The organism is Scytonema sp. PRP1 (assembly GCF_036697665.2).
Classification (GTDB): Bacteria; Cyanobacteriota; Cyanobacteriia; order Cyanobacteriales; family Nostocaceae; genus Kalymmatonema; species Kalymmatonema gypsitolerans.
In genome coordinates, this window is record NZ_JBAHYJ020000014.1 from 1 (window position 1) to 57671 (window position 57671).

At 43.6% G+C, this 57671-nt stretch carries 45 protein-coding genes and 5 pseudogenes (1 of these 50 running past the window's edge); 32 read left to right on the forward strand and 18 right to left on the reverse strand.

Features of this window, described 5'->3' with window-relative positions:
• The 9 genes and pseudogenes from V5G28_RS01780 to ggt form a co-directional block, all read left to right on the forward strand.
• A pseudogene (locus V5G28_RS01780) lies at positions 1 to 245 on the forward strand (ATP-binding cassette domain-containing protein); the annotation flags it as partial.
• Positions 242 to 886, forward strand: a pseudogene (locus V5G28_RS01785) (ABC transporter permease). The pseudogenes V5G28_RS01780 and V5G28_RS01785, both read left to right, overlap by 4 nt.
• 55 nt (positions 887 to 941) lie before the next feature.
• Positions 942 to 1919, forward strand: coding sequence for a glycine betaine ABC transporter substrate-binding protein (locus V5G28_RS01790; RefSeq protein WP_332992755.1), 978 nt, complete (start codon positions 942 to 944; stop codon positions 1917 to 1919).
• A gap of 235 nt (positions 1920 to 2154) precedes the next feature.
• A complete protein-coding gene (locus V5G28_RS01795) occupies positions 2155 to 2892 on the forward strand; it encodes a phytochelatin synthase family protein (protein WP_332992757.1) in 738 nt (245 codons plus the stop codon).
• Between the two features lie 472 nt (positions 2893 to 3364).
• Positions 3365 to 4579 (forward strand): HlyD family efflux transporter periplasmic adaptor subunit, encoded by a 1215-nt coding sequence (locus tag V5G28_RS01800; protein ID WP_332992759.1) that lies wholly within the window; start codon positions 3365 to 3367, stop codon positions 4577 to 4579.
• A gap of 29 nt (positions 4580 to 4608) precedes the next feature.
• Complete coding sequence (gene devC / locus V5G28_RS01805; protein WP_332992761.1) at positions 4609 to 5874, forward strand: ABC transporter permease DevC; 1266 nt, start codon at positions 4609 to 4611, stop codon at positions 5872 to 5874.
• 363 nt (positions 5875 to 6237) lie between these two features.
• The gene (locus V5G28_RS01810) at positions 6238 to 6915 is read left to right on the forward strand and encodes a DevA family ABC transporter ATP-binding protein (RefSeq protein ID WP_332992763.1); all 678 of its coding nucleotides are present in this window, start codon (positions 6238 to 6240) and stop codon (positions 6913 to 6915) included.
• Positions 6916 to 7228: 313 nt separating this feature from the next.
• Positions 7229 to 7516, forward strand: a complete 288-nt coding sequence (locus V5G28_RS01815; RefSeq protein ID WP_332992765.1) for a hypothetical protein — start codon at positions 7229 to 7231, stop codon at positions 7514 to 7516.
• Between the two features lie 67 nt (positions 7517 to 7583).
• On the forward strand, positions 7584 to 9467 hold the full coding sequence (gene ggt, locus V5G28_RS01820; protein WP_332992767.1) for a gamma-glutamyltransferase: 1884 nt from the start codon (positions 7584 to 7586) through the stop codon (positions 9465 to 9467).
• A gap of 71 nt (positions 9468 to 9538) precedes the next feature.
• Here the strand turns inward: ggt and V5G28_RS01825 are convergent, their stop codons facing one another.
• A complete protein-coding gene (locus tag V5G28_RS01825; RefSeq protein ID WP_096561544.1) occupies positions 9539 to 9799 on the reverse strand; it encodes a hypothetical protein in 261 nt (86 codons plus the stop codon).
• Positions 9800 to 10068: 269 nt separating this feature from the next.
• A complete protein-coding gene (locus tag V5G28_RS01830) occupies positions 10069 to 10650 on the reverse strand; it encodes a DUF1802 family protein (RefSeq protein WP_096561545.1) in 582 nt (193 codons plus the stop codon).
• 627 nt (positions 10651 to 11277) lie between these two features.
• Here V5G28_RS01830 and V5G28_RS01835 point away from each other — a divergent pair.
• The 5 genes and pseudogenes from V5G28_RS01835 to V5G28_RS01855 all read left to right on the forward strand — a co-directional run.
• Positions 11278 to 11488 (forward strand): annotated as a pseudogene (locus V5G28_RS01835) (aldo/keto reductase); the annotation flags it as partial.
• 502 nt (positions 11489 to 11990) lie between these two features.
• Positions 11991 to 12701: a hypothetical protein gene (locus V5G28_RS01840; RefSeq protein WP_332992771.1), complete on the forward strand. Its 711-nt coding sequence runs from the start codon at positions 11991 to 11993 to the stop codon at positions 12699 to 12701.
• A gap of 215 nt (positions 12702 to 12916) precedes the next feature.
• Complete coding sequence (locus V5G28_RS01845; protein ID WP_332992773.1) at positions 12917 to 13504, forward strand: L,D-transpeptidase; 588 nt, start codon at positions 12917 to 12919, stop codon at positions 13502 to 13504.
• Positions 13505 to 13585: 81 nt separating this feature from the next.
• Positions 13586 to 14545 (forward strand): annotated as a pseudogene (locus V5G28_RS01850) (aldo/keto reductase).
• A 500-nt stretch (positions 14546 to 15045) separates the two neighbouring features.
• On the forward strand, positions 15046 to 17793 hold the full coding sequence (locus tag V5G28_RS01855; protein ID WP_332992775.1) for a two-partner secretion domain-containing protein: 2748 nt from the start codon (positions 15046 to 15048) through the stop codon (positions 17791 to 17793).
• Positions 17794 to 18106: 313 nt separating this feature from the next.
• On the opposite strand, the gene V5G28_RS01860 is transcribed toward V5G28_RS01855, so the two are convergent.
• Positions 18107 to 19057, reverse strand: coding sequence for an alpha/beta fold hydrolase (locus V5G28_RS01860; protein ID WP_332992777.1), 951 nt, complete (start codon positions 19055 to 19057; stop codon positions 18107 to 18109).
• A 110-nt stretch (positions 19058 to 19167) separates the two neighbouring features.
• Here V5G28_RS01860 and V5G28_RS01865 point away from each other — a divergent pair, with 110 nt between their 5' ends.
• Positions 19168 to 20070 carry a shikimate dehydrogenase gene (locus tag V5G28_RS01865; RefSeq protein ID WP_442994198.1) on the forward strand — a complete coding sequence of 301 codons (903 nt, stop codon included), beginning with the start codon at positions 19168 to 19170 and terminating at the stop codon, positions 20068 to 20070.
• A 91-nt stretch (positions 20071 to 20161) separates the two neighbouring features.
• Here V5G28_RS01865 and V5G28_RS01870 read toward each other — a convergent pair whose 3' ends face one another.
• The gene (locus tag V5G28_RS01870) at positions 20162 to 20767 is read right to left on the reverse strand and encodes a hypothetical protein (protein WP_332992781.1); all 606 of its coding nucleotides are present in this window, start codon (positions 20765 to 20767) and stop codon (positions 20162 to 20164) included.
• A 190-nt stretch (positions 20768 to 20957) separates the two neighbouring features.
• On the opposite strand from V5G28_RS01870, the gene V5G28_RS01875 reads away from it, so the two are divergent.
• Positions 20958 to 21467, forward strand: coding sequence for a hypothetical protein (locus V5G28_RS01875; RefSeq protein WP_332992783.1), 510 nt, complete (start codon positions 20958 to 20960; stop codon positions 21465 to 21467).
• 73 nt (positions 21468 to 21540) lie between these two features.
• Here the strand turns inward: V5G28_RS01875 and V5G28_RS01880 are convergent, their stop codons facing one another.
• The 3 genes from V5G28_RS01880 to upp all read right to left on the reverse strand — a co-directional run bounded on the left by V5G28_RS01880 (position 21541) and on the right by upp (position 23049).
• The gene (locus V5G28_RS01880; RefSeq protein WP_096561553.1) at positions 21541 to 21813 is read right to left on the reverse strand and encodes a YggT family protein; all 273 of its coding nucleotides are present in this window, start codon (positions 21811 to 21813) and stop codon (positions 21541 to 21543) included.
• Positions 21814 to 21969: 156 nt separating this feature from the next.
• Positions 21970 to 22320, reverse strand: a complete 351-nt coding sequence (locus V5G28_RS01885) for a hypothetical protein (RefSeq protein WP_096561554.1) — start codon at positions 22318 to 22320, stop codon at positions 21970 to 21972.
• A 78-nt stretch (positions 22321 to 22398) separates the two neighbouring features.
• Positions 22399 to 23049 (reverse strand): uracil phosphoribosyltransferase, encoded by a 651-nt coding sequence (upp, locus tag V5G28_RS01890; RefSeq protein WP_332992786.1) that lies wholly within the window; start codon positions 23047 to 23049, stop codon positions 22399 to 22401.
• A gap of 499 nt (positions 23050 to 23548) precedes the next feature.
• Here upp and crtH point away from each other — a divergent pair, with 499 nt between their 5' ends.
• A complete protein-coding gene (gene crtH / locus V5G28_RS01895; RefSeq protein ID WP_332992788.1) occupies positions 23549 to 25051 on the forward strand; it encodes a carotenoid isomerase in 1503 nt (500 codons plus the stop codon).
• Here the strand turns inward: crtH and V5G28_RS01900 are convergent.
• The gene (locus V5G28_RS01900; protein ID WP_096561557.1) at positions 25037 to 25228 is read right to left on the reverse strand and encodes an NblA/ycf18 family protein; all 192 of its coding nucleotides are present in this window, start codon (positions 25226 to 25228) and stop codon (positions 25037 to 25039) included. The two genes, crtH and V5G28_RS01900, sit on opposite strands and share 15 nt — an antisense overlap.
• A gap of 221 nt (positions 25229 to 25449) precedes the next feature.
• Here V5G28_RS01900 and V5G28_RS01905 point away from each other — a divergent pair, with 221 nt between their 5' ends.
• The 6 genes from V5G28_RS01905 (at position 25450) to V5G28_RS01930 (ending at position 33990) form a co-directional block, all read left to right on the forward strand.
• Entirely contained in the window at positions 25450 to 25737 is a 288-nt protein-coding gene (locus V5G28_RS01905; RefSeq protein ID WP_332992790.1) for a hypothetical protein, read from the forward strand.
• A complete protein-coding gene (locus V5G28_RS01910; RefSeq protein WP_332992793.1) occupies positions 25706 to 27052 on the forward strand; it encodes a DEAD/DEAH box helicase in 1347 nt (448 codons plus the stop codon). The genes V5G28_RS01905 and V5G28_RS01910 overlap by 32 nt, the downstream gene beginning before the upstream one ends.
• A gap of 441 nt (positions 27053 to 27493) precedes the next feature.
• On the forward strand, positions 27494 to 27961 hold the full coding sequence (gene infC, locus V5G28_RS01915) for a translation initiation factor IF-3 (RefSeq protein ID WP_332992941.1): 468 nt from the start codon (positions 27494 to 27496) through the stop codon (positions 27959 to 27961).
• Positions 27962 to 28649: 688 nt separating this feature from the next.
• A complete protein-coding gene (locus V5G28_RS01920; protein ID WP_332992795.1) occupies positions 28650 to 30119 on the forward strand; it encodes a hypothetical protein in 1470 nt (489 codons plus the stop codon).
• A gap of 43 nt (positions 30120 to 30162) precedes the next feature.
• Positions 30163 to 31215, forward strand: coding sequence for a DUF1822 family protein (locus tag V5G28_RS01925; protein ID WP_332992797.1), 1053 nt, complete (start codon positions 30163 to 30165; stop codon positions 31213 to 31215).
• Between the two features lie 114 nt (positions 31216 to 31329).
• The gene (locus tag V5G28_RS01930; RefSeq protein WP_336229469.1) at positions 31330 to 33990 is read left to right on the forward strand and encodes a CHAT domain-containing protein; all 2661 of its coding nucleotides are present in this window, start codon (positions 31330 to 31332) and stop codon (positions 33988 to 33990) included.
• A gap of 161 nt (positions 33991 to 34151) precedes the next feature.
• On the opposite strand, the gene V5G28_RS01935 is transcribed toward V5G28_RS01930, so the two are convergent.
• Both V5G28_RS01935 and V5G28_RS01940 read right to left on the reverse strand, forming a co-directional pair.
• A complete protein-coding gene (locus V5G28_RS01935) occupies positions 34152 to 34955 on the reverse strand; it encodes a DUF928 domain-containing protein (RefSeq protein ID WP_332992803.1) in 804 nt (267 codons plus the stop codon).
• 2 nt (positions 34956 to 34957) lie between these two features.
• A complete protein-coding gene (locus V5G28_RS01940) occupies positions 34958 to 37468 on the reverse strand; it encodes a CHASE2 domain-containing protein (protein WP_332992805.1) in 2511 nt (836 codons plus the stop codon).
• A gap of 875 nt (positions 37469 to 38343) precedes the next feature.
• On the opposite strand from V5G28_RS01940, the gene V5G28_RS01945 reads away from it, so the two are divergent.
• From V5G28_RS01945 to V5G28_RS01960, 4 genes are all read left to right on the forward strand, one after another.
• Positions 38344 to 38469 carry a hypothetical protein gene (locus tag V5G28_RS01945; RefSeq protein WP_332992807.1) on the forward strand — a complete coding sequence of 42 codons (126 nt, stop codon included), beginning with the start codon at positions 38344 to 38346 and terminating at the stop codon, positions 38467 to 38469.
• Between the two features lie 261 nt (positions 38470 to 38730).
• Positions 38731 to 40332 (forward strand): nSTAND1 domain-containing NTPase, encoded by a 1602-nt coding sequence (locus tag V5G28_RS01950; RefSeq protein WP_332992809.1) that lies wholly within the window; start codon positions 38731 to 38733, stop codon positions 40330 to 40332.
• Positions 40332 to 43547: a WD40 repeat domain-containing protein gene (locus V5G28_RS01955; protein WP_332992943.1), complete on the forward strand. Its 3216-nt coding sequence runs from the start codon at positions 40332 to 40334 to the stop codon at positions 43545 to 43547. Before V5G28_RS01950 ends, V5G28_RS01955 begins: the two co-directional genes overlap by 1 nt.
• Positions 43548 to 43869: 322 nt before the next feature.
• Positions 43870 to 44229: an RNA-binding protein gene (locus tag V5G28_RS01960; protein WP_332992811.1), complete on the forward strand. Its 360-nt coding sequence runs from the start codon at positions 43870 to 43872 to the stop codon at positions 44227 to 44229.
• Between the two features lie 78 nt (positions 44230 to 44307).
• Here V5G28_RS01960 and purT read toward each other — a convergent pair whose 3' ends face one another.
• Together purT and V5G28_RS01970 are read right to left on the reverse strand one after the other, a co-directional pair.
• Positions 44308 to 45486, reverse strand: a complete 1179-nt coding sequence (gene purT, locus V5G28_RS01965; protein WP_332992813.1) for a formate-dependent phosphoribosylglycinamide formyltransferase — start codon at positions 45484 to 45486, stop codon at positions 44308 to 44310.
• A 294-nt stretch (positions 45487 to 45780) separates the two neighbouring features.
• Entirely contained in the window at positions 45781 to 46275 is a 495-nt protein-coding gene (locus V5G28_RS01970) for a pentapeptide repeat-containing protein (protein WP_332992946.1), read from the reverse strand.
• A 212-nt stretch (positions 46276 to 46487) separates the two neighbouring features.
• Here V5G28_RS01970 and V5G28_RS01975 point away from each other — a divergent pair, with 212 nt between their 5' ends.
• On the forward strand, positions 46488 to 47048 hold the full coding sequence (locus V5G28_RS01975) for a hypothetical protein (protein WP_332992815.1): 561 nt from the start codon (positions 46488 to 46490) through the stop codon (positions 47046 to 47048).
• A gap of 24 nt (positions 47049 to 47072) precedes the next feature.
• On the opposite strand, the gene V5G28_RS01980 is transcribed toward V5G28_RS01975, so the two are convergent.
• From V5G28_RS01980 to V5G28_RS01995, 4 genes are all read right to left on the reverse strand, one after another.
• A complete protein-coding gene (locus tag V5G28_RS01980) occupies positions 47073 to 47699 on the reverse strand; it encodes a TenA family transcriptional regulator (RefSeq protein WP_332992816.1) in 627 nt (208 codons plus the stop codon).
• Between the two features lie 21 nt (positions 47700 to 47720).
• Positions 47721 to 49652, reverse strand: a complete 1932-nt coding sequence (locus tag V5G28_RS01985) for an ABC-F family ATP-binding cassette domain-containing protein (protein WP_332992818.1) — start codon at positions 49650 to 49652, stop codon at positions 47721 to 47723.
• A 399-nt stretch (positions 49653 to 50051) separates the two neighbouring features.
• Positions 50052 to 50468 carry a DUF1824 family protein gene (locus V5G28_RS01990; protein WP_332992820.1) on the reverse strand — a complete coding sequence of 139 codons (417 nt, stop codon included), beginning with the start codon at positions 50466 to 50468 and terminating at the stop codon, positions 50052 to 50054.
• 77 nt (positions 50469 to 50545) lie between these two features.
• Positions 50546 to 51388, reverse strand: coding sequence for a prohibitin family protein (locus tag V5G28_RS01995; RefSeq protein WP_332992822.1), 843 nt, complete (start codon positions 51386 to 51388; stop codon positions 50546 to 50548).
• Positions 51389 to 51486: 98 nt separating this feature from the next.
• On the opposite strand from V5G28_RS01995, the pseudogene V5G28_RS02000 reads away from it, so the two are divergent.
• A pseudogene (locus V5G28_RS02000) lies at positions 51487 to 53321 on the forward strand (ABC transporter ATP-binding protein).
• A 159-nt stretch (positions 53322 to 53480) separates the two neighbouring features.
• Positions 53481 to 53924, forward strand: coding sequence for a beta-carboxysome assembly chaperone CcmS (gene ccmS / locus V5G28_RS02005; RefSeq protein ID WP_332992824.1), 444 nt, complete (start codon positions 53481 to 53483; stop codon positions 53922 to 53924).
• Between the two features lie 169 nt (positions 53925 to 54093).
• Here the strand turns inward: ccmS and V5G28_RS02010 are convergent, their stop codons facing one another.
• Positions 54094 to 55473, reverse strand: coding sequence for a cytochrome P450 (locus V5G28_RS02010; protein ID WP_332992826.1), 1380 nt, complete (start codon positions 55471 to 55473; stop codon positions 54094 to 54096).
• Positions 55474 to 55669: 196 nt separating this feature from the next.
• Between V5G28_RS02010 and V5G28_RS02015 the strand changes: the two genes are divergently transcribed.
• Both V5G28_RS02015 and V5G28_RS02020 read left to right on the forward strand, forming a co-directional pair.
• Positions 55670 to 56302, forward strand: coding sequence for a ParA family protein (locus V5G28_RS02015; protein ID WP_332992828.1), 633 nt, complete (start codon positions 55670 to 55672; stop codon positions 56300 to 56302).
• Positions 56302 to 57153 carry a hypothetical protein gene (locus tag V5G28_RS02020; protein WP_332992830.1) on the forward strand — a complete coding sequence of 284 codons (852 nt, stop codon included), beginning with the start codon at positions 56302 to 56304 and terminating at the stop codon, positions 57151 to 57153. The genes V5G28_RS02015 and V5G28_RS02020 overlap by 1 nt, the downstream gene beginning before the upstream one ends.
• A gap of 156 nt (positions 57154 to 57309) precedes the next feature.
• Here V5G28_RS02020 and V5G28_RS02025 read toward each other — a convergent pair whose 3' ends face one another.
• A protein-coding gene (locus V5G28_RS02025) for a GNAT family N-acetyltransferase (RefSeq protein WP_332992832.1) crosses the window boundary here: on the reverse strand, positions 57310 to 57671 show its 3' portion. It continues 124 nt past the right edge of the window; only the last 362 of its 486 coding nucleotides appear in the window; its start codon lies beyond the right edge, outside the window; the stop codon is at positions 57310 to 57312.

A 57671-nucleotide genomic window follows, 5' to 3' on the forward strand; every position in this document is an offset into this window, starting at 1 on the left:
GCACTATCAATCCCATTACGCAGTTCAAAAAGGCATCTGCAACAAGAATTTAAAAGGTTACGGCCGGAATTGGGTAAGACAGTTGTGTTTCTGTAGCTCACGATATCCAAGAAGCATTTGTCTTGGCATCGAGAATTGGGTTAATGGATGGGGGAGAATTGGTAGTGTTAGGTACAACTGAGGAATTTTTGATTCAACATCCAGAAGCCCTCGCATTTCTCCAATGTCTTAAGCCAGTTATATGAATATCAGTGACTTCTTCTTAATAAAATATGCCCCGGAAATCCTGGAACGCAGTTTAGAACACTTATTGCTTGTAGCGATTTCTATCGGGATTGCCACTGTTGTAGGTATTCCACTTGGTATATTAATTACCAGGACAGAAGAATCTCCGTCAACCAATTCTCGGGATTGCGAATATTATGCAAACCGTTCCTAGTCTGGCACTATTTGGCTTGCTTATCCCTGTCCCCTGTGATTGGCGGAATTGGAGCAAACCCTGCAATTTTTGCCCTGATTTTGTATTCTCTATTACCAATTATTCGCAACACTTACACGGGTATTACTGGTGCTGGATTCAGCCATTATAGAAGCTGGGCGGGGGATGGGAATGACAGATAGAGAACTCTTGCTTCAGGTGGAGATTCCCTTGGCGCTGAGTGTTATTCTGGCAGGGGTGCGGGTGGCGACAGTGATTGCGATCGGGATTGCAACCATTGCCGCAGCGATTGGTGCTGGTGGTTTAGGGGAGTTGATTTTTCGAGGTATTTCAGCGGTGAATAATCAGTTGATTTTAGCTGGTGCGATTCCTGCGGCGGTGATTGCTTTACTTGCTGATTTTGCTATCGGCAGGTTGGAGGCGAAATTTAAAATTACAAAAAAATAGGGTGCGTTGTCATTAATAAACCGCAGAGGAAGCAGAGGAGGAGAAAGAGAGATAAATGAAGAGATTTTTTGCCTTTTTCCTTTTAACTTTTGCCTTAGTACTGGGAATCGCCAGTTGTAACCCCAGCACAAGTGGCGGTGGTGGTGGTGATATTGCCGTTGCTTCAAAAGGTTTTACTGAACAAGATATTTTAAGCGAACTTTTAGCACAGCAAATCGAAGCAACAACCAATTTAAAAGTTCAGCGTCTTCGCTTTACGAGTGCGTTAGTCACTCATCAAGCAATTACTGCTGGCAAAATTGATGCTTATGTTGAGTACACGGGTACGGCTTTTACTGTTATTTTAAAACAAAAAGCAATTAATGATCCAAAAGAGGTTTATCAGCGGTTAAAAGAAGCTTACGCTCAACAATTCAATTTAGAAGTGATGGAATCGTTGGGTTTTGAAAACACTTTTGCAATGATTATACGCGGTGAAGATGCAAGTCGTTATAATATCAAAACTCTCTCGGAAGCTGCTCAATATACACCCCAATGGCGTGGTGGTTTTGGCTATGAATTTATAGAACGGGAAGATGGTTTTCCTGGATTGTCTAAAAGCTACGGTTTACGCTTTGCGAAATCTCCTCGAATTATGGATTTGGGGTTGATATACCGGGCGATTCTGCAAAAGCAAGTAGACATGATAAATGGAAATTCTACTGATGGGCAAATTTCTCGCTTGGGTTTAGTGGTGCTAAAGGATGATAGGCAGTATTTTCCACCTTATCAAGCGACTCCAATTGTACGGAAAGAAACTTTGCAAAAGTATCCGGAAGTTAGGAAGGCGATCGCCCAACTTGGTGGAAGAATTTCGGCTTCGGAAATGCGACAATTGAACTATTTAGTTGAGGGCGAGTTACGTGATGTGAAGGAAGTTGTCAGCGAGTTTCGCAAAGCAAAAGGTTTCGCCTCACGCCAAGACGTAAAGTTGGCAAGGAATTTTATCACGGATGCTGCAAATGAAGGATCTGTGGGGCTAACAGATCATTGATTAGACAAGAGTGCAAAAATCAAATTTATGAAAATGAAACCACAGATGGACACAGATGCACACAGATAATTTATTGGTGTTCATCTGTGTAGCCTACGGCACGGCTTACGCCTACATCTGTGGTTCAAAATATCCATTTACCATGACTTTTGCAAAAAAAATATTACATTCTTTATCTTATTGATTCTTGAGGTTTTGTTGATATCATATTATATATTTTTCCAGCAAATGATTTATGAATAATATTTTAATGAAAGTTATCAGATTTCCTTTAAAGGCTTTGATAATAGGTGCTTGTGTTGCTGGTGGAAGTGTCTTTGCTCAAACATTAACTCTGCCACAAAATTTGATTGCTTTCAACTCTCCTGAAGGCGAAAAATTATTATTTGAAAGTCAATCAAGAGACGATTTCTTTCCACTCGGTATGCAGTTTGTTACGCAAAATAATCAAGCATATTGCGGAGTTGCTAGTATCGTTATGGTGCTGAATGGGTTGCAAATTCCTGCACCAGAAGCACAGCAGTATTCTCCTTATCGTGTGTTTACTCAAGAAAACTTTTTTAGTAACGAAGCTACGCGAAAAGTGTTACCACCCGAAGTTGTTTCTCGTATGGGTATGACGCTAGAGCAGATAGGGCAATTATTAGGGAGCTATAACGTTAAGGTCAAGGTTTATCATGCTGCAGACACTAATCTACAAGATTTTAGAAAGCTAGCATCAGAAAATTTGAAACAGCCCGGTAATTTTGTCTTGGTTAATTATTTACGTAAAGAAATTGGACAAGAAAAAGGTGGGCATATTTCCCCATTAGGGGCATATAACGAGCAAAGTGATAGATTTTTAATCATGGATGTTTCGCGTTACAAATATCCGCCGATTTGGGTGAAAACAACAGATTTATGGAAGGCTATGGCAACGCCTGATTCAGTTTCTCGTAAGACTCGAGGATTTGTATTTGTCAGTCGAAATTAAAGACAGAAGGCAGAAGTGCAATAGTCAATACTGCCTTTCGACAGATGCACAATGAATAATTTTCTTGATGGGAACTTCACAGATGCATTTTGAGTCTAACTTGTCTGTAGTTCAATCCTATATAAAAAATAATACTTAGTCAGCCTCTGATAAATTAAGTGTTTATAGGTATTTCAGTAGATTATTCGTTTTTCCTGATATCTTGCACCCTTCGGGTATGCCTTCGGCACGTCTGAGCGCAGAGCGCACGCTACGCGAACGACGAACGCCAGTCCCCTACGGCGGAAAACCCGCCTGCTTTCTCTGGACTCACCATTCTCAAGAAGGAGGAGCCTCTAGCCTCCCAGCCCTCGTTCCCAGGCTCAGCCTGGGAACGAGAATATAGAGGCTCCGCCTCTTATTGATATTGGTGCAAGATGTCAGTTTCTTCACACGCGAGTTATATTGTATCCAAACGAGAACCGCTATCATTATGGTTCAGCCCCAAAATCGATGTACCCGAGGTGTATCTTTCGGTTTTCGCCAGTGGGTGAGTTACACAGTTATTCTCAGCCTTCTCGGTTGGTGTACTGCCTGCGGTGGTACAATCCAGGCACAGGATAATACTTCTGAAACTCCTTCTGCAGCAAATCCCAGTTCTACCACTCGGGTTGTTGCTCTTGGTAAGTTAATCCCAGAAGGAGACGTGATCAAGATTTCAGTCGCAAATGCGCAGGATAGCCGCGTTAACCAAATTTTGGTAAAGGAAGGCGACTTTGTCAAAGCAAATCAAATCATTGCCATCCTTCAGGGAAAAGATAGAGCTGAACAACAGCTGAGGGATGCTAGGGCAAATGTTGCCATTAAACGGGCGCAGTTGCTGAAAATCCAGCAAGGAGACGTAAAAAAGGGAGAAATCACTGCCCAACGTGCGACTATTGTTGAGTTAGAGGCTCGCATTCGTTCTGAAACGAAACAAAGAGAAGCAGCGATCGCCTCTTCTCAAGCAACTCTCCGCAATGCTCAGCTAAAATATCAGCGTAACCTTGCTTTGGTGAAGGAGGGAGCTATCAGTACCTCTAACCTAGATAATGCACAAGAAGAGTTTGACAAGGCTACAGCAATTCTTGCACAAAACAAAGCAGAATTAGAAAACACTAAGACGACTTTACAGGCACAACTGGCTAAAGAACGGGCGAATTTAGCGAAATTGCAAGAAGTTCGCCCAGTCGATGTAGAAATTGCCAAAGCTGAATTAGAACAAGCCTTGATTCAGGTGGAACAACGAAAGGCTGAATTGGATAACACCCAAGTGCGAGTACCGATTTCTGGACAAATCTTAAGAATCAACACCCGCGTTGGAGAACTTGTGAGTACTCAAGAAGGGATAGCAGAATTGGGAAGGACAAACCAAATGTATGCGATCGCCGAAGTCTACGAAACCGATATTGTCAAAGTCCGCCCCGGGCAGCAAGCTATAGTTACGAGTGAATATGGCGGCTTTGGCGGCGATATTCGGGGTAAAGTTGACGAAATTGGTTTACAAATTGGCAAAACGCGTCTTAATCAAGACCAGAGTAACCCAACTAATGATGTCAATGCTCGCGTTGTGGAAGTGAAAATCCGCCTTAACCGACAGGATAGCCCGAAAGTAGCCGCTCTAACAGGTATGCAGGTAAGAGTCAAGATTAATACTGATTCTAAGTAAGGAGGAAATTTCAAAACATCAAAGAAATAATGAACCACAGATGGACACAGATGAAATTTCCCTATTTGAAATCATTCCTCAAAAATGTTGACTTCGAGACTCCCCTTGCTTGGGCGCAATTGTCTCATCAAAAGGTTCGCCTTGCTGTCGCGACGACTGGCGTTTGCTTTGCCAATATCTTGATGTTTAGCCAGCTAGGGCTTCTGGCTATGCTGACAGATGGATCAACCAAACTTCATGAAAGCTTGGCTGGTGATTTGCTGTTAGTATCGTCTTTCAGCCCAAGTTTACTGTTTAGGATATCTTTTCCACGTGCTTACCTTTATCAAGCTGCTGCTGTGGAAGGTGTCGCTTCTGCTAGCCCTGTATATATAGGTAGGGCGAATTGGGTGAATCCTAATCAATTATCTTCTTCTGCAGAGAGTTACATTGCCAAAGGAAAACGCCCACGATCGCGTCTTTTTGGTAACGAGGTTCGGGTCATTGCCTTCAACCCTGCTCAACCTTCTGTGTTGAATATACCAGAGGTCAATCAACAACTGGCGAAATTGGCAATTCCAGATGCTGTATTGTTCGATCGCCTATCCCAATCATCTCTTGGAGACATTCCAGAAATGCTAGGCAAGCGCGAAGAGTTACCAACTATCATGGACAATCACCGCACCTATGTTGTTGGGCTTTTCAATATGGGCAGCACCATGAATGATAAAGGTAATGTCATCATCAGTGACTGGAATTATGCTCAACGCAATGGGCAAAATAGCCTGCAACAAGTCAGGATAGGAGTTTTGACTCTAGAAAAAGGAGCAAACAAACAAACAGTACAAGCAAAATTGCGCGATCGCCTTCCCAAAGATGTTGCTGTGCTGACTCGTGAGGAATTGATTCAACGAGAACAGCAATTCCATGCTTCACAGCCCGAAGGTGTCATCCTGAAGTTTGGTACAATCGTAGGTTTTGTCGTCGGTGTCATAATCCTTTATCAAGTCCTTTACGCTGATATCAGCGACCACCTATCTGAGTATGCCACGCTTAAGGCAATGGGTTATTCGGATCGCTCGCTGCTTATGGTGGTACTTCAGGAAGCCATCATTCTTGGTGTCATGGGGTTTGTCCCCGGCTTTATCGCTTCAGTGGGGATCTATCAATTGCTGGTTACACTCACAAGAATTCCTTTAACCATGAAGGTGAGTGTTGCCATTCAGGTATTTATTCTGACTCTAGTTATGTGTGCCGTATCAGGTGCGATCGCCACAGGAAAACTTCGTTCCGCCGATCCTGCAGATGTGTTTTAATTGACAATTCCCCGGCTTCAACAAGTTGAGGGATAATCAGCATCAAGATTTTTGTGACACCCTATAACCCTTAGATTGAACCTGATTCCTCAACTTACTTTTCAGGGCATGTGGTAAACCTCTCTCCTAGAAGGAGAGAGGCTTTGATTTTTCCCCTTCCCTACTAGGGAAGGGGGCTAGGGGGTTAGGTTTTTCGTGGATTTTTCCAGATAGCGTCAAAAGTCAGGATTCCTCAAACGTTATTAGTTCCTAATGAAAAAATTGAACAGCTATATGAGGAATAGAACTGAATTGACATAATCTGCGTCCTGGTGTCAGTCCTAGTACAAACTTAATTCCTAGTCCAATAATTTAGTCCAACTTATGGAACCTACCGTAGCAGTCTGCAATGTTAACCACGCTTTCGGTCAAGGGATATTGCGTAAACCCGTGCTGAGTGATGTGAATTTGGATATTTACCCAGGAGAAATTGTTATCCTTACTGGTCCCTCTGGTAGTGGTAAAACAACATTATTATCCTTAATTGGAGGATTGCGTTCTGTGCAGGAGGGTAATCTAAAAGTCCTTGGTAAAGAACTACGGGGTATCACTAAAGGACAACTTACTAAAGTCCGGAACAAAATTGGTTTTATCTTCCAACACCACAACTTACTAAAATGCCTAACTGCTTATGGTAATGTCCGTATGTCCCTGAAACTGCACCAGGAAATTCCTAAACAAGAGTATCGACAACGAGCTGTCGCAACACTGCAAGCAGTCGGATTGAGTGATAAGGTGGACTGCTACCCCGCAAATCTTTCAGGAGGACAACAGCAACGGGTGGCGATCGCTCGTGCTTTGGTTGCTCAACCTAGATTATTACTTGCAGACGAACCCACTGCATCGCTGGACAGCAAAACTGGTCGAGATGTTGTTGATATTATCCAGCGCCTTGCAAAAGAAGAGGGCTGCTCTGTGCTACTTGTGACCCACGACAACCGTATCCTAGATATTGCCGATCGCATTGTTCATATGGAAGATGGTCGCATACAACGGCATTGAACAAAAAAGTTTTAACAGTTACCAGTTATCAGTTATCAGTTATCAGTTACCAGTTACCAGTTTTTTGGTCACTGTTCACTGTTCACTGTTTTAATGGCAATTTGGTACTCTAGATATGGGTTTAGCCCTCAATAAAAAGCTAAGATAATCCTTTGGAGCGATCCTGTCTAAATTTGCCCTGTGATCCAATTCTCGGCAAGAAAGCCGTATTTACAGGTGAGGTGATCAGTCCAGTCCTGTAAGCGCTTCCTTGCACGCAGAACAGTTATTACGAAAGTGATGTACTATACAAATAAAATAACAAAAATTAACAATGGTAGAACCCCCAATCAAGAAATCTGACCGTCAGCCCAAAGCAGGTACTGACAACGATTTAGAAAATTCGGATTCTGTGTCTCCTATTGAATCCAATCGCAAAAGCTCAAAACAAAGTGATGAGCGCTCAAAGGGTAAAGGCAAAAGAGGATCCTTTGGGGATGAATCTAGGCAACCGGTTAATCCTGCTTTAGCGCGTGGACCGAAACCCGTTAAGCCGAAAGCCAATGTCAAAACTGAGCCGGAAACCGAATCAGAACCTGTCTCTGAAGAGTCTCAAGAGTGAAGTACCCCAGCGCATGGCGGACTCTTGAATTCCGCCGAATTCGTTAAAAATAATTTGGAGATATAAAATGCGTGTTTTTGACCAATGCACGCGGTTTTCAGGGTCTTTACTTTATCTGTGTTTCTCTGTATTGCTGTTTAGCAGCCACAAAGCAGCATTCGCCTTTGTTGTCTCACCCCTACGTACGAAAAAGGCGATGGTAGTCTCAGCGCATCCTCTAGCAAGTGAAGCGGGGATGGCGATGTTACGCAAGGGTGGTAATGCAGTTGATGCAGCAGTAGCGACCACCTTTGCGATTTCTGTGGTAGAACCTTTTTCAGCGGGAATTGGTGGCGGTGGGTTTTTGCTATTGCATCAGCCGAAAACTGGCGAAATCAAGGCGTTGGACTTTCGCGAACGCGCACCGCTAAAAGCGACAAAAAATATGTATTTGGATGCACAAGGCAAAGTGCGTCCAAATGCAAGTGTAAACGGTTATTTGGCTGCGGGGACACCAGGGACAGTAGCTGGATTGTATGAAGTCCATCGTCGTTATGGTAAGCTGCGTTGGCAAGAAGTGGTGCAACCTGCGATCGCTCTGGCTAAAGATGGTTTCATCGTCTCTCAACAGCAGACTTGGCGTTCCATAAAATTCTACGAGAATCGCAAGCAGGTGATTCTCGATAATCCAGCAGCACGAGCAATTTTTACTCGCAACGGTGAATTTTTTGGTCCTGGGGAAAGGTTGGTACAGAGTGATTTAGGACGAAGTTTGGCAGAAATTGCCAACAATCCCCAAAGTTTTTACACCGGAAATATTGCTCGTGCGATCGCCTCCGACATGACAAAAAACGGTGGTTTAATCACTCGTGACGATCTAAAATCTTACAAACCAGTATGGCGCACTCCAATATGTGGCAATTTCCGCAATGCTAAAATTTGCTCAATGCCACCACCTTCATCAGGAGGCGTTCACCTATTAGAGATTTTAAATATTATCGGTGACACCGATTTAAAATCTTTGGGATGGCACCACCCAGACGCCTTGCACTTGATGGTGGAAGCCATGAAAATAGCTTATGCTGATCGTTCGCAACTTTTAGGCGATCCAGATTTTGTCAAAGTCCCGGTAGCAGAACTTATTAGCCTTGTCTACGCTCAAAAACGGCGTCAACAAATCAATATGCAAAGGGCTACACCTTCAAGTGAGGTTAAGCCAGCAGATAAGCAGATGTTACAGCAGTTTACATCAAATTCGCTTCATTACCCTCAATTATTGCAGCACCTCACCCCCCAACAGAGTCTGTGCAAACCCAGATCGGGACTATTTCTTCCCCTCTCCGCGTGCGGGGAGGGGTTAGGGGTGGGGTTGCGCACCACTCGATATGAATCGCCCGAAACGAGTCATCTTACCGTTGTCGATGAACAGCGCAATGCTGTGAGTTTAACTTTCACGGTAAACTACGGCTTTGGTTCTGGCGTTGTGGTGCCAGGAACTGGTATTCTACTTAATGATGAGATGGATGACTTTGCAGCAGCACCCGGAGTCCCAAATGCATTTGGACTTGTGGGGAATCAAGCGAACGCGATCGCACCGCGCAAAACTCCCTTATCTAGCATGACTCCCACAATTGTCACGGAAAATGGTCGCCTGCGGATGGCTGTGGGTGCGCCTGGTGGTGGTACCATCATCACCCAAGTGTTGCAAGTGATCTTAAATGTATTGGAATACAATATGGATGCAGGCGCGGCTGTTTCTGCACCCCGCATACATCATCAGTGGTTACCAGATGAGTTAAGAGTGGAACCTCTTGGTTTGGATGCTCTCACCCTTGCAGACTTGCAGCGTCGGGGACACAAAATCACCCCGACTGAACCTTGGGGTAATATTAACGCGATTCTCGTCACACCTGATGGAACATTAGAAGGTGCAGCCGATCCGCGTGGAGAAGGTTCCCCCAGAGGTTTCTAAAGAGTGAAAAATGAAAACTCAAGAGTGAAGAAAGTTTTTTATCTTCTATCTTCTATCTTTTATCTTCTGTTCTATCTTTCTGATGACTGAACTGAAGTGGCTGATGGGGAGAACTCGTTTGCTCTTGCACTTGGTATCAAAGTCCAGCCTGCTTTTAACAATTTTTGGTAAGTCGCCCAACCTTTGGAACCGCCTGGTATTTGGTAATCTGGAACTGCATATTGTGGAAAAGCTGTGTAAGGACGCCAAGGTTCATTAGGTGCAGTCTGCAAGTGCAAAACTTTTTCCCCATTGTCGCCAGACTTTGATAACCAGCAGATTCGTCGATACATGGCAAACTCCTCATGTATTTTATTTCGCTTTTAATGCATAATCGCAGAGCGATGTCAAGAGGTACATCACCCTTGTGGGGTACTTTTTTTATGCTTCACAACTGTTAACCTCAACACACGTAACACAATTCAAGGCAAATGTAAGATGTAGACACCTTACAAACGAAAGGGTACAGAAATAAACGCAGCAAGCTTCTACGTTTAGCCAATGTTATCTGTGGTTCACAAAAATGTATGTATGTTTGAGTACTTTTTTAGATAGTTATGCCTTATATGGATGAGGCATATAGCTTATCGGTAACGATGTTGCGAATTTGGGCGACTAATTGAGTGTATGTTGAATCAGACAAAACTGGTTCTGCTCCTTGCCGTGAAATCGCTTGAGTCAAATCAATCCATGATTTACACCCGCCATATTCGCGACAATAGGGAATTTCCTGCTCTTGAGGGAGTTTGTAAGTCCGCAGCAGGAGAATATACAGTGGCTGACGCGGTTTCCAATTGAGGCGATCGCTAATAAAGTACTCATTCCAGATATGGAACGGAAGTAAAGCATTGACTATTGACTCATCACTGACTGGGAAAATATCCGTAATTTCAGCCCAACTGCTGATACGGACTGTTTCTGGATGCCAGCCAGGTGTTACGGGAACAACGAGATTAGCATACTCGGGTTTGAGCAAGAAAGGTTGTTGATGTTCAAACGTTGGGTAAAGCAATATTTCCTTGTGGGCAACTTGGAAGTGTCCATTGCGTTCGTGGATACCACCTTTGCGAAGCAGCATAATTGTTTTACCTGTTTCCAAGGCGTTGATAGCAACAGCCCATTCTTTGAGTGCATGATTCGTCATCTAAAAATCTCCGGGAGTGTGGAAACCGTGTGTCTTTAGACCACGGAGGAAACACGGTATTCGCTTCGCTCTCTACGGCTAATTTATTAGCCGTTTAAGTATCCGTGAATACCATTGCCGCCTTGGGATTACTTGATTCGGGGTGCTATTGTATTGCACTTTCAACGAGACAATTACCGTTTCAAATCGTTCACCCTGTACGCACAACGGTTTTGCTCAAAAGAGCCTTCCCTTGCGGGAGTGATGTTAGCCTAGCCAAAGTTATCGGTCGGTACTATCCAAACAGCACTGTCTTACCCCTCGTAAAACTGGTTAACCATTTGGTTCTAGAGCTACAGACTGGCTGCGTATCCGTAGGTAGGAACTTAAACACTTGCCGATAACGTAGTACACAGGGTACTTAAGCGGGTCAGCTATCTAGAGAGGGAGGCACGAAGCCCCGTCTCTTTAGAGCGGGGTGCTGACAGTCAGTTCTTGCATAAGCATCTACTGTAACTCTGATTTAATTTGAAACCAAGACCGATAGACTAGGTCACTGTCTGAGGAAATGAATTAAGGAACAGTTAAGAAGGAATTATGGAAAATTGAAAGCTTGGTAGATTGGATGTGAGAATCACGCCTATTCTCATGGAGACATGGCAAGCTGGTAAAAAAGCATGGATGGGAGTTGAGGATACTGACTCGATTAGCCATAGGAGCAGCATTTGAAGCTAGTATCACAACAATGGACACCGCTGGAGTTTATGGTGACGCGTACTTAAGGCGAATTGTTGCTGAAGCTTTATCTGATGTTTGCCATCAAGTGGAGTTTACCACGAAAGTTTTTGCCAACCATGTTACTGCTACTTACAACGGTTTTCTGTAAGGTGTTCCTTGCCTCACCAATATCTTAAATATCCATTAGATAAGCTTTTATAAGTAAGGGACACCCGAAGATTTGTGGCTTAATCATAAGAATAAGCGCTGTAACAATCGAAAATCAAGAATGTCTCTAAATTTCACGCTTTTAATCGTATTTTTAAATAAAACCTATTGAAGACCGAAGTTTTTAGCATATTTTTTCTTAAAATCAACTGCTTTAAGTTAGTAAAAACAAAGCTGATTCCACAAAAAATGTATTCTCAAGTACAAGCTTGTGGAATATGAGACTATGCTTTAGGCAGAGGAGCAACAAAATTAACAGAGTTAACTTTTAAAGAGAAATATCAACATCAAGTTAAATACTTCTGACCAACAGAGTGAATTAATTGCAGTTCAGAAGTGCCACAACATTTTGTCAAAATTTCTGCAAATTGCGTGGTAGGTTAAAAGTTTTTCAGCTTCAACCTAAGGAGATACAAATGAACGGAAACAACAGCAAAAATTTCTTCCAAACCCTTGCTAGCCTCGTAGGAGTTGCTAGTGCCAGTGCTTTACTCAGTCTCCCAGCATCTGCACTGCCAAATTCCAGCTCTAGAAGCACTGTAATTAGTGAAGCCCCAGAAGGCACCTTATACTCCCAAGCCTCCCAAAGAGGCCCAGGGCAACCCACGGGTGGTTCCACCGGCACAAGCGGGCAATATGGTGGCAGCGGTACCACCGGCGGAAGTACTGGCACAAGCGGGCAATATGGCGGCAGTGGTACCACCGGCGGAAGTACTGGCACAAACGGGCAATATGGTGGCAGCGGTACCACCGGCGGAAGTACTGGCACAAGCGGGCAATATGGTGGCAGCGGTACTACCGGCGGAAGTACTGGCACAAGCGGGCAATATGGCGGCAGCGGTACTACCGGCGGAAGTACTGGCCCAAGCGGGCAATATGGCGGCAGCGGTACTACCGGCGGAAGTACTGGCACAAGCGGGCAATATGGCGGTAGCGGTACTACCGGCGGAAGTACTGGCACAAGCGGGCAATATGGCGGTAGCGGTACTACCGGCGGAAGTACTGGCACAAGCGGGCAATATCAAAATGACGGCACTACCGGAACCCAGCAAAATACAGGTGGTTCCGGCACAACAGGCGGACAAAATACTGGTGGAGGTAGTGGAGGTGTCAGAGGGCTGTGGTAAATTCCCTTAGGATTTCCTAGCTCTACACACACTGGCAAAGTTGTTAAGTGTAGTGCCTCTGATTATTCTTTCCTAGACTACCGAAATTACTCCTGCAAGTACTGGTGAAATTCTACTAGTTATCAGGGGTAATTTTTATCTGAATTACCCTCAAGATAGATGTTTAACAACTTACTAATGTAATTGGATACTAAATAATTTGTTGCAAATTATTTATGAAACTAAAGCAATCAGTCAGGTTGTTTTTTTTAATTGGTGCAGTTGGGTTATGTTCAAGCCCTCAGATATCGTTAGCTTCTGAGCAGACTTTTGATTCTAACAACTCTTTCAATAATTCAGTTACTGTACCGACTAATTATTATCTCGATGATTTACAAAATCAACCTACTTACGATGATTTACAAAATCAACCTACTTACCTAAAGATAAGTCTTAGCCGCCGTCAAGTAACCCTGTATCGAGGGAAAACCGAAATTAAAAGTTATCCGATTGCAGTAGGTCGCCGAGGCTGGCAAACGCCAATTGGCAATTTTCGAGTACGTGAAATGTTAGAAAATCCTACTTGGATACACCCTTTGAAAAAAGGTATAGCTATCCCAGGAGGAGACCCTGAAAATCCTCTTGGTCGCTACTGGATTGGATTTTGGACAAACGGTAAAAATTGGATTGGCTTTCATGGTACCCCTAATCCTGAGTCAGTAGGCAAAGCAGTCTCACACGGTTGTATTCGGATGTACAACAAGGATGTTGAGGAATTATTCTCTCAAGTGAGGATTGGAACACCAGTGACTGTTGTGCAGTAGCATATAGTCCTCGTCAACAACAGCTATCTATCTAGCTCAGTTGCGTAATCTTAAGAAAACATGACTTGTCAGGATTGAAACATGGAAAAGCGACGCTTGGGTACATCGGAAGTGCAAATCACACCTATCCTTATGGGGACTTGGCAAGCTGGTTAAAAAATGTGGGTGGGGGTTGAGGACACTGACTCGATTAAAGCAATACGAGCAGCATTTGAAGCTGGGATCACGACAATTGACACCGCTGAAGTTTATGGTGACGGACACTCGGAACGCATTGTTGCTGAAGCTTTATCTGATGTTCGCGATCAACTGGAGTATGCGACGAAAGTTTTTGCTAACCATCTCAAGTACGATCAAGTGATTTCGGCTTGTGAACGCTCCCTCAAAAACCTCAAAACTGACTACATAGACCTTTACCAAATTCATTGGCCCGCTGGCTCCTTCAATTCTGAAGTTGTCCCTATTGAGGAGACAATGAGCGCTCTTAACCACCTCAAAGAGCAAGGGAAAATTCGGGCTATTGGTGTTTCCAATTTTTCGCGTGTTCAATTGGAAGAAGCATCTCAATACGGACGTATTGATAGCTTACAACCTCCCTATTCTTTGTTCTGGCGGTCTGTAGAAAAGGATGCAATGCCTTATTGTATCGAAAACCAGATTAGCATCATTGCTTATTCACCTTTAGCTCAGGGATTGTTGACAGGGAAATTCGGACCTGGTCACAAATTTGACCCACAAGACAACCGCGCCAAAAATAAGCTGTTTCAGGGAGAAAACTTTGAACGTGCTCAACAAGCTTTAGAAAAACTGCGTCCGATTAGCGATCGCCATCATTGTACCCTTGCTCAGTTAGCCCTGGCATGGCTCATTGCCCAACCACAGGCGAATGCAATAGCTGGTGCGCGTCATCCCGAACAAGCGATCGCAAACGCCCAAGCTGCTTCTGTTCAACTTTCTACAGAGGATCTTCAAGAAATTGATGCCATTGGGCGTATTGTGACTGACCATTTGGACGATGGCTCAGTTATGTGGAATTGGTGATTTAGACAGAGGTGTAGAAAAATTCAAAATTCATCTCTGTACGGCGTTCAAAAAATAATTTTGAATTTTGAATGGATTTACTCCTTATTGAGAAGTTCTACAACTTATTAACTTAGGTTAACAACCGCTTGCAATTCCATATTGAGGTGATAACTTATAGATAAGACACCAAACAAGGCACTACCAAACTGAAAAGGGCAAATGACCCGGTGTCTCCTGTCAGTAGCCCGAGCAAATGTCAGCATAAGTCTGATGATAAGTGGCACAGCGCCCTAGTTGAGAGGCGAAGCCAAATCCCAAAGCGGAAAAACAAATGTATGCTGAGTTTGCTAGTATCTTTGTACACCCTAGTTATTGACCGTTTACATTTTTTAACGATAAAAGCAGTTTGATCACTACGAACCTTTTTAAAAAACCTGGTCACCGTTGACCAGGTTTTCGCGTTTTATATAGGGTTTAGGTTAAGTAAACATGCTTAACTAAACAGTGATGCAACTGCTATGCAGCTAGGGGGTGCAATGTCGGGTTTAGGTCGTATTCGTTGCGGTTGGTTCTTAGGTATTGCGATAGGGAGTGTCAGCGTTTGCAGTGCAAATTGTGCGATTGGGCAAAGCCCACTGCCTTCGGCAATCGCTCAAATTACCCCCGATGGCACTCTACCTAATAATTCCAGTGTCACAAGAGAGAGTAATATTTTCAATATCACTGGTGGAACCTCAGCAGGAAACAATCTGTTCCACAGTTTTGAGCAGTTTTCTGTACCCACTGGGAGTACGGCTTACTTTAATAATGCTGTTGACATTCAAAACATTATTAGTCGGGTGACGGGTAAGTCTATTTCTAATATTGATGGTTTGATTCGAGCCAATGGTACAGCGAACCTGTTTCTGATGAATCCGAATGGAATTATCTTTGGACCGAATGCCAGTTTAAATATTGGCGGCTCGTTTTTGGCGACGAGTGCAAGCAGTTTCAAGTTTCCTGATGGTAGCTTTTTCGGTGCGGTGCCATCATCACAAGATAAACCCCTGTTGACGATAACAGCACCTGTGGGATTAGGTATGGGGAGCAATCCAGGAACGATTCAGGTACAAGGACCAGGGCACGAAATTGTCTATGAGGAGCTAAGCAAGGAAAAACCCCGTCCCAAAATTGACACGACTTTTACGGGATTGCAAGTCAGGGCGGGAAAAACCTTAGCACTTGTAGGAGGGAATGTCTCTGTTGAAGGTGGCGTACTTAGGTCACCAGCAGGACGTATTGAAATTGGCAGTTTTGACAGTAATGGGGTTGTGAATCTTCTACCAGTACAAGAAGGTTGGAAGCTGGGTTATGAAGGCACTCCCAGTTTTAGAGACATCCAGTTTTCTGATAAAGCGTTCGTGAATACCACAGGAAATGGCAGTGGTTCTATTGCAGTTGCAGGTAGGAATATCAATTTCACAGGGCAATCAATTCTATTAGCTGATACGCTTGGTGATAAAAATGGCGGAGAAATTAGCATTGTCGGTGAACAGATAGTTTTCAATCAGTCCAACATCAGCTCTAACACCTTCAGTTCGGGGAATGCCGGACAAATTAAACTGGATGCCAACAACATCAAATTTGAGAATCGGTCTAGTGCGAGCATTCAGACATGGGACAGTGGTGACGCGGGAAATATCAAGATTCGTGCAAATTCTTTGGGGATAAAGGGCAACTCGGGGTTTGTTAGCATAACGACAGAAAATAGCACAGGTAAAGCCGGAGACATCAACATTACTGTCAAAGGTCCATTGATGATTGTCGATACAGGTATAGTTACCAACACCTCTGGCACGGGTAACGCGGGTAAAATTACCATTAATACAAATTCTTTGCAAATTGAACACTCGAATGTCTCTAGCCGTGTGGTGAACGCAGGTAAAGCCGGAGAAATCAACCTTTATGTCGCGGACTCTCTTGCAATCAAACGTACAGACATAACTACGGACACCTCAGGCACGGGTGACGCTGGCAAAATCAATATCTACGCAAATTCTTTTCGGCTTGAAGATGCAGGTGTTGTTAGCCAGACGCGGGAAAATAGCACAGGTAAGGCTGGAGAAATCAACATTAATGTCGCAGATTCTTTGGAGTTACCGTACAGTGGTGGTATAAATACAAATACCAAATCTCCAAGTGATGCTGGAAAAATCAATATTAGTGCAAATTCTTTTCTGCTGGAAAACTCAGCGGTCCTTAGCAATACGGAGGGAAGTAGCACAGGTAAGGCTGGAGAAATCAACATTACTGTCGCAGGTGCATTTACAATCAAAAAGGCAGGTGCCCAAACCAATACCTTCGGTAGTGGTAATGCTGGAGACTTGAAGGTGCGAGCAAAAACTTTAGTTCTTGACAATGGAGGGGGATTGGAAGTTCTAAGTACTGGTAATGGTGACGCTGGTAATTTGACGATTGTGGCAGATACCATTAAGCTTGAGCATGACAGTGCGATTCGTGCAACCACTACCTCTGGTAATGGAGGCGACCTTCAACTAAACGTTGCTAAGTTACTGTTGCTACGTGATGGTAGCAGCATTTCTGCTACTGCAGGTACTGAGAATGCTGGTGGCAATGGTGGCAACATCACCATCAATGTTCCAAAGGGCTTTATTGTTACTGTCAGGGGTGAAAATAGCGACATCACTGCTAATGCGTTTAATGGCAAGGGTGGGAATGTCAGAATCAACGCTAGTGGTATTTTTGGCATCGCTCCACTGAGTCGGCAAGACCTTGAGAAGTTGAACCCTACAGACCCGCGTCAAATTCCGACAAATGACATCACAGCCATTTCCCAGACAAGTCCTACTTTAAACGGTCAGGTAACTATCAACACGCCCAATGTTGACCTCAATCGGGGATTAGTCCAACTGCCAACAAATCTAGTTGATGCCTCACAGCAAATTGACACAAGCTGCAATCCCAACAGCAGGCAAAGAGCTAGTTCGTTTGTGATGACAGGACGTGGCGGATTACCTCCTAACCCCATAACTGAACTCCTTAACAGTGATGCGGTGCTGGTTGATTGGATATCGCTTAAACCAAGCACAGAAAAACGCTCTACTGCATCTGTTACAACCAAACCATCTACACCTATACCAGAACCGATAGTAGAAGCGACTGGGTGGGTGATAAATAAAAACGGAGAAGTGGTTCTTACAGCTAATCCGCCTACCACCACGCCTCATAGTCCTTGGCTAACCCCAGCATCTTGCAGAGCAAGTTAGAAGCCCAAACGGAGTAATATCATGTCCGGCAAATTACCCATAATTACAGAACCCCACCCCTAACCCCTCCCCGCAAGCGGGGAGGGGACGTGAAGCGTAGCTTTACGGGGGACTCGGGGTCCCCTCTGGGGATAGGGGGAGGGGGTTTTCCAGGATTTGTTGGTAATTGAGCGGACATAATAGAATATCAAGCCTCTTACTTACCAAGCTTGATATATAACCATTTGCGATTCAATGAGGTACATCTGTAAGGGCGCAATGCCTTGCGCCTTTACATCGGGTGTACTTCATACAGATGAAAACCGCTATAAGCCTAACCCATAACTGTAGACAAAACCCAATCACCTAACAGACGATTTACCTCATCTGGTACTTCATCATGGGGACAATGACCAGCCCGCAGGAAATGTTCTGTCAGTTGAGGATAGTATTGCCGAAATTTGTTTGAACGTTCTCTAGCATTCACCCAAGGGTCAGCTTCTCCCCACAACAGCAACAGAGGACAAGTTAACTGCTTCAGCAGCACATCAACTTTTTCCCCTTGAGGAGTGCTAAACACAGACGTAAACACATCCAATGCACCTGAGTCGCACGCAGGGCGATAAATTTCTTCTACTAATTGGTCTGTAATCGCGCTTTTGTCAAGATAAACCTTCTCCAAAGTTTGGCGAATAACCCAAGGTTGTTTTATGTATTGGAATAAAAGAAACTGGGCTAAAGGTTGTTGAAAAATCCACTTGACAACATCACCAAGTAGTTTTTGCAGCTGTTCGTTCGCCTTCAAAGGAGGAGGAGGCTCAATTTCAGTTTGTAAAGCTTCTGGTTCAGCTGAAGGCTGGTTTTCGCTAAAAGGACCAGCACTGTTAAGCAATACCAAGCCTGCTGCTGCATCAGGGCGTTGTCCTGCGACACACAAACTGGCATATCCTCCAAGGGAATTGCCTGCTAACACTGCCTTTTGACCAATCACTTCCGTGATAAAGTCGTAAAGTTGGTCGCGCCACAAGTCGCCACTGTATTCCAATTTAGGTTTTGCGGAACGCCCAAATCCTAAAAGGTCAATGGCGAAGACTTCAAAATCGTTACACAGTCCGCTGAGATTCTTGCGCCAGTGGTCTGTGGATGCACCAAACCCATGTACCAATAACAAGGGAGGACGTTGCGTGTGCTTTTCTCCCGCTTGTACGTAATAAATTCTATGCCCTCGCCACTGCCAATATTTACCTGGAATTGGGGTTGTAGAGGGGGCTATTGTTCCCTGCATGATCCGAACAAATGTTAAGTACCTTTTAATAATTGTAACGGAGTCATGAGAGTCATTTGTGGTTCGTATCAGTGAATAATGACTAATGACTCATGACTCATGACAAACGAATGATTACAGGCAAAACCAAACTGCTTGGAGTGATTGGGTATCCGGTGGAACATTCCCTATCGCCAGTGATGCATAATGCTGCGATCGCCGCTTGCGGCACTGGGCAAAGCCCAATCGCCCATTTAGGATTAGATTACGTCTATGTCCCCTGGACCATAGAACCACAGAATTTAGAAATCGCTATTCAAGGCTTTGCCGCTGTCGGTGTAGTTGGCTTTAACGTCACAATTCCTCATAAACAAGCAATTCTACCTTTGCTATCAGAAATTTCACCCATTGCCAAAGCCGTAGGGGCAGTCAATACTATTAGTCGCAAAGATAACAAATGGATTGGCACAAACACTGACGTAGAAGGATTTCTCGCCCCTTTACGAACAACCTATAACCGAGATTGGAGCCAGACGGTAGCCGTGATTTTAGGCAATGGTGGTGCAGCCAGGGCAGTTGTTGCAGGTTGTGCGCAATTGGGTTGTGCCAAGATTTTGGTCATTGGACGCAACGCCCAAAAGTTAGAAGAATTTCGCAAGAGTTGGGACAATTCACTCGAATCGAAAAATTTGCACATCTATCAATGGGATGAACTACCAAAATTAATTCCACAAGCAAACTTGATAGTAAATACAACTCCTATTGGGATGTATCCTAAGGTAGAGGAATCACCTTTGAGTGCAGCGGAAATGGCGAATTTGCCACCGCAAGCGATCGCCTACGATTTGATCTACACCCCTAACCCAACAAAATTTCTCCAACAGGCGCAGCAACTGGGTGTCATTGCGATTGATGGATTGGAAATGCTCGTTCAACAAGGCGCAGCAGCGTTAAAAATCTGGTTGCAACGGGACACTGTTCCTGTTGATGTCATGCGCCAAGCCGTGCGAAAGCACCTCGGTTTAACAAGTTAGAGCATAAGTCTGATGAGGAGGAAGAGGAGTCTGTTCCTCATCAGACTTATGCCGTACCTTATAAATTTTGAATTGATTTGTCCCTCACTCCTCACCCCTGCAGTCTTCGCCAATTAAAGCGATTCCATTCGTATATACCTTGAATTTCAAACTCAGAGCCGTTGTTGAAGCGGATGATGCAGTTGGTACACGAGTCATCACCATTGCTTATTTCATCAACCTTTATGACGATGCAGGAATACCATTCCGGGGGACAAGGACTATTCTCTTGTACCCATTCCCAAAGAGCATTGCAAACTTCAATGCGATCGCCTACCTTCAGCTTGAGGAGATCCTGAGCAGAATACTTCTCAAAATGATATGGCTCAATCCGATTCAACCACTGCAAACCATAGCGATCGCGAATAAATTGTACTGCTCCAGAATGATTTTCTTGCAGCCAGTCGTTCAGTAACTGGGCTTTCCACGAGCGGTTTTCTTCTTCTTGTGCTTTGACGAACTCAAAAAATACTTGCAATTCCTCTTGTGTCAGTTCGTCTAAAGGATTGGCGATATCAGACACAGTAGGATGAGATCCCTTCATTTGCTCTAAGACTTGCAGTAATATCTCTTTCTGCGTATCAGAGAGAGGGCAGCTTGCGACATCACAACGATAAAACGCTGCTTGCAAGGCTACTTTAATCTCATCTGGACTCATAAGTGACGTAGCAATTTAGGGTTTAATATTTAATAATTATTACAAAAGTTAAAAAGAACTTGCCAATACCTTAAGAGTGAATTTCGCTTAACTTGAGGTTGAAAATACTGCTTAGAAGCTTTTCGCCTGTGCTGAGTTAGCCGCAGCCGTTCTGTTGTTACAAATCTCGTTATTTCTTGTTATTTGAGATATGGAAAAGAAAAATCGCCTAGTATCGTTGTTGAATCTCCTGCCTTTAGCTATTAGGAACTTCTTAGAACTCAGTACCCACTACTTAGGACTACTTAAGGTTATTTTGATTTCCTGTGTTATTGGGGTTCTATCGTGGGTGTTGACTCCAAGTGCCGTAGCGCTGACACAGATTAAACTATCTAACATTTCCTATCATGAATGCCCACAAGAACTCGCGCAAGGAGCCGTTACGAGTGGGACAACGATGGCAGCCAACTGCTTTATTGTTACAGGTAAAGCTCAAAATGGCACTAACAAAACGGTCTACGATGCAGATATTTTTGGGCGCATTTATGATGCCAACAATGACTCAGTGATGCAAAACCGTACCCGTCTTGGTTCTATTGACGAAATTCCACCAGGCGACAGTGATTTTGAATTAAGGATTTCTGTCCCTGCAAATCAGCCGTTACCCTTGAAGTTGAAGCAGTTCAAGGCGGCGGGATTTGGCGCTCAAGTTCGTAAATAGTTAGACAAAATAAATTTGTAGAGACGTTTTTCACAAGCGTCTCTACAAAGGTTGCTATATCTTTGGTGTAGACTTAACCAACTAATGGAATGGTACTTAGCGAGGCGAGCAAAGAACTCAATAAGTTGAGTAACAGAAACGCCAAGAGTGGGGAAAAATCAATGCCGCCCAACGGGGGAATGATGGAACGGAACAGATTGAGGTAGGGATCGGTAATCTGGCTCAAAGCAGCAAATGGTTGGTTGTACCAGTTGATACTGGGGAACCATGTCAGGAGGACTCTAATAATCAGTAGAGTGCTATAAATCTGTATGAAAGTACTCAGTGTGGTAATCAGTAGACTCATGGATTGGTTGATTTCCTGTTAAGTGTCAAATGCGGTCTTATCATTAATTTTAAATTAGCCTCTGTCATGGCGGATGCAAGTTCTGCATCTGTTCATGATTGCCACTCTCGCACTTGTCGTTGATATTTGCCACCAGTCCCAAGGTATGTGTTAGCGTCACTCCTCACTGCGCGAGGAACGCTCATGAATGGCTTGCTCGGAATTGCCATTCACATTCCCTAGTTGTTGCCGCACTTCATCAATTGTGGCATTGAGTTGGGCAATTTTATCTTCAAGCGATCGCCGCGCCGTTTCCATTTCCATGTTCTCCTGATCCGAAGCTTTCATCTGACGCCTTTTTGCGGCTTTTTTAGCTTCTACTGAGTTGGTACTCATTTGAGGTTCTTCCTCTGCTGCTTGTTCTGAATCGCGTTTCGTCACTACAAGCGCACCAACAATACCACCAACGACACTACCGAAAATTGCTCCGGCGAAAAAACCGCTCGCGAAACCATCTTTTTGACTCATATTTTTACCGCCTTGAAGAAACGCTGCACCTCTTGGGTTGTTTTTGCTCTTCGATTGCTGTCTTAGCTGCATACTAACTTATGTCCCAAAGATGCGATCGCCCGCATCTCCTAATCCCGGTACAATAAATCCCTGACTGTTGACCGTTTCGTCAATGGCCGCAGTGTAAACTATTAAACCTGGATAAGCATCATTCAGTTTTTGTAAAGCTGGCGGAGATGCTACTACACATACAATCCGCGTCAAAGCTGGAGCAACACCCCGTTGTGTCAATTGTGCCATTGCGTTCATTATCGACCCTCCTGTTGCTAACATCGGATCGGTGACTAACACTCGCGTTTGTGGTTGAAATTTTTCTGGCAATTTGTTGAGGTAACAAGAGGGTTGCAGTGTTTTTTCATCTCGCACCAAGCCAAAATGGTAAATTGACGCCAGAGGTAACACTGTCTGCGCTCCTTCCAGTAATCCCAGCCCAGCCCGTAGAATCGGCACCACCGCCACTGGAACTGTTGGATCTATTAAAGTTGCGCTGCTGTAATCCAAGGGGGTTTGCACTGTTGTCTCTTGAGTTGGCAACCACTCTCTAGCCGCTTCATAAGTCAACCACCGTCCCAACTCAGTCATCGCACTGCGGAATAAAACCGAAGGTGTAGCAGCATCACGGGCAACTGCCAACCAATGCTTAATTAGGGGATGGGGTGGGACATAAACACGCAATTGTAGCGTCATAGCCGGAAATAGGCTTTTCCATATCGTATAACAACTGAAACATAATAATACTTTTTCTTGGATGCGGCTGACCCACAATCACCTTCAAATCCAAAAAATCATTTTGAATTTTTCACTCTCCCAAAGGAATGTGGGGATTGTTAATTTTGAATTTATATTGCGTGAATTCTTAAGGAAGTTTCAATAAAATTAGCACTCTCAAATTTTATTGAAAGTTTATTGAAAAATAATTGCATTAGTATTTGACATTTATTCTCAAGCGAGGTTATATTGTAATTCAGTGTTCTCCTCTCTTTAAGGATCGGCAGACGGGATTGGCCAGCGGTAGCGGGCTTGTCCCTCTTTTTTGTAATCAGTCATTAGTAAGCTGAAAATCCTACAATTTGCACATCATCTTTTAATCAAATTCTTGTGGGGTGGGCTGTTCTGCCCGCCCAAATTGTGCAAACGGCACGGCACAACAGCTTATTAGACAATTGGACTTTGGACAAAAAACAAAATGCAGGACACTGATGTCATCGTCATTGGATCTGGTATTGGCGGCTTGGTAAGCGCGACTCAGTTAGCGGCAAAAGGTGCTAAAGTACTTGTCTTGGAACGTTATCTGATTCCAGGGGGCAGCGCAGGTTACTTTGAACGGCAAGGCTATCGCTTCGATGTTGGGGCGTCGATGATTTTTGGTTTCGGTCAGAACGGTACCACCAACTTACTCACTCGTGCTTTGCAAGCCGTCAACGTAAGTTTAGATGTGATTCCCGATCCAGTGCAGATTCATTATCATCTGCCTAATGGCTTAGACCTGAAAGTTGAGCGAGTATATGAAAAATTTTTGCAAAATCTAACTGGCTATTTCCCCAATCAAAGCCAAGGGATTCGTCGCTTTTATGACGAGTGTTGGAAAGTATTTCATTGTCTCAACAGCATGGACTTGCTGTCGCTTGAAGAACCCCGATATTTAATGCGTGTATTTTTTCAGCATCCTTTAGCGTGCCTTGGTTTAGTGAAGTATCTGCCCCAGAATGCCGGAGATATGGCGCGGCGCTATATTCAAGACCCCGAGTTGTTGAAATTTATTGATATGGAGTGTTATTGCTGGTCGGTGGTACCAGCTGACATGACGCCAATGATTAATGCTGGAATGGTATTTTCCGACAGGCACTATGGAGGAGTCAACTATCCTAAAGGTGGTGTGGGACAAATAGCCCAAAAATTGGTAGAGGGGCTTGTCAAAGCAGGTGGTCAGATCAAGTATCAAGCTAGGGTAACAAAAATTATCATAGAAAATAGGAGATCCGTAGGTGTGCAACTGGCTAATGGTCAAATCTACCGTGCCAAGCGCATCGTTTCCAATGCTACACGCTGGGATACCTTTGGGAAATTACTTAGTCAACAACAAATTCCTATTGCTGAGAAAAGATGGCAGCAACGATATCACAAGTCGCCCAGTTTTCTGAGTTTGCATATGGGAGTGAAGGCAGAAGTTTTGCCCCAAGGGACGGAATGCCATCACATTGTGCTGGAAGATTGGGAGAAGATGGCAGCCCCAGAAGGGACTTTATTCGTGTCTATCCCGACGTTGCTTGATCCAGATTTAGCGCCTAGCGGGTACCATATTATTCACGCCTTCACACCTGAGTGGATTGATGATTGGCAAGGACTCTCTGCGCGGGAGTACCAGGAAAAGAAGCAAGAGGCGGCTAGGCGAATTGTTGACCGCTTGGAGAAGATTTTCCCTGGTTTAAATGCAGGGTTGGATTATCTGGAGGTGGGGACACCACGAACCCATCGCCGCTTTTTAGGTCGTGAGGATGGTACTTACGGACCAATCCCCCGCCACAAATTGCGAGGGTTATTGGGGATGCCGTTTAATAGAACGGCAATTCCAGGGCTTTATTGTGTGGGAGATAGTACATTTCCAGGTCAGGGGTTGAATGCAGTGGCGTTTTCCGGGTTTGCTTGCGCCCATCGCATTGCGGTGGATTTGGGGTTAGAAGCGGTCTGAATCTAGTTTCCACTCATGCTTGAGCAATTCCTGGTACGTCGTTTCCCGAATCATCATCTGCTTATACAGCATCAGCAAAAACTCTTGAGATTGTTCACGGGACATCTGTTGTACTTGGTCGGCAAAGGTTCTAAGGCTAAATTCTTGTTCTAAAGATAATGTAATGGGCGGATTCATCGCAGGCTCCTGTGCCAAACTGGGCGAAAAGTAGAGGGTGAATGCTGGCTATCTTGGAAAGAAGCTAAATACCTAGCTATCCTCAGCAGTCATACACTCATTAAGCAGGAGGGCATTCTCTTTTTTAGCGGTGTAGTGCTTGAGTGTGAACTTATATTAATTAGTATAACAAAATATTTACAAAGTTGAGATGATCGCACCTCAATGCCGAGATACGTCCTGTGCCACAGATACTCAAAATTTCCTGTTCGGAAAAACCAAGCTCGCTCAAGTCATCTCCTCGTAGAAGCGTAGATTTTGATGACATTGCTAAAAGCACGCGGATCACGACACAACGCACTGCACTCTGTTACAATACAGAACTGCGGGATTCGCTCTCAGTCTTGGCGCTTACTGCCTATCTAGCCCTTCAAACCATCCGTCCGCCTAAGACTGATGCCGCCACTGGCGACAGGCCGATGTTATTTCTGGAGTTTTATGTCTTTTTCTACTCTCGGCTTGTCCAATGAAATTATCCGTGCCGTCACCGAGCGAGGGTACACTGAACCCACGCCAATCCAGATGCAGGCGATACCTGCGGTATTGTCGGGTGGTGATCTGCTAGCTGGTGCCCAAACTGGTACTGGAAAGACTGCCAGCTTCACCCTGCCGCTCCTGCATCGCTTGTCGGCCGACAAGAGCGTTAAAGGCACTTATAATGGATGCCCGCCGATCCGAGGGCTGATTCTCACCCCGACTCGTGAACTCGCCGCACAGGTGGAGGAAAGCGTGCGCGAGTACGGCAAGTACCTGAAGCTGAACTCAATGGTCATGTTCGGCGGGGTCAGCATTAGTCAGCAAAAACGGCGTTTGAAGAGCAGCGTGGATATTCTGGTCGCTACCCCAGGACGACTGCTAGACCATGTGCAGCAGGGCACGGTGAACCTGTCGCACATTGAGGTGTTAGTGTTGGATGAAGCTGATCGGATGCTAGACATGGGCTTTATTCATGATATCCGCCGCATTCTCTCGCTTCTGCCCAAACAGCGACAGAACTTGCTATTCTTCGCCACCTTCTCGGACAAAATCAAAGCACTCGCCGCCAGGCTACTCAATCACCCGACGATGATCGAGGTGGCACGCCGCAACGTTACCGCCGACACGGTAGCACAAAAAGTCTACCAGGTAGACCGTGACAAGAAGCGCCAATTACTTGCTCACCTGATTCGGCAAGAAAATTGGTACCAAGTGCTAGTGTTCACTCGCACTAAGTATGGCGCTGACCGTCTGGTTAAGCAATTAATCGAGAACCGCATTCAAGCACTGGCTATCCACGGTAACAAGAGCCAGTCGGCGCGTACCCACGCTCTAGGAAAGTTCAAGAACGGCAGCCTACAGGTACTGGTTGCAACCGACATTGCGGCGCGGGGTCTCGACATCAGCGAACTGCCTCATGTGGTCAACTTCGATCTGCCCAATGTACCGGAGGATTATGTTCATCGTATTGGTCGCACTGGTCGTGCTGGCGCGTCAGGTGAAGCCGTATCGCTCGTGTCCGTCGATGAATACCCGTTGTTGGCAGATATCGAAAAACTCATTGAACAGCGGTTGCCATTAGAAGTGGTCGCTGGCTTTGGAGCTAACCCCGACACCAAGCCCGAACCAATCCCAAATGGACGCCAACAAAAACCCAGAACCGGACGCCACAAGCATCCGGCTCCCTCTACTGCTAAACCGTCACCAGAGACAGTGGCTAAAAAATCGGCAGCGCGAACCGTGGCAGATGGCAACAAGTCCGGTGGTCGTTCGTCCAAATCGCGCCGTTCCGCTAAACGCGATCGCTGATCCATTAGTATTAGCAGGTGAGCTAATTGCTTTTGAGTTAGCTCTAGCCGAAACGCGTAGTTCGCGGATAAGGTTTTTTATGTTTGAATGTTTGGTTTGTAGCATATTTATACACACTACTGTTCCCGATAAACTTAACTTCTGTAAGTGTGAGATTGATAACAAATGTTTGTGAAATCAATCACCGAGGTTTTTGACTTTCAGTAGATCACAAACTTTCGGATATATGAATTGATTTATGTACATGGGCAGATTGACAAAATGTACATATTTTTAACCTGTTAGAAAGGGTATCAGGCAGCTAAGTGCTGTTAAGTTAAACAGTAATATTTAATACTTAGTAACACATTCATGCGAAGCTTGTGTTAAATTAGTATTACTTGCACCGACCAAGTATTGAACAATTGAGAGGAAAACATTATCGCAGTCCAAAATCAACTAATTAATTCGCAAATCAAGTCACGTCAAGTCTTCTTGATTGATCATGAAAGTAACAATCGTGGTCTGATGGATACATCTGAGGCTCTACAGATAGCACAGAGCGTAGAGCTTGACCTAGTTGTAGTCTCCGAAGGCAAAGACGCTCCAGTCGCGAAGATTCTCAACTACGGCAAGCTTCAGTACCAAAAGAAAAAGCGTCAGACACAGAGTGCTAGACCCACAGTCAAGGAAGTTCGGCTTCGTCCTAACGTGGGTGTAGCTGATTACAACTTACGCATCGAGCAAGCAATTGCCTGGTTGAGTAAAGGCGATTCAGTGAAGTTTTCTATTCGTTTACGAGGTCGAGAAAATCAATATCGTGAGCAAGCTGGAGAACTGTTAGAGCGGGTTGTAACTGCTCTGGGCAAAGTAGGTAAAGTCCACTCCTTTGATAAACGCTCACTGATTGCTCAAGTTATTCCTGCCTAAATTAATTTTCCAAAATATCTGGAAGGAGTAATCCGCCAGAAGCCTACACCTACTCGAACAGAGGTGTAGGAGTGTCACTGAATAGATTTGAATAAGATTGGGCAGATTTGAGCAGGCTTAGCCGAACCCTTGAACCCATGTATGGAATGGGAGTAATGTTCAGGCGTGGCTAGGGTAGTTGTATAAATGTGCGCCAAAAACGAGACCCGCAACTACTGAGAGTTGACGGGTTTTTAACTTATTGGAACTAACCTTCTAGACGCCAAAGTGGTTAGTCTAACTTATGCACTTTTTAGAGAAAAAAGGGGCATGATATGCCAATACAGTTCAGTTAAGGATTTTTCCTGGAATTCGCGTTCTTTGTAGAGACGCTTTCATGAGAGCGCGTCTCTATATTGTCTTGCTGATAAGGGTTCTGGTCTTATCACCAACCGTATTGTATGATATGCAATTCACGCATTCGCTCATAAAATGAAAAAATCCAGTACTAGCAAGTAGTCTAGCCCTTAGCAGTATACACTTGTTTTGGCGCGACAACTTAGGAAGAACGCAGCTCACACCACTCGTGTCGCTTAGGTTGACCACCTCAAACAAGCAGAGTGGGAAAAGTGCATAAGTTGAAAACGCTGGCATTTACATATCTAATGCAACTATATGAGATTGGTTATTCTGGGGCGAGGCAGTCACTATGGATGTATCACCAAGATACTGGAAAATTTGCCGAATCAGTGCCAGTCAAAGAGTAGGATACGAATACACTTCCGTACCTCTGGCACAGGAGTTCTTAAACAAACAAATTCGCCATCTTGCTCCTAAAGACACGCAAGCTGTTCTGTTATCGTATTTTCTCGCTAAAAATTCTGCTGTTGATGCCACAACTCGCGCTCATGCGGGACTTTGTTTACGGTGCTATGTTTCTGAACCCATCCTGAGAGCTTGTCAAAAAATTGACAACTTATTCAGTGGTGAAAAGCAGTTTACCTACCAGGATTTGCTGTCTTATGTCCTCAATGACGATGGACGAACTCTCGTTACCATAGACGGGGATGGCAAAACTCAACTGATTGTAGATAACAATGGTGCAACTAGGACAACCGCTTACAAATTCTTTTCTGTCAAAATTTTGCAAACATTTAATGCCGATTCTGACTCTAGCATGAGCTTAGACAATTGGGCATACTTGCAAACCAGACAAAACCCCGAACTAAAAGATTATTTATCAGAATTTGGATTTAAGCATCTTAGCGACTGGGCGCTTCTCAATAGAATTAGACCAAAACAACTCGAACGTTTATCAAAGCGCGATCGCCACCTTGTAGAAGTGTTTCATGCTGTCTATCGCCGTGACAGACTTCAACAAAATTCCAAGGGAGGAAGAAAATGTCCGGATCCATCAAGCCCTCAACTGCAAGAAATGCTCAACGGCTTGCAAAAAAGAGATGTCATTATCAACTCTACAGTGGAGTTGATGAATGAACTCAAACAGGTAGCCACACAGGTCAGACACTATGATATCTGGAGTTATAGAGAACCTTTGGAAATCCAAGATCCTGATACTGGAGGTTATAGCCTTAGAGCAGATTTACCCGGTGACAACCTGGCGGAGGTTGATGTAGAACAGCAGGAGATGTTAGATTTCTTACATGAGCAAGTTAGCTTAGCTTTGACTAGTGCGATAGAACAAGAAATACGCGATCGCATTGCTGCCTTGACAAAAAGCAAAAAGTATAGTATATTCGCTCAACAATTTATTCCTGGTTTGCAGCTCTACTACTGCGAGAATTTATCTCTTAAGGATATTGCTCCTAAGTTGGGAATGACAAGTTGGGATCAAGCGAGACGGATATTGAATCCGGGTGATTTACTCAGCAAGATACGCGCTTCAACAGTCCAACAAATTCTTGACAACGTTCTTAAGAAGGCTGTTGAAAAGGGTTTGACCAAAATGCCTCCGGAACCAGACTATCTTAAAACATTAGCTGAATATATAGAAGCTTTTGCTGATGACGAAATCTTTCAGGAAGCAGCAGAAGAAATCAGAGCTGGAAAGAGCCGTTCAATGGATAGTGCATATGCTCAACAACTTCGCAAATATTTAGATCCACAGACACACGACAAACACATACATCCCCAAACCCTCCTGTTGAAGCGAGGCTAAAGGAATCTTAGACAGAAAACACATACATATAAGGAGTACAATAATGCGCCCTTCCTCGGTTAATTCATCAGACATAAGACTCTCGCTTCCAGAAGTGATTTGGCTAGAACCAGAAGACTTCCATCAAGCAAGAGGTTGTAGCCAACTGGTGATGAGTGAAGCACAACAGTGGCAAACCTATCTAAATACATTGGCAATACTTGGCTGTGAAAAATGGTTAAGTACACGCATAAGCGATCAACCAATCCATCGAGATACCAATGTTATGGGAACTGGTTGTCATCTCAAGGTAGGTGAGTTTAAGATTTGTCCAATTGCTACAGAACACATACTTGATGAAATAGTAAATATCCCAACAGATGCCATTGATCAACCAGAATTGGCACCTCATTTTTATGTTGTCGTTGAGGTGTTAGAAGAGGAAGAACAAGTTATTCTCAGAGGCTTTCTACGTTACGACCAACTGGTTAATTATCGAAACGAATTCAATTTACAAATTCTGGAGGATGGTTATTATCAGCTACCGCTGTCTTTATTTGATGCAGAACTCAATCACCTGTTGTTCTACCACCATTTCTCAGAAGCCTCAGCTATCCCTTTACCTGTACCCTCAACCCAGTCTGCCGCCGTATCAGTTCAAACATATTTGCATAATACCAAAACCAAGTTGGGTCAATGGTTAGAGGGAGTTTTTGAAGAAGGTTGGCAGACGATTGACACGCTGATAAATCCAGAAGCTAATCTAGCTTTAAGTACTAGGATTACACACAAAGGTCCCAAAAAAGCCAAACTCATTGACTTGGGAATGCAACTCGGTCATCAAAGTGTGGCGCTGCTGGTTAATATCACAGAGGAAACCGAGGATAAATTGGGTATTTTGATCCAGTTACATCCTACAGGTGGAGAAAGATATTTGCCGCCTTATCTGAATTTGACTTTGCTGTCTAAAGCAGGAAAAACTCTTCAGCAAGTCACTTCCAGAAGTCAAGATAATTACATTCAACTTAAACCTTTTAAGGGGGAATCAGGAAAACGTTTCAGTGTTGAGGTAAGTTTAGGAGAGGATCTAAAGGTGAAAGAAGACTTTGAACTGTAGTAAAGGGGAAAGAGCGTGGCGAGAAAAAAGCCTGTATTTTTCCGTATTCTAAAATCCATTTTTCAATCCAAAGACTCCCGTAGGGGTTGGATAGCTCAACCCTTACTTGCAGTAATGGTTGCATTTCTCTGCGTGATCATATCACCCGTGTTGACAAAAGCTTCGGCTGTCAATTCTACTGCACAAAACTTAGCAATCAGCCAGGGTAAAACACAAGACCTTGTGCAACAGGGTAAAAAACTCTATGAGGCTGGACAGTTTACTCTTGCGGTTAAAGCCTTGCAACAGGGTGCTGCTGATTTTAGAACTGATGGGGATAGTTTACGGGAAGCTATGACTTTGAGCAATCTCTCCTTAGCTTTTCAGCAACTAGGTTTATGGACTGAAGCAGAAAAGGCGATTCGCAAGGCGATAGCTTCGCTTCACGCTCAAAGTCTCAATTTATTGAAAAATTTAAATAACTCTCAAGAGCGTTCTAAAATTTTGGCACAAGCCCTTGATGTGCGAGGACGGTTACAATTGGCACAGGGACAAGCTGAAGCAGCAGTGACCACTTGGCAAGAAGCTGCTGAGATTTATCAGCAAATAAAAGATAGTGCTGCATTAACTCGTAACCGCATTAACTCGGCTCAAGCGATGCAAGTTTTGGGGCGATACCGTCAGGCAAATAAGATTTTAACTGAGATTTCGCAAACCCTGAAAAACCAACCAGATTCACCGACGAAAGCCGCAGGACTGCTGAGTCTTGGTAACATTCGGCAAGTGGTTGGTGATTTAAAGGAATCCCAGCAAGTTTTAGAGCAAAGTTTAGCACTAGCAAAAGCCACGTCATCGAATCAAGTTGTTAGTGAGGCTCTCTTCAACCTGGGAAATACAGCCCGCCTCCAGCATGACACGAAAACCGCGCTACATTACTACCAGCAAGCTGCAAGTGCATCTGTTGACCCAACCACACGTATTCAAGCATATCTCAATCAACTGAGCCTACTTATTGAGACAAAGCAATTTGCGGATGCATTGGCATTATCTTCCCAAATCCAGCCTGAAATCAACAACTTGCCCCCAAGCCGGATGGCAGTTGACGCCAAAATTAACTTTGCCCAAAGTTTGATGACGCTGGCTAGCATTGATAGGGCGGATGAGCGAGCACTAAAAGCAATGTCCCCCTCATCCCCTTCCCTGCAAACCTCAGCCCAGATACTGGCTACCGCAGTCCAGCAGGCGCAAAGCTTGCAAGACAAGCGAGCAGAATCTTATGCCCTTGGAACTCTTGGGAATTTGTATGAAATCAATCAGCAGTTTAGTGATGCCCAAAAGCTGACAGAGAAAGCTTTGTTTCTCGCCCAAAGTATTCAAGCATCAGATATTGTTTATCAATGGCAATGGCAACAAGGACGTATCCGCAAACAGCAGGGAGATATTAAAGGGGCTATCCCCTACTATTCTGAAGCGTTCAACACTCTGCGGACTCTACGTAGCGATTTAGTTGCAATCAATCCAGACATTCAGTTTTCCTTCCGGGAAACTGTGGAACCCGTGTATCGGGAGTTAGTGGCATTGCTTTTGCAAACAGATAATCGGGAACAGAGGACAGCAAAAGGAAATTCCAATGTCCAATACCTAGATCAAAAGAATGTACGGCAAGCTCGTTTGGTGATGGAATCGCTGCAATTAGCAGAACTAGACAACTTCTTTCGCTCAGCCTGTTTAACTGCTAAGCAGGAACTTGACCCAGTGATTGATAAAAAAGACCAACAAGCAGCAGTTTTGTATCCGATTATTTTACCAGACCGTCTAGATGTTATTCTCAAGTTGCCTAACCAGGACTTGCGCCACTACAAAACTGTCATTGCCGAAGATAAAGTAAAAGGTGTTGTAGAAGACTTAAGGGAATACTTACGCGATGTAACTCGGACTTCTCAGGTGAAGCAGTTGTCCCAACAGATATATGATTGGTTAATCCGACCTGCTGAAGCACAGCTAAGCGAAAGTGGCATCAAAACCTTAGTATTTGTCTTAGATGGGGAGTTGCGGAATCTACCAATGTCCGTTCTGTATGACAAACAACAGCAGAAATATTTGGTGGAAAAGTATGCGATCGCCGTCGCCCCTGGTTTGCAGCTCCTTGATCCCAAACCGTTGCAAAAGGTACGCTTAAATACTTTAACTGCTGGAGTAGCGGCAGAACGCTCTATCGAAAACCGCAAGTTTCCTTCACTAAATAACGTGCCACGGGAATTGCAAGAAATCAAGTCTGAGGTACCTAGGAGTCAAGAACTGTTAAATCAGCAGTTTACCGAAACCAACCTGCAAAACCAATTGCAATCAGCTTCCTTTTCAGTAGTTCATCTAGCAACTCACGGCGAGTTTAGTTCCGATCCAGAAAAAACCTTTATTGTCACCTGGGATGAACTCCTGAAGGTGAAGGAATTTGATAAATTACTGCGAGTCAGCGACACGGGTAAGTCTAACAATTCTAACACTAACAATATACAATTACTTGTTCTGAGTGCTTGCAAAACTGCTGTTGGAGACAAGCGAGCAGCTTTAGGACTAGCTGGAGTTGCTGTGCGGGCGGGCGCACGCAGTACAGTGGCAACATTGTGGTCTGTAGACGATGAGTCTACCGCCAATTTGATGAGTAAGTTTTATCAAGAGTTAAAAGCTGGAGTCAATAAAGCCGAAGCACTCCAGCATGCCCAACTCACTGTTTTTGCTCAGCAGAAAAATCCATATTTTTGGGCACCGTTTGTGTTAGTCGGGAATTGGCTTTGACCAACAGAAGAATTCAGGAGTTGCAAGAAGCAGGAGTCAATCAGGAACTATGAGGAGTCACGGTGAGTGCAGTAGGGGGCTAAGGGTATAGCGATCGCCATCCACTACCCACCCCTGGACTTCTACAATCTCCCGCTTGATTGTTCTTGACATAATCTGCGTTACTTTTGGGGATTGTAACGTTGCACAATCGGTGCTTCAGCTAGTTCTTCCAAGCCAACAGCTTTAAACAAGTTAGTCCAGTCTTCCGCCAACACGCGCTCATTTGGATTGCTGCTGCGGAGGTTAGCTAAATTTGTTACGGCATCGTACCAAAGATTATTAGCAGCATAAACCTTATACTCCTCTGATTTTGCAGTCTTTAACTGTTGCTCAAGCTGAGGAGTTAGTGCCACCCGTTGCAGCCATGCGTCCACAAAAAAATAGTCCGGTTTGTTTTGTGGATTACCACAATAAACTCGGAAGAACCAGTGATACTTTAAGTTTTGCTTGAGAGCATATTGTGAACTTGAGGGTAGGCTAATGCCTATAATACCAGCCTTTCCTGGCAATGTCAGAGAGTTTCGGTATAAATCATTACCCTGTTCATCCTGCAACACAAACTCTCCAAAACGTGAGTTTGTGGGTAATTCAGGAACATAAACCCAAAAGGTTGGATACTCAGCTACTGTGGATGCGAAGAAAGATTTGTTGTTACTTTCCTCACCAGGTACTAAAGCAGTAATAGGTGTTTTCAGATCTGGACATCCATCACGACGGCTTGTCCCTCCTCGCCGACGACCTTTAGGATCGCCGTTATCAGGAAATTTCTGGGCAAGAAGGTTTGATGTGTGAGTGACTCTGTTGCGGAAAGATTGTACTGGATTTGCCTGAACTTTTATTGGATCACTCACAAGCCCAATCACTAGCAAAAGGATAGCGCAAGCTAGTTTATGGTGTCTTTGAGGCAACTTATTTTTGCTCATATTTAGTTCCAACATTTTTTGCTGTTGCTCGCATGCTGCTTTGGTAGTATCTTCAACACAACCGCACAAGATACCAATGCCAATGTTGGGGGAACGAGTGGAATCCACCCTGCTTGTGTAAATATACCAAAGCAGATACTAAAAAGTATCAATAGCGCTGTTACAATAGCTAATCCTATATGAAGTGGCTGTAGAATTCGCCAAGATAGAATCCCTCCCAGTAATGCCCAACCCCATATCCACAGCGCTTCCACCCATCCAGACCACCACCACATCAAAGGTCTACCATCCAAAACAGCACTCAGAATATGGCTCACCATGTGCGCTTGTAGAAATACGCCTGAAATTTGCTTTTCTTTATCCGGTGCTTTTGCAGTGTATGGAGTTTCCCAATCATCAGGAGAACTGGGGGCGGTCACGCCAATGAGGACGATTCGGTTTTTCACCGACTTCTGCAATAACTCAGGAACAATATCATCATTGAGAATTTCTTTAAGAGAGACTGTTTGGGCAATATTGGCAAGAGAGGGTACAGAACGATAATTGAGCAGAATTTGATATCCTGAGGCATCGACTCCCTGGTAGCCGCTTGTATGGGATTGTAAGCGCTTAAAAACAGTGTTGCCAATTTGCAAGTTTTTCTCTTGATTAATGTCCCAGTTTATACCTCTATCTTTCAAGTATTGCTGTGCTAGCTGAAAGCTGAAAGCATATTCTGCTGCACAAGGAGATTGCACAGGAGGAGTTAATTGCACAGCTTGGCGACGAAGAACACGGTCTGCGTCAGCTACAAAATCACTAAAAGCGAGACGTTCTTTTGAGACTTCAGGAGGGGGAGGCACACCATCAGGTGCGCCATCATTAGGAGCAGAAACTTTGCACACTGTAAATATTCGCTTGTCTTGCTGCAAGACTTCGCCTAACTGTGGATAATTGGGATCAACAGGGAAATCACGATAAATATCTAAACCAATAGTTGCTGGTTGGTACTTCTCCAATTTTTGTAACACTTGACTCAGTGCTTGGTCTGATAGCGACCAACGCATATTCATCTTCTTCTGAATCTGATACTGAATATCCGCTTCATTAAGAGTGACGATTAATAAACGCTGATCTGGCTTTTCATCTGCTGCTCGCAGTTGCATTAAATGATCATAAGAATGCAGTTCCCAAGGTTGTAGCATCCCTAAATGGCGCACTCCCATGATACTAGCAGCTACCAACACACTTGCTAATAGTATTGGGAGACGACGGGTGGCGGCGACGCCTAAGCGATGTCTAACGAATTGGTTTTGCTTTGCTGTTCTCGAAAGAGTATGGTTTCCAAAGTAACGAGCAGTGGGTTGTTTGGTTACGGAACCCGCCATTAAAGAGCTTACCTTGTATACAGGTTCAGTCCATCGCTCTGTATGCCAGACCATCGGCAATTCCCCAGGATTTTGGCAAATTACTGGTAACCAAGTCGCACAAGGATATTCTCCTTCCAATCCTTGCAGTCTTTCTCGTGCAGAACGTAATGCAGTGTATAAAGACTGTCCCCGAGAAAATTCCGCGAGAAAATGCTTTAAAAATTCTTGAGCGACGACGTTTGGTACTGGCTCACGCATGACAATGACTTGCCCAATGTGCAACTCCTGGAGCTGCTGCGCCAACCCCAACCCATCACAAGAGTTGAAAATTGCCAAACATAATCCACGACTGATAGCTTGCTTGAGACCATACTTCAGTTGGTCAAGGGTAATGGTGTCTTTTTGATTGAGTTGCAGCCTACCTTTTTCTTGAGTGCAGCTATGACCACCAAAAAAGAGAATATCCCAACTTTGTTGCCAAAGCTGGTCATTGAGATTGCCTAGCTTCGGCTCTACTAAAAACTGAATTTCTGCATCAGTTGATAATTGTTCTAAAAAAATCCTATCTTGGCTAATATCAATTTCTTGATTATTTCCCAATATTGCTAGTATTCTAATTTTACTTTTTTTTTGTTGAGGCAATTTATGTGGTTGTTTATACTCAGACGCACTTAAGCCAACTTCTGCATGAGGATAATCATCAAAGAAACTCCACAAATGCCAAGGTAATCGCCGCAACAAATTGTCGTTGGTTTCAATAATGAAGCGAATTTCTTCAGATGGTTTTAAATGTGTACGTAATTGCTGGTCAATTTTGCGAAATTCTGCGGAATTAAGCCACAAATTGATCGACTCGTAAAGTTGCTCGCATAAATCCTTAAGATCTACTTCAGAAACATTAGTGACGTAAGCGTCTTCGATTTCAAAAGTATCGTCACTTTCTTCAGTTTCTTCTACACCAACTCGTAAACATGGACGATGAAAAAAAGCCGAATAAAGTGACTGCCAATTGCGGTAGAGTTTTAGAAGTTCTGGTGCAGACGGTAAGCTAGCAGTAAATTTCGTTTGATAGGGATTTTCTGCTGACCCGATATATGCTGTGACACCAGGAAAGCCTTCGTGTAGATTTCCCTGACCCAAGCTTAAAACTATCAACCTATTCATAAGCGTCTTAGGTGTCTGATTCAAAGAGTGGTCAGATGATAATTTTCTTAAAGTTAATTGATTAAACTTATCTTAAGGCTTTAATATGCGTTAATCAAAAAATGCATCACAAAAAAATAATTTTTACTTTATAAAATTACTTTATAAAAAATGACCTCTTTTAGTCAAATCTCAAAATATTCTACAACAGATTTAACAAGAACGCGATGCACCCAGATATTAAAGAATAAAGGCTGTTATTACAGAAATAGCTCTGTTGACACCTTAGTATAAACCTTGGAAAGCATCGCCGCCAAACTAACCTACAAAAAAGTCAGAATATTGGTAGTTTTGGGCAATAGCCAAGAAGCTGATTTGGAGATAGAAACCAACTTTTTCAATAGCTAAAAATGCACAATTAGTTGATATTGTCAAGGCAAACTGTTATGAATTCAACACGCAGCTTTGGAAGCCGATACGCTGAGATACTCTGTTTTTGGCTGGTCAGAGTCAAACTTCTTAGGACTCACGCACTGTACAAATAAAGGATTATGTGGATTAACTAAACTGCAAACTTCACGGGTTTTTGTTCAAAAAATTTACAAAACCCTCTCCACTTCCTCACTTTTTATACATATGATTAAGAGAAAGATTGTAATTGAGATGAAGTCATGCATCTGAACAATAGTTAAAAGTCAAGATTTGACTCAATTCACATAATCATTTTGTGACAATGCGTAAGTTCTAATTCTGTCGTTTCCGATACCTATTCAATAGGACTCAATACGGTTATCGGGAGAACTGCATAAGGGATTTCCAAGAAATAAATTATCCTCAATTGTGGGGGAAGCTACTGCGTTGGGGAGCCAGTGCGCGCGGTCTTGGGGGAAACCCCCATGAGCGATTGGCGTCCGGTGCCGACAGCCGTGCAAGTGGCGTTGAGCAGGAAAGCCCGCCCTGAATACAAAGGACGGGTGGGGACACCCATCCCACAAGAAAATTTGGGATATTTTTTGATTTAGAAGTCCCTAAGCTCGTGCAGAGTGGCAACTATTTACCTTAATGAATTCTATTCTTGTCAGAGTGTGTCTTTATGAGGGTGTCTTTCAACAGGAATGATAGGCTATTAAAGAAATTCTTCTCAAAGACAGTAGGCTGGGTTGTGATTCCGAAACTAAACTCAAAATTTTATAAATTTTATCTTTAGTGTAAAGATACGAAAAAGAAGAAACTGAATTTGTAGAAATGAGGGTACTTGCCAAACTAAAAAAGATGTCTGATTTATGAGTAAATCAGTTGTTATCAGCCTAGGAAGTGGGGATTTAAACAACGGATTTCCAAATGTTACTGCTAGGTTATGGTCATCAGGAAACTCTTTTCCAGAGCAATTTATTGGTAGCTTACCTGCAGCACCATCTTTAGTTGAACTCTGTCAAAATTGGCAGTTAAATTACAAAAATGTTTGTGGTCGCCAACATTTGCGTTCTCTATTGGTGGAAGATGATGATGATCTGGAAATTGACGAAGGCGGCATAACTAATGTCTCTGTTGTCAGTTTTCATGAGGTGTGCCAAAAACTACAAGAAGATATTAATCATTGGCTCAAATCTTTTGAGTTTATCAATATAGAAAGACAACTGCGATCGCAACTAAATCCAGCCGAAGAAATTCGAGTCATTATTGAAACCAACAATGACTTGCTACGGCGATTACCTTGGCATCGTTGGGACTTCTTCAATGATTATCCCCAGGCAGAAATGGCACTTTCCCAACCCGAGTATAAGCGCCGGGAACCAAACAAGTCAAAATTACCTAGAAAGAAAGTGAGAATCTTAGCGGTTCTGGGTAATAGCCAAGGGATTGATTTGGAGAGAGAAATCAGATTTCTTGATAGTTTATTAGATGCAGAAATAGTTTTTCTTGTCAATCCTTCTCGTCAGGAATTTAACACTGTTCTTTGGCAAAACCCCGGCTGGGACATGTTCTTTTTTGCGGGTCATAGTCAAACCGAGGGTGAAACAGGTAGAATTTATATTAATGATAATAAGACCAACAATAGTTTAACAATTGGACAGTTAGAAGAAGCTCTTAAAGCAGCAATTGACAATGGTTTACAACTAGCAATTTTCAATTCCTGTGATGGACTGGGATTGGCGAGTGCGCTGGAAAAATTAAATATTCCGACGGTGATTGTGATGCGTGAGCCAGTGCCGAATCTAGTGGCACAGGAATTTTTTAAGCATTTTTTAGCAGCTTTTGCAGTTGAACGACGTTCTTTATATTTAGCAGTACAGCAAGCACGCAGAAAGTTACAAGGTTTGGAAGATGACTTTCCGGGTGCATCTTGGTTGCCTGTCATTTGTCAAAATCCGGCAGTAGAACCGCCGAGTTGGCTAAACTTAGGCGGAGTCCCTCCATGCCCGTATCGCGGTTTATTTGCGTTTGGTGAGGAAGATGCTGACCTATTTTTTGGGCGGGAGCAGTTCACACAGAACTTGGTGACGGCGACCAAAAGAAAGCCGTTGGTAGCGGTGGTCGGTTCTAGTGGAAGTGGGAAGTCGAGTGTGGTGTTTGCTGGGTTGGTTCCTCAGTTGCGCCAAGATCCAAATCTTAAGTGGCAGATTGTCTCGTTTCGTCCGGGTAATAATCCGTTTGAGGCGTTGGCAGCTGCGTTAACTTCTAGTATTGGCGAAGGTTTATCCCTTCCATGTCGGCAAGGAGAGAACCTAAATAAATATATAAATCAAATAAATCAAAATTCAAAATTAAATGCTCGCCGCCTGATTGAATTAGAACTGGAAATCGCACTGCGACAAGATAATAAAGCCTTATACAAAATTATCGAAAGCTTTGTCCAGCAAAACCCCAAACTCGTCTGGTCTTAATAGCTGACCAATTTGAAGAACTCTATACTCTTTGCCCAGAAGAAGAACGCCAAGGTGTGTTAGATGCATTACTGAATGCAGTCAGGTTAGCTCCGGCATTTACCCTAGTCCTGACTCTGCGAGCGGACTTTTACGGACATGCCCTTTCTTACCGCCCCTTTAGCGATGCATTGCAAGGAGCAGTCCTGAATCTCGGACCAATGAGCCGTGAGGAATTGCAAGCAGCTATTGAACAGCCTGCAACACAAATGCAGGTGAGACTAGAGAAGGGGTTGACAAATAAACTAATTCATGCAGATGATGGTCAGTCAGGACGTTTACCGTTGCTGGAGTTTGCTTTAACACAACTTTGGTCAAAACAGACAGATGGATGGCTAACTCATGAAGGCTACGAGGAGATTGGGGGCGTTGAGGAGGCTTTGGCTATTCACGCCGAAGCAGTGTATGCCCAGCTTTCTGAGGTAGACCGAAGTCGGGCGCAGCGAGTGTTTATGCAATTAGTGCGTTTAGGGGAAGGAGTTGAACCTACCCGGAGGTTGGCGGCTTTTGATCAGGTAAAGCCAGAAAACTGGGATTTGGTGATGCGCTTAGCTGATGCACGTCTTGTGGTAACTAACCGCAACGAGTCATCGAGTGAAGAAACGGTGGAAATCGTCCATGAGGCGCTCATTAGAAGCTGGGGACGCTTAGAGCGGTGGATACAAGTTGATGGTGAATTTCGCTATTGGCAAGAGCAGTTGCGATCGCTCATTCGTCAATGGGAAAGTAGCGGTAAAGATGAAGGAGCACTGTTGCGAGGAAAGCCACTCTCAGATGCAGAATATTGGCAGCAAAAACGCCAAGATGAACTGAGTTCTGCTGAGAAAAGTTTTATTGAGTTTTCTTTGGCATTGCGGGATAACGAGATAAATAAGCAGAAGCGTAGACGCCAACTTACTATTTTAGGACTCACAGGTGGCTTAGTGGGAGCTTTGATCCTGGCTGGGGTAGCTTGGTGGCAATCACATAAAGCAAGCATCAGCGAGATTCAAGCTGTGACCAAATCTTCTGAAGCATTGTTTGCCTCGAATAACACATTAGATGCGCTCATACAAGCAATTACAGCGAAGGAGAAACTAAAAACAGTAGGTGGGGTAGATGCAAATATCCAGGATCGGGTTGAATCAGTGCTAAAACAGGCAATTTATACGGTAGTTGAACATAATCGGCTCATAGGGCATAGCGAAAAAGTTAACGCAGTCGCCTTCAGCCCCAATGGTCAGCTCATTGCTACAGCGAGTGACGACAACACGGTGAAACTCTGGAAGTCCGATGGCACCTTGCTTACCACTCTAAAGGGACATAGTGATGTAGTTAACGGAGTCGCGTTCAGCCCTCAAGGTAATATGATAGCCACAGCAAGTGGAGATCAGACAGTCAAACTCTGGAAGCTTGATGGTACTTTGCTTACTACACTAAACGGACATAGTGATGTAGTTAACGCAGTTGCGTTCAGTCCTCAAGGTAACATCATAGCCACAGCAAGTAGTGACACAACAGTCAAACTCTGGAGAGCTAGCGATGGCACCTTGCTTACTACTCTAAAGGGACATAGCGATCTAGTGAGTGCAGTCACTTTTAGCCCTGTTGGCGTAGCGTCCCCGCAGGGGTTTGGTCAACTGATTGCTACAGCAAGTAGAGACAAGACCATCAAACTTTGGAAGCAAGATGGCACCTTGCTTACTACTCTAAAGGGACATAGCGATGTAGTGAGTGCTGTAGCTTTTAGTCCTGATGGTCAGATGCTTGCTACAGCTTCTTGGGACAAGACAGTCAAACTGTGGAAGCGTGATGGCACCTTGCTCACCACCCTCAATAACCCTAGCGGTAAGGTTTACGGATTAGCGTTCAGTCCTGAGGGTGATACAATCGCCTTGGCTGGGTGGGACAGAACAATAAAACTTTGGAGGTGGCGTGATCGCACTTTGCTGACTACCCTTAATGGACATAGCGATACTGTTTGGGGAGTAGCATTCAGCCCCGACGGTAAGACAATTGCTTCTGCAAGTAGCGATAACACGGTGAAACTCTGGAAGCGGGATAATATCTTGCTGACTACCCTTAATGGTCATAGTGGTCCAGTTTACGGAGTTGCGTTCAGCCCTGAAGGTGAGATAATTGCCACAGCAGGTGACGACAACACGGTGAAACTCTGGAGAGCCAGCAACGGCACTTTGCTGAAGACTCTAAAGGGACATAATGCCCGGGTTTGGGCAGTAACATTCAGTCCTGACGGTCAGACAATTGCTTCAGCAAGTGGGGACAAGACAATCAAACTCTGGAAACGAGATGGCACTTTGTTGACTACCCTTAATGGACATAGTCGTCAGGTTAACGCAGTTGCATTTAGCCCTCAAGGTAATATCATTGCCTCAGCAAGTGACGACTACACGGTACAACTCCACAAGCCAGATGGCACTTTGCTAACTACCTTGACACATGATAATGAAGTTTGGGGAGTCGCGTTGAGTCCTGTTGGCGTAGCGTCCCCGCAGGGGTTTAGTCAGATAATTGCTTCGGTAAGCCGGGATAAGACGCTGAAGCTTTGGAAGCAAGATGGCACCTTGCTGACCACCCTTAAAGGTCACAATGGCGGAGTTGGGGGAGTCGCGTTCAGCCCTGTTGGCGTAGCGTCCCCGCAGGGGTTTGGTCAGACAATTGCCACAGGGAGTCAAGACAAGACAGTCAAACTGTGGAAGGGTGATGGCACTTTGCTGACTACCCTTCCTGCGGAACGCGAAGCGAACAAGGGTCACTATGGCGCGGTTTGGGAAGTAGCGTTCAGTCCTGACGGCAAAATGATTGCTTCAGCAAGTGACGACAAGACTGTGAAACTCTGGAAACGAGATGGTGAGTCAGCGCTGCAGGAGGGTATCCCTCCGCAGGCGACTGGCGAACCCCGAAGGGGCACTTTGCTGACTACCCTCAACGGTCACAATGGCACGGTTTGGAGAGTGGCTTTCAGTCCTGATGGTAAGACAATTGCTTCGACAAGTGACGATAGTACAGTGATTCTGTGGAATCTGGATCCTGTACTAGATACAGATAAACTAGTGAACTACGCTTGTGATTGGGTTAAGGATTATTTGAGAACAAATGCACAGCACAAGCAGAGCGTTAGCGGATATTCTGTGCAGGAGGCGAGTCGTTTCTGTAGTGGGATTAAACCTCAATAGCTTCAAGCAACATAATTGCATGTTTCCCATTTTTATTTCTTAAATAGACATCTTTTGGAAAACAATGTAGAGACGTTCCATGGAACGTCTCTACAAGGGTTGCAGACAACGCACAATTAATTTCTGGAGATGTCTAATGCATAAGTTAGTTTTGCTTACACCTATATAAAGAGTGTAGAGGCAAAGCTCAGAGAGCTTAACTGACCTTCAGTTTTTCAGCTAAAGCTTCGTTCTATATCATCAAACTTTTGTCAATGCGTAAATCCTACGCATTGGTTCCACTTTGAATGATCTTTTTGTCTAACTTTCTTTGGAGAAAAATATGACTTTATTCGTTGGTAATCTTTTTTTTCAGGTCACTGAGGCAAATTTAAGGGAACTTTTGAGAAAATTTGCTAAAGCCGGAAAAATTGACATTTTTTCTGCAGCCGGTTTTGCAACAGTAGCAATCGAAGGCGAAGCAAATGAAGAGCGTGCTGTTCAAGAACTCAATGGCGTGGAACAGTTTGGGCAGAAACTTAAACTCTTTAAGTCAGCCCCAGTTCAGCCATCAGACAACCAACGCGATGGAGAGAGGAGACCGCTGATACTTCAAGCAAAAGACGAAGGACCAACTCAATCGCCCCGGCCCAAGCCGAAGCCGAAGCCCCGTCCTCCAAAGGCTGGCTTGATAAGCACATGATTATCTGAAAACTAATTCCAAGATTAATCGGAATATAAGCGTTACTCCTCTGTAGCAGGCTCGCACCTTTCTAATTGATTAGGGTTGGTATTCCAATTTGATTTTACTTGCTGCTCTCGTAGCCTTTTCGCGAGCCTCTTGAATATGACTTCCTTTAGCCAAAGCGACTCCCATTCGGCGATAAGGATGGGCATTAAGTTTACCAAATAGCCTAATGTCCACATCTTTTTCTGAAAGTGCCTCGGCTACACCTGTGTATGCTATGGAATCTGATTTTTCTGAGGCTAAAATGACAGCACTGGCGGAAAAACCCAACTGTTCTATATGAGGAATAGGCAACCCTAAAATCGCTCTTAAATGCAGTTCAAATTCGTTAAGATTTTGCGAGATTAATGTCACCATTCCCGTATCATGTGGTCTGGGGGAAAGCTCTGAAAAAATCACTTCGTCTTTGGTAACAAAAAACTCCACACCAAAAATTCCTGCTCCTCCCAAAGCATCGGTAACTTTTTTTGCTATTTCCTGCGCTTCGACTATCATTTTTTCAGAAATTTCTGCTGGTTGCCAAGATTCTTGATAATCTCCTCTTTCTTGGCGATGACCAATAGGAGAACAGAAAATTGTTGGTGCATTCCACTGCTTAATTATCAGTAAAGTAATTTCAATTTCAAAATTGATAAATTCTTCGACAATCACCTTTTGACTGTCACCTCTGGAATTGGCGATCGCATAATTCCAAGCCTTCTCAACTTCACTCTTTTCTTTAACTACAGACTGCCCTTTTCCAGAAGATGACATCACAGGTTTCACGACATTGGGAAACCCAACTTCATCAGAAACAGCAATCAACTCTTCTAACGTTGTCGCATAACCATATTGAGCAGTGCGGATGCCCAACTCATGATGTGCCAGTTCCCTAATTCTATCCCGGTTCATTGTATAGTTAGTCGCTGCCGCCGTTGGGATGACTGTAATGCCTCGCTGCTCAAATTCCAAAAGTTTTTCTGTTCTAATTGCTTCAATTTCTGGTATAATAAAATCAGGTTGATATTGGCTCACAACCGCTTCCAAATCATCAGCACTCAGCATCGAAATCACTTCTGAACAATCAGCAACTTGCATCGCCGGAGCATTCGCATAGCGGTCAACAGCAATCACATAATTACCAAGCCGTTTCGCTGCGATTACAAATTCTTTGCCGAGTTCTCCCGAACCTAATAGCATCAACTTTTGGGGTAGCTTAATCGAATCACTCATTAATCTCTTAATTTCCATTTATATACAACAAGAATCTCTATTTTTCTGTGCGCTGTGGTTATTTATAGTACTTCTCATTGGGAGCATCCCAAATGTGTAAATTTATTTGATTTTGTAGTGCGGGCTTCCAGCGCGTTTCGGTAATAATGTAGGAATCAAGATGCTTCCATTACCATCTTTTGTGCAAAATTGGGATGTTCCCTTCTCATTTAAATGAAATAAAGATTTATCTGTGTCCATCTGTGGTTCATTATTTCTTTGGTGTACCTTACAAAGGTTGCAAACCGCTATATTTTAATTCTCAAGTAAAAGACTAAACCTACCGCCGCGAAGTCGTAAATCTTGACGCTGACTTTTTGTCAACCCAACTCCTTCTCCAAACTCGCACTCCTCTACAAGAGTATTTAACCACATAGTCTCATTAAGAGTAGCACCAGTCAAATTTGCATTTCTCAAGTCTGCGTTGCTAAAATTGGCAAATATAACGTCTGCATTTACTAAACTGGTTCCTTGTAGGTTTGCACCTAATAAATTACCACGGATAAAATTGACTTCATCTAAAATCAAGCCAGATAAATCTGCTCCTATTAAATTAGGGAACTTTAGCTGGCTAGGATTTTGGAGAAACCGCATAATGCATGCTATGTTTGCTTCATTGAGGCACATCTTGGTTAAAAAATCATAGCGGGCTATGCCAAGTTGCTTGAGAATTTCTAGACGTTGTTGAGGACTTTGTTCTAAAAACTGAATAGCCCTGCTACGGAGATTTTGAGTAGAAGTATTTAGCATAATCATCAGATTGTGGTGATGCTATTAATTTTTAAAATCTTTTTCGCTAATTCTTTTGTGTAACTGCTGAAAAGCTTTGTTATTATCAGTATTATATTAGTAAAATATGCTACAAAAAACTTATGTTGCCAATGATGTAACAATTTTATCCGGGTAATAGTAAGTACCATTTGTAAACTTAGGCAGTTACAGCCTTTGTCACCAAAGCAAGCATGAAAAAGACAATTATACCGTACAAAATCAAAGGAAGTATATTAACAATAACAATATTGTTTGTCGTTATTTCACTGTTCTTGAGCAGCTTCTTAGGTAAGATTGTCAGAGTCAAATTTGTAGAGATTGATTTTGTACTTGAAAAATTAGAAGCTCAAAGCAAAGCACAGGCAGAGAATCCTTATGCTATTCCTAAAGTTGATGTACAAAGGCGGTTAGGTTCTGATATCAGACCTGATTTTAGATGCCTATTTTGGGCTACAACTGAAGTCGGTAGAGGCTGGACTAACGATTCTAATGATCGTGATTTTTTTATAGATTATTATATACCTCCAGATAAACAAGCAATGATTTGTACAACGCCAGCCCTTGCGGCTGCACTCATTGCTAAGCGTACTAAACCGCTTTTATATAAGGTTTACCCAACAGAATATGGCTTTCGTGTTCGCATTGTCGAAGGTCTTTCAAAAGTGAGAGAACCCTGTAAAGATTGGACAGGGAATGCTGATTGTGCAAATTCTATATTGTCGCGACAGGCAATTATTAGGTATGAACCGTAAACAATAGTAAATTCAGCTTTCTTTCTACTGTGCTGCATGAAAAGCCATTTGCCAAAAATCTTTCTCGAATTTTGCTACCCTTAAAAAAGCCTCTTCAGCTTGCTTTTGAACAGTTGCTGATGCCGTTTGCAACACCTCATCAGCTTGCTGTTCCAAAAGTTTCACATATTCAGTAAAACCGCGATTTCCCCATCTGTCTGCAAATTCGATGTATGGTTTAGGCATGACTCCAGGCAACTGCCAACCTTGATTGTAAGCAAATTCAATTGCCCAAAATGTACTTGCTTGCACTGGATAAGGCATTGTAGCAAGGCTCTGCATATATTCACAATATTCTATGCAGGTAGGTTGTTTTGCTGTATCTAAATTAAGCTGTCGTTGGGCTGCTTTTTCCTTAAACCAATTGAGTTCATCTTTGAGTGCTGTCAGTCCCCCCAAAATGACATCAAAATGGTGTGGAGGCGCGCTTGCCAACGTCCGTCCCACCATTCGTGTAAAATCGACGACGAACAGATAATCTTGCACCAGCCATGTGTTAAATTGCTGGGGCTGAATGGTGCCTAATTTGCACTGTTCAAGGAAGGGATGTACGGTAGCTTCGTGCCAAGCTTGAGCATGATTTTGTAAAAGTTGTTTGCAAGTCAAGGTCATCGTGTTAGCCAGCCCGATAGACTAAGATTCAATCTCAGCCAATTCTAACCAACGTTCAGTCGCCACATCTATTGCTTCCTTAAGGGTTTCCACCTGTTCGTAGAGTTTTTGTACTTGCGTGTAGTTACCAGGAGGAACATTCACCAATGCTTTCTCCGCTTCTGCTTTTTCGGCTTCCATTTGGGCAATTTTCCCTTCCAACTGCTCAAATTCTCGTTTTTGCCAATTAGATAACCCGCGCCGCTTTTTAGTTTCGTTTTCTTTAGGTAAAGATGTTGTATGCAACGTCTCTACATTTTTCGCCTTTTCTTTAGTATTATTAATTTGCTGCTGTTGTGCTTCCTCTGCTTGCTTGTAATCTAGATACACTGAATAATTGCCTGGATATTGTTTAATATTCCCACCTTCTTGAAAGGCAAAGATTGTATCTACAGTGCGGTCTAGAAAGTAGCGATCGTGAGAAACGACAATAACACAACCTGAAAAATCTTCTAAATAATCCTCTAGTACTGCCAATGTCTGTACATCCAAATCATTGGTCGGTTCATCTAATATTAAGACATTCGGTGTACCCATAAGAACACGCAACAAAAATAAACGCCGTTTTTCACCACCAGACAATTTATGAATTGGAGCATACTGTTGGTTCCCAGGAAACAGAAAACGCTCCAACATTTGGGATGCGGTAATTCTAGTTCCATCGGCAATTGTGACAAACTCCCCTTCTTCTTTGATGTAGTCAATCACGCGCTGATTTTCGTTCAATGCCGATTGTAATTCCTCTGAATGCTGGTTAAAATAGCCAATGTGAACTGTAGTCCCAATTTCCACACTCCCCGAATCTGGCTGAACACGCCCAGTGATCATATCTAATAAAGTGGATTTCCCCGCACCATTACCGCCAATGATCCCAATGCGGTCATCTGGGCTAAATTCGTAGGTAAACTCTTTAATTAAGGTGCGTCCGTCATAAGCCTTGGATATGTTATTCAGTTCAATAACTTTTTTGCCAATGCGACGACTAGGTGTAGAAATATCAACTTTACCCTGAGCTTGTTTAAACTCAGTTTCCTGCATATCGCGAATGCGATCAATTCTAGCTTTTTGTTTGGTACTGCGGGCTTTTGGTCCTCGTTTTAGCCATTCCAACTCGCGCCGTAATACACCTTGATGTTTCCGTTGACTGCTTACGGCAGATTCTTCAGATAAAGCCTTCTTTTCCAAGTAATATGAATAGTTACCCGCGTAAGTGTAAATGTCTCCTCGGTCAATTTCGATAATGCGGTTAGTTACCTTATCCAAAAAGTAGCGATCGTGAGTGATCAGCAAGATTGCACCACGATAGCGATTTAAATAACTTTGCAACCACTCAACAGAATTAGCATCTAGATGGTTTGTCGGTTCATCCATCAGCAACAAATCTGGTTCTGACAGCAAAGCTGTAGCTAAAGCAATGCGCTTGCGATAACCACCAGATAAAGTCCCAATCACAGCATTAAAGTCTGTAATTCCTAACTGGGAAAGGATGATTTTGGCATTCGTTTCCACCTCCCAAGCACCAATTGCGTCCATGCGCTGCATCAGGGAAGAAAGACGCGTCATGAGTTGCTTATCTTCTGGTGCATGAGCTAACTTATCAGAAACTTCTTCATACTCACGCACCAACGCCATCTGTTCGCCAGCATCAGCGAATATTTGCTCTAAAACTGTACGATTTTCATCTAAATCTGGCTGCTGAGGCAAGTATACAATTGTCGCTCCTGAGTTTGCTAAAATCTGACCATTATCAATCGGTTCTAGTCCCGCCATCATTTTTAATAATGTTGACTTACCAGAACCATTAGTGCCAATTAAGCCAACTTTATCAGTTGCATCCAAGCTCAAGCTGGCATCTTTTAATATTTCTTTGATGCCAAAATCTTTTTTAACCGATTGTAGGGTAATGAGACTCATAAAATTTAGTGATTAGCTAGTAGTCATTAGTCATTAGTCATTAGTTATTAGTCAAATTTTAACTAATGACTTTCACCTGAACTTTCCTATTTCCACTTTGCGTCCTTTCTTACTTTGTACGGTTCGTAAAACGGGAGCATCCCAAATGTTTGAGTTGATTTTAAAACGCAAAGGGTCGCAGAGGTTGGCGCAGCGAAAAGTTCTGCAGGAGGGTTTCCCTCCGTAGGAAACTTTTCAAGACAAAGGAACACAGAGTGTGAATCAGAGGTACTTTGTTTTGCGTTTTGAAAAAATTGGGATGCTCCCCGTAAAACTTCTAATTTGCTGTAGAAGGTAGTGCGTTAGCAAAGTGTAACGCACCCTACGCTTAATACCATCTACCATCTACTACCCTACTATTTAAACAAATAAATCAAGGGGTAAATGCCCGTACATTTCGTTAATCCCTCCTGGAGAGTAAGATTGGCAAGAAACTAATACACCCCGATGATGACCAAAGTAAGAATCAAGATAGCACACACCGTTTTTGCCGTTTAATTTGATGTAAACTGGACCTTCAATCATAGGTAAATCGCTTGGGGGTTCATAGCCGAAAGCATGGGAATATGTTTTCATTGCTAGTATTCCTTCCTCTGGTGTGTCAGCACAAATACCTAAAATTTGATAGTCTGAAATATTGGCAAGCGAAACTAAAGCCTGACGAATTAAAGTCTTTTCTGAGGGTTTGAGTTTGGGTGGAATGTCTATACAGTTGAATTTATTAAGAATTTTTTTCGCTTCTTGAATGGTGAGATTGCTCTGATGATTGCTTGACATAAATACTTTTATTATTCCTTAATGTTTCCTCTTCGTTTGAGTAGGGCGATCGCCCTAGATAAAATTTCAATTCGGGATTAATCTTGCATATTACCTACATTAAAGAGAAATGGTACACCAGTTTTTGTATCACCACTCATTACGAGGACTTTTGGCATTTGAGCGCCGCCAGTCTTCCAGGCTTCAATTGCTTCCTTTTGCAGAACCAATTGTCCACCTTGCGCTTTCAAAGTCTCCGCTAAAAGTCTTTGAGCTTCCGCTTTTCCCCTGGCGCGATTGATTTCTGCTTGAGCCTCTTGTTCCGCTTCTTGTGCTACATAGACGGCTCTTTGTGCCCTTTGCTCAGCGATTTGTTTTTCCTCAACTGCTCTCGCAAATTCTGGAGAAAATGTTAAGTCAATCACGCTGGTATCTAGTACAATTATTCCATATTTATCTAAGCGTTGCCCCAATGCCATATCAAAGTCTTCCTTTAAGTCGCTTCTTCTGGTAATTGCTTCCTCAACTGTTCTTTTAGCCGCTGCGATTTTAAATGATTCCTGGGTCTGGGGTGCAATAATTTTGTTGACAATATTTGCTAGAGTTCCTTGTTTTCTTCTTATATCAACAACTTGTATAGGGTCGATGCGAAAGTTAATAGCAAATCTTGCAGTTAAGGTTTGCAAATCCTTGGTTGAACTCTCCGCCGGAACTTCAAATTTTTGCACTGTCAAATCGTACACATCTACTACTGAGATGAAGGGTGGTATCAGGTGGATACCTTCTATTAAAGCTCCATCTCTGGCTTTACCCAAGATACTGAGTACTCCTGCTTGCCCTGGATTTATAATGATAAAGGAATTAAGGCTGAGGATAACAAGGACTGCCGCTACAATTGCTGCTACTATAGTTTGCCAATTCCCCAATTGCTGATTTTTCAACTTTTTATCTCCTGTTCGTCAGATAACTCTTTTTAATACTGATACTTTACTACTGGCGCTCGTGGTAAAATTTCTAATCCACGCATCTACAAACAACTGTGGCTAAGGTATTTAAATCTCATCGGGCATCGAGAAGACAGACACGCGTAGCAGGTAATGCTCCCAAGATATCGCCATCAACTCATCCCCTCCTGCGGCTGTTTGACTACGGACACCAGTATCGCAAACAAATCTGGCAAGCAACGATCTGTTCTATCCTTAATAAATTTTTTGACTTGGCTCCACCGCATTAAGTGGCAGTGCGGTGGATGTGGTGGTAAAGCGGCAGAGATTATCATTTCTCAGTTGGGAGTGAAGAATATTTGGGCAATTTTTCATTCTTTCGTTCCTGACTGTAATCATCTGGATACTAGAATCGGTTTTTGAATATGCTTACGCAAGGCTTTGGCGTAATTTGGCACAGGACATTCAGCATGATTTGCGTCTGGATGCTTATAAACATTTGCAGGAGTTGGAACTCGCCTATTTTGAAGAACGCAGTACAGGCGGTTTGATGTCCATCCTCAGCGATGACATCAACCAACTGGAACGTTTTTTAGATGCGGGAGCAAATGACATTCTCCAAGTTGTCACAACAGTAGTCATTATCGGTGGTGGTTTCTTTATTTTGGCTCCTAGTGTTGCCTGGATGGCAATGTTGCCGATACCTTTTATTCTTTGGGGTTCGTTTGTTTTTCAAGATTTACTAGCACCTCGCTACGCTGATGTCCGAGAAAAAGTCGGTCTTCTCAACTCGCGTTTGGCGAATAATTTGAGTGGTATTACGACTATTAAAAGTTTCACCTCCGAAGATTACGAAATTTCGCGTTTAGGACAAGAAAGTGAGGGATATCGTCGTAGTAACACTAAAGCAATTAAACTATCGGCAGCATTTATTCCCCTGATTCGGATGTTAATTTTGGTGGGGTTTACAGCCTTACTGCTGTTTGGTGGTATGGCAGCAGTGAATGGCAAAATGTCTGTGGGTACATATAGTGTATTAATCTTTTTAATTCAGCGGTTACTCTGGCCCTTAACCAGATTAGGCGATACTTTTGATCAGTATCAACGGGCAATGGCTTCTACTAATAGAGTGATGGATTTGTTGGATACTCCTATTGCTATTCATACGGGTGAGATAGATTTACCTGTTGCTAGAGTACGCGGTGAAGTACAATTAAAAAATGTCACTTTTGCTTATCAAGACAGGTTGCCAGTCGTTAAAAATCTGTCTTTGCATATTCCCGCAGGTAAAACAATTGCCATTGTCGGTTCTACTGGTTCTGGAAAAAGCACTTTGGTGAAACTTCTCTTGCGATTGTATGAAGTGCAATCGGGAACAATGACCCTTGATGGCATTGATATACAACAGTTAAATCTGCGGGATTTGCGCCGCTGCATTGGTCTGGTGAGTCAGGATGTATTCCTATTTCATGGTAGTGTAGCAGAAAATATTGCCTATGGCAGTTTTGATGCTTCAGATGATGAAATTATTAAGGCGGCTAAAGTGGCTGAAGCACATGAATTTATTGAGCGACTGCCTCAGGGATATGAGACAATTGTAGGTGAACGGGGACAAAAATTATCTGGTGGACAGCGACAGCGGATTGCTATTGCTCGCGCCATCTTAAAGAATCCACCGATTTTGATTTTGGATGAAGCAACCTCAGCGGTGGATAATGAAACAGAGGCAGCGATTCAGCGATCGCTAGAACGTATCACTGTGAATCGCACAACAATTGCGATCGCCCACCGTCTTTCCACCATCCGCAATGCCGATCGCATCTATGTCATGGAATACGGACAATTTGTCGAGTCGGGAAATCATCAAGAATTATTAGACAAAAACGGAGTTTATGCGAGTCTGTGGCGGGTGCAGTCGGGGTTGAGATAGGATTTCAAAGCAAAGGCGTAATGACGCAAAGTTTTCTTGGCGACGCCAGTCGCCTGCTGTCGGGAAAGCCGTCATTCGCGCTAGCTCGTCTTTGCGTGAGATTATGATTTTGATAATAAAATACACACTTGAATCAAAAAATTAAAATCTGATATTGGTATGATATTTGCTACTACCCGACCTGAATCACCAGACAATCAATGGCGTCGCCAGTTGGATAAATTTGTTAAAGAACATCAACAAGAATTAGCAGCGCTGTCGTGGGGTTTGTGGTTAGAAAATGGTGACACCAAAGGTACCGTTGGTATTGATTTGCAACCAACTCCCCATTTTATTTATTGTCCAAAAGAGGCTATAGAAGAACTAAACAGCAAAATTGAGAACAGACTTCAGGAACTTTTAGGGATTGTAGAGCATTTTAAACCTGAAGTTGAAGTTCTCATGATAGGGATTGGCAAAGAGGAAATCAAGTTAATTTACTTTGAACCAGAAATTGCGCCACCAGCTTGTTATGAACGAGTTGGTAAAGATGTCGATACTTTATTAGAACATCTGGAACAGCTTCTGAGCGAGCAGTTCAATGCTGAACAATCAGCATCATAGTCTTCAATAGACTATAGCAATCCTATCTGATTTGTGAAAAATACTTCTTCCACACGCGGCAAAGTTTCAGCAAACATTTCCTCTGCAAGTTGCTGTTTCTTTACAAAATGGATAAAGTCAAGCTTAGCAAATTGCGAAGATTAGAGTGGGCATCGCCCACCCTAATCGCCTAAACAAGCACAGGAGTATTTGCACGCTTCTGTACAGGCGTTGCAACCGTCTGCATTCCTCCAGGTAATGCCAAGGTAAGACCACGGCGCACGGGACGCACAGGACGCTTGTTAACAAACGATACCTGAAAGCGCGATACAATGGTCGCCAATACTAGTTTCATTTCATATTGGGCAAATGCAAGCCCAATACAGCGACGATTTCCGCCACCAAAGGGCAAATACTCATATGGGGAAAATTGTCTTTCTAAAAAGCGTTCTGGTCTAAACTGCTTTGATTGTGGGTAAGTTTCTTCCCTGTGATGCGCCAAGTAGATACTGGGGAATATGATCGTTCCTTCTGGCAACTTGTAGTCCATAATTTCAATTGGCGATCGCACAATCCGAGGGAAAGCATTGATCGCGATCGGGTATATTCGCAGGGTTTCTTGGCAGACTGCTGTTAGGTAAGGCAATCTAGCAACAGTACTTGGATCTGGGTTGTCGCCAAGAGTGTTTAGTTCCCTCACCAACTTGTCGCGCACCTCTGGGTAATGGTCAACCCAGTAAAACGCCCATGTCAATGCTGAAGCAGTGGTTTCATGTCCCGCTGTCAGCAGCGTCATCAATTCATCGCGTAACTCTTCATCAGTCATGGCTTGACCGTCGTCATAACGAGCAGACATCATCAAACTGAGGATATCTTGCCGATTCTGCTCAGATTCTGCTCGTCGTTCCCGAATCAGCGCATAAATCATTTCATCAATTTGTTGCAGCAGGCGTACCATCCGACCCCACGGACTCCACGCGCCGAAATCTTTTTGCATAAATCGAAAAAATAAGCCTACGGACGCCAGAGGGGAACCCATAGACTCCAGCAGTGAACTCAATAGTTGTCGAATTTTTTCCAAACGGGGTCCTTCATCTAAGCCAAACACCACCCGCAAGATGACGCGCAAGGTGATTTCTTGCATTGGCGCACGGATATGAAATGCCTTACCAATCTTCCACTCGTCGCTGACTTGCTGTGTGATTTCGCAGATAGCCTCACCGTAAGCCCGCATTCTGTCGCCATGAAAGGGAGGGGTTAATAGTTGACGTTGGCGTTGGTGGGAATCGCCATCCAGTAAAAGCAGGGAGTTTGCCCCCAGCATAAATTTTAAAATTGTATTTGCTCTGCCAACTTCTAACTGGCTAGAATCAGCATTAAATATCTGTTGTAGTGCTTGGGGATGGCTGAAGTACACAGTAGGAGTACCTTTTGCACCCCACACGGTAAAGCTGTCACCAAAGGCTTTGGCAAAATCTTCCACATATTCCAACGGCTGAAAAATTAATTTCATCCGCCGCAGAAAGACTGGCATTTTAGGTCCATCAGGCAAATTGTTAGTTGGTTCCATAAATATTTAGGATATTTGTAGCGTTGAGCGCTTATCGATTCTATTGTGACCTTTTCGGGGAAAGGGTGTGGGAGTGTCAGGGTGGTAAAAGTATTCCCCTATTGGTGCATACCCCATTGCCCATTCCTATCTAGGGAGTGGCAAATAAAGGCAGATAAAGAGGTATATTCTGTGAAAGCAGCGTCGGAAGCAAACAGTGCCAAAAATCATCGCTATCCTCAACGGTAAGGGAGGCGTCGGTAAAACAACGACCGCAGTCAATTTGGCTGCAACTTTTGCAGAGCAAAAAAAGGTTCTTTTAATCGACGCAGATATTCAGGGTTCTGCCAGTTGGTGGTTTGGTCGCAGTCAGAACACTATGAAATTTGATTTATCACAATCAACTGACCCCAAACTTTTAAGTCATTTACAAAGAATAACAGGTTACGATTTAGTAGTAGTAGATACGCCTCCGGCGCTGCGCTCTGAAGCATTAGCGGCGGTAGTTGCTGGAGCAGATTATCTGGTTTTGCCCACACCATGTGCACCAATGGATTTGGCTATCCTGATCGAGACAGTCCAGCAAGCAGTCATTCCTATGGGGAAACCTCATCGGGTTCTGCTTACTAAAGTGGATACGCGGAGTTTGGGGGAAGTACTGGAAGCTCAAAATACTCTTATGGAAATGGGAATTCCTGCTTGTAAAGCCTTCATCCGCGCCTATAAAGCGCATGAACGAGCTGCACTTGAGGGTGTTCCAATTACCCAAGGGCGAGGAAAAAACGCACGGGAGGCGGAGTCAGACTACCGCCGCGTAGCTGAAGAACTAAAGCGTGATTGGAGGGAATAATGGCTAAGAAACGTCTTTCTGACTTATTACAAGAAGAAGCACAAAAATTTTCACCACCAGAAGGTGAACCTACTATCGATGTTGTTGCTATCTCTGATGATAGTCCCTCCACCTCCTCGGATAATGATACCGGGGAAGAAGAGGATTCTGCTCAATTATCTGCTCAATTAGAGGAACCACTACAAGCTGCTGAGACAACAACGTCTCGGCGTACAACCCCAACAAAAGCCGACTTAGAAGCAACTGTCAAAGAGTTGAAAGAAGCTTTAGAAAAAGCACAGCAAAAAGAAACTTCTCTTGTCAAAGAGTGGAAAGAAACTTTTGAAAAAACACACCAAAAAGAAGCTTCTCTTGCCAAAGAGTTGAAAGAAGCTTTGGACAAAGCACAGCAAAAAGAAGTTTCTTTTCAGCAGCAAATTATTGATTTGCAATCAGCATTATCTGAGCAAAAAGAATTAACAGCAAAGCTGAAAACAGAGCTGAAAGATGCAAAACAGGCAGCCGTGCACCTAGCAGACGCTAATTCCAAGCTGACAGAAACAATCAGTACATTAGAAGCCAAAAAAGAAAACAGTCAATCATTACAACCGAGAAAGGACAACACTCAATCATTACAACCTAGAAAGGACAACACTCAATCATTACAACCTAGAAAGGACAACACTCAATCATTACAACCTAGAAAGGACAACACTCAATCATTACAACCGAAAAAGGACAACAGTCAATCGTCACAATCAATAAAAAGCTCGCTCAGCTATAGAAAATCATACCACCTACCAGAAAGACAGCCTATGAAGAAGCCTGAAGAGCCTGTTGACAATTCCTCACCAATGTGGTTACTTGACTAAGGAATTAGAAATCACATTAAAAATCACAATCTTTTTGGTGCATTATATGCGTTAACGCACTATGTATAGCAATCCTAAATGATTCGTGAAAAACAAGATCCCCGACTTCTCTAAGAAGTCGGGGATCTGAAGGGTAGTCAATTTTCATGTTTGAACTTACGTATTACGTATAAGAACAAGGTACTCATTGCCCCCGTTTTGCTTGCGAAACCTCTGGACAGGGACAAATGCCAGGTTTTGCCAGACTTTCAAGGCTCTAAAGTTGAACGCTGCAATTGTGACGCGAAGACGTTGAGGAGAAAACGACTGTCTGGCATAATCGATTGTAGCGATCGCTATGGGAGATCCAAGACCCTGACCAGTCAGTTCTGGACGAATTCCAAGTCCGATATCAAGCGCATCGAGCGAATAGTCACCACCTGGAACCTGACCATCAGCCCCAAAACAGCAGAATGCCGTGAATTCATTCAAATCAGAGGAAATCGCGAAGTAGGAATTTTTTGGATCTACGAAAAAAT

Bases quoted from the DNA above. Each gene is read 5' to 3' on its own strand.
- V5G28_RS01790 (WP_332992755.1), top strand. From the start codon at position 942: ATGAAGAGATTTTTTGCCTTTTTCCTTTTAACTTTTGCCTTAGTACTG.
- V5G28_RS01795 (WP_332992757.1), top strand. From the start codon at position 2,155: ATGAATAATATTTTAATGAAAGTTATCAGATTTCCTTTAAAGGCTTTG.
- V5G28_RS01800 (WP_332992759.1), top strand. From the start codon at position 3,365: ATGGTTCAGCCCCAAAATCGATGTACCCGAGGTGTATCTTTCGGTTTT.
- devC (WP_332992761.1), top strand. From the start codon at position 4,609: ATGAACCACAGATGGACACAGATGAAATTTCCCTATTTGAAATCATTC.
- V5G28_RS01810 (WP_332992763.1), top strand. From the start codon at position 6,238: ATGGAACCTACCGTAGCAGTCTGCAATGTTAACCACGCTTTCGGTCAA.
- V5G28_RS01815 (WP_332992765.1), top strand. From the start codon at position 7,229: ATGGTAGAACCCCCAATCAAGAAATCTGACCGTCAGCCCAAAGCAGGT.
- ggt (WP_332992767.1), top strand. From the start codon at position 7,584: ATGCGTGTTTTTGACCAATGCACGCGGTTTTCAGGGTCTTTACTTTAT.
- V5G28_RS01825 (WP_096561544.1), bottom strand. From the start codon at position 9,799: ATGTATCGACGAATCTGCTGGTTATCAAAGTCTGGCGACAATGGGGAA.
- V5G28_RS01830 (WP_096561545.1), bottom strand. From the start codon at position 10,650: ATGACGAATCATGCACTCAAAGAATGGGCTGTTGCTATCAACGCCTTG.
- V5G28_RS01840 (WP_332992771.1), top strand. From the start codon at position 11,991: ATGAACGGAAACAACAGCAAAAATTTCTTCCAAACCCTTGCTAGCCTC.
- V5G28_RS01845 (WP_332992773.1), top strand. From the start codon at position 12,917: ATGAAACTAAAGCAATCAGTCAGGTTGTTTTTTTTAATTGGTGCAGTT.
- V5G28_RS01855 (WP_332992775.1), top strand. From the start codon at position 15,046: ATGCAGCTAGGGGGTGCAATGTCGGGTTTAGGTCGTATTCGTTGCGGT.
- V5G28_RS01860 (WP_332992777.1), bottom strand. From the start codon at position 19,057: ATGCAGGGAACAATAGCCCCCTCTACAACCCCAATTCCAGGTAAATAT.
- V5G28_RS01865 (WP_442994198.1), top strand. From the start codon at position 19,168: ATGATTACAGGCAAAACCAAACTGCTTGGAGTGATTGGGTATCCGGTG.
- V5G28_RS01870 (WP_332992781.1), bottom strand. From the start codon at position 20,767: ATGAGTCCAGATGAGATTAAAGTAGCCTTGCAAGCAGCGTTTTATCGT.
- V5G28_RS01875 (WP_332992783.1), top strand. From the start codon at position 20,958: ATGGAAAAGAAAAATCGCCTAGTATCGTTGTTGAATCTCCTGCCTTTA.
- V5G28_RS01880 (WP_096561553.1), bottom strand. From the start codon at position 21,813: ATGAGTCTACTGATTACCACACTGAGTACTTTCATACAGATTTATAGC.
- V5G28_RS01885 (WP_096561554.1), bottom strand. From the start codon at position 22,320: ATGAGTCAAAAAGATGGTTTCGCGAGCGGTTTTTTCGCCGGAGCAATT.
- upp (WP_332992786.1), bottom strand. From the start codon at position 23,049: ATGACGCTACAATTGCGTGTTTATGTCCCACCCCATCCCCTAATTAAG.
- crtH (WP_332992788.1), top strand. From the start codon at position 23,549: ATGCAGGACACTGATGTCATCGTCATTGGATCTGGTATTGGCGGCTTG.
- V5G28_RS01900 (WP_096561557.1), bottom strand. From the start codon at position 25,228: ATGAATCCGCCCATTACATTATCTTTAGAACAAGAATTTAGCCTTAGA.
- V5G28_RS01910 (WP_332992793.1), top strand. From the start codon at position 25,706: ATGTCTTTTTCTACTCTCGGCTTGTCCAATGAAATTATCCGTGCCGTC.
- V5G28_RS01920 (WP_332992795.1), top strand. From the start codon at position 28,650: ATGGATGTATCACCAAGATACTGGAAAATTTGCCGAATCAGTGCCAGT.
- V5G28_RS01925 (WP_332992797.1), top strand. From the start codon at position 30,163: ATGCGCCCTTCCTCGGTTAATTCATCAGACATAAGACTCTCGCTTCCA.
- V5G28_RS01930 (WP_336229469.1), top strand. From the start codon at position 31,330: ATGGTTGCATTTCTCTGCGTGATCATATCACCCGTGTTGACAAAAGCT.
- V5G28_RS01935 (WP_332992803.1), bottom strand. From the start codon at position 34,955: ATGAGCAAAAATAAGTTGCCTCAAAGACACCATAAACTAGCTTGCGCT.
- V5G28_RS01940 (WP_332992805.1), bottom strand. From the start codon at position 37,468: ATGAATAGGTTGATAGTTTTAAGCTTGGGTCAGGGAAATCTACACGAA.
- V5G28_RS01945 (WP_332992807.1), top strand. From the start codon at position 38,344: ATGAGCGATTGGCGTCCGGTGCCGACAGCCGTGCAAGTGGCGTTGAGC.
- V5G28_RS01950 (WP_332992809.1), top strand. From the start codon at position 38,731: ATGAGTAAATCAGTTGTTATCAGCCTAGGAAGTGGGGATTTAAACAAC.
- V5G28_RS01960 (WP_332992811.1), top strand. From the start codon at position 43,870: ATGACTTTATTCGTTGGTAATCTTTTTTTTCAGGTCACTGAGGCAAAT.
- purT (WP_332992813.1), bottom strand. From the start codon at position 45,486: ATGAGTGATTCGATTAAGCTACCCCAAAAGTTGATGCTATTAGGTTCG.
- V5G28_RS01970 (WP_332992946.1), bottom strand. From the start codon at position 46,275: ATGCTAAATACTTCTACTCAAAATCTCCGTAGCAGGGCTATTCAGTTT.
- V5G28_RS01975 (WP_332992815.1), top strand. From the start codon at position 46,488: ATGAAAAAGACAATTATACCGTACAAAATCAAAGGAAGTATATTAACA.
- V5G28_RS01980 (WP_332992816.1), bottom strand. From the start codon at position 47,699: ATGACCTTGACTTGCAAACAACTTTTACAAAATCATGCTCAAGCTTGG.
- V5G28_RS01985 (WP_332992818.1), bottom strand. From the start codon at position 49,652: ATGAGTCTCATTACCCTACAATCGGTTAAAAAAGATTTTGGCATCAAA.
- V5G28_RS01990 (WP_332992820.1), bottom strand. From the start codon at position 50,468: ATGTCAAGCAATCATCAGAGCAATCTCACCATTCAAGAAGCGAAAAAA.
- ccmS (WP_332992824.1), top strand. From the start codon at position 53,481: ATGATATTTGCTACTACCCGACCTGAATCACCAGACAATCAATGGCGT.
- V5G28_RS02010 (WP_332992826.1), bottom strand. From the start codon at position 55,473: ATGGAACCAACTAACAATTTGCCTGATGGACCTAAAATGCCAGTCTTT.
- V5G28_RS02020 (WP_332992830.1), top strand. From the start codon at position 56,302: ATGGCTAAGAAACGTCTTTCTGACTTATTACAAGAAGAAGCACAAAAA.